Below are 57223 nucleotides of genomic sequence, written 5' to 3'. Positions count from 1 at the left end.
ACGCATCCGCCAGGGCGCCCTGCTGCGTGCGCTGGGGGCGGCGCGGCCCTTGCTGGTCAAGGCACGGCGGATCGAGTTCGGCCTGCTCGGCGCCGCCAGCGGGTTACTGGCCGCGGTGGGGTGCGAGTTGATTACCCTGGTGCTGTACCGCTATGCCTTCGACCTGCAGTGGAGCCCGCATCCGTGGCTGCTGGCGCTGCCACTGGCGGGGGCGCTGCTGGTAGGTGGTGCAGGGGTGCTGGGCACGCGGCGGGCTTTGAATGCCAGCCCCTTGGCGGTGTTGCGGGAAACTTGAGGCCCGCACCAACAACATCCATTTATTGGCCGTAAGTGATGCTGCTCACATACCAGGTCGCTTCACCGGTAGGCGTGTGCACCACCACCTCATCACCCTCCTGCTTCTTCAGTAAGGCGCGTGCCATGGGTGAGTCGATCGAGATGTAGTCATTGCGCCCGTAAATCTCGTCATAGCCGACGATGCGAAACTTCATGGTCTCGCCCTCGTCGTTCTCGACCTCCACCCAGGCACCGAAAAACACCTTGCCTTCCTGCTCCGGCGAGTAGGCCACCACCTTCACATCTTCAAGACGCTTGCGCAGGTAACGCACCCGACGGTCGATCTCGCGCAGCAACTTCTTGTTGTACTGGTAGTCGGCGTTTTCGCTACGGTCACCCAGCGACGCCGCCCAGGTGACCTTTTGGGTAATCTCCGGGCGATACACCCGCCACAGGTGGTCCAGTTCGCTCTTCAGCGCCGCATGGCCTTGCGTGGTGATAATGTTGGTACTCAACAGCGCGCTCCTCAGCGGCGGGTAATCAGGCCTTGGCGCGCGATGCGGGTGAGGTGGCCGATGACTTCGGCAGCCTCGTCCGGCACCGGCGCCTGGATTACAGCCAAGTCGAAACGGTCATTGCCATACTGCGCGAGGTGGCAGCCGGCTTCGACGAACTGGATCAGAAAGGCACGCGCCTGGCCCTTGCGCCGGGACAGGCCTTCGAGGTGACGCAAAAGGGTGGGCTGATGCTGGCCGCCGAGCAGTATGCGCGGTGTACGGGACGCCTGGCTGGCAGGCAAAGGGCTTAAACAGACACTGGTACGTGGGCAACTCATGGAGCTTATCTCCGCCTCGCGAATCCCGCTGGGCAGCGGTGGGAGGCGTCACCGAACCAGCGCTTTAGCGGTATTTCGGATGACCCGGAGGTGGGCTTCCTGCGCCCCGCAAGTAGCTGTTTAAATCGGCGCAGACGGTATGCTAGAGCGATGAGCGTGAAGTTGCAAGCTACAAGCCGCAAGCCAGAGCAGGCCAATACTCGGCCTGCTCTGGCTTGCGGCTTGTAGCTTAAAGCTTGCAGCTCATTACCGGGCGATCAGGCGGTCCAGCGAGAAGCGCCCGGCACCTTCAATCAGCACTGCAACGGTGCCAGCCAGCAGGGCCAAGGCAAACTCGTAACCGTTGTTGGCCATGAACAGGCCGTTGCCGATGTGCACCGAGAAGATTGCCACCACCAGGGTCACAGTCAGCGCCAAGGCGGCCGGGCGGGCCAGCAAGCCAATCACCAGGGCCAGGCCGCCGAAGAACTCGGCACCACCGGACAACAGGGCCATCAGGTAACCTGGGGCCAAGCCAATGCTTTCCATCCACTGCCCGGTGCCTTCAAGACCATAGCCACCGAACAGACCGAACAGCTTTTGCGCGCCATGCGCCATGAAGATGATACCGACCAAGATGCGGATGATGCTGAGGCCTGCGCCAGCACGGGTGGCGAACAGGGTATTGAGGGTAGCGTTGTTCATGTCGAGATGTCCTTGAAGCGGGAAGTTGTGTTGGAATGGGTGCCATCATAATCAATTCAATAGATATGAAAATCGCAAAAACCCCAACAAAACAATCGAACAAATCGATTTATTAGCGCTTTGCTACTCGCTCTAGCCCGGTGCGCTCCCGGTTGAACGCCAAAAAGTACTTGTTGATGCTATTGACGAAGTTGACCGGCCCCATGCCTACCTGCTCCATGGCAATGCGTTCGGTCTGGAAGAACCATTGGTTGCCGTTCAGCCCACGCCGCCGCGCCTCGGCACGCATAGCCTGAACCCGCTCGGGGCCTAGGTTGTAGGCCGCCAGCACGAAGGCCATGCGCTCACGCTCGTTGATTTTGGGGCTGGCAAAGAACTTGCGCCGGATCAGCGCCAGGTAGCGGGCACTGGCCTGGACATTACCGTCCACCGTGGCGGTGTTGCTCACCCCCACGCGCTGCGCTGCCGACGGTGTGATCTGCATCAGGCCATGGGCACCGCCGGTACCGCGCGCGGTGGGGTTGAGCGACGACTCCTTGAAGGCCAGCGCAGCCAGGTTGAGCCAGTCAATCTGCTGCGCCTCTGCGTGCTTCTGCAGCACCGACCGCAGTGAGGCCAGGCGCTGGCGGTCCTTGCTAGCCAACGGGTTGTGCACCCGGTATTGGCGGCGATAGATGCGCTCGAACGCGGCGTCCTGGTTGCCAGGCGCGCGATAGCCCTGCAAAAAGCGATCGACTGCAGCCAGCAACTGCGGCGCATCACGCCCAACATACCAGCGCATGGCTTGCGGCGTCCCCAGTTGCACACGGCTGTCCAGCCGCAGGCGCGGCATCACCCGGGCCCAGCGCCGGGCAATCGGTTGCTCGACCACGGTCAGGTGATAGATGCCGGCCTGGACCATCTCCAGCACGTCCTCAACCGCCAGTGTCGAGTCAACCCACTCCACCTTGATTGGCGCGCGTTTGCGCAGCGCCAATTGTTGGTTGACCTGCTGGATCAAGGGGCCGGCGGCACTGGCACTGGTCAAGGCCACGGTACGCCCAGACAGTTGCTCGACATGGGTGAAGCTGCGTTCGCCCTTGCGCCCCACTAGCAGCAGAGGCACCTGGTCAAGCACCGGCGCGCTGCTGCTGACACCGCGCACCACGCTGGGGTCGAGCAACTCGCCCGGCGCCGCCAGGTCCCCCTCGCCACGGGCCAAGGCACCCAGTAGTTGCTCCTTGGCCCGAGGGATCAGCTTGAGCTGGATTTCCTGGCCGTCAGCGGCGCGGGCATTGAGGTAATGCTCCAGTGCCCGCAGGCGATAATACTCGATACCGACCGGCTCGCCCTTGACCTCACCCGAGCTATTGCGGCTCTGGTTGACCAGCACTCGCAGCACCTGGCTAGTGCGAATCTGCTGCAGGTCGCGCACCTTGGCAGGCGGCGTAGTGTGCTGCGGCCCTGGCAGACGTGCGTGGGCAGGCCCGGTCAAGGTCAGCCCAAGCAACAGCAGGAAAAACAGCCAGTATTGCCGCATGTAAATCGTGTCCGTGGTCGGTGGGCCGGCATCCATGGGGGTTGCACCGCCAAGTGGAAATGACGGTAAAAGACCACGGCAACAGCATGAAGTTCTTGGTTTTTTCAGAAAAACGCAGTGTTTGCTATGCTGGCCGTCCCGCGGCACGAGTAAGCACCATGCAACTGATCGATATCGGCGTCAACCTGACCAACAGCAGTTTCCACGACCAGCAGGCGGCAGTCGTCGAGCGCGCGCTCGAAGCCGGCGTTACGCAGATGGTACTGACCGGCACCAGCCTGGCGGTCAGCGAACAAGCGCTGGAACTGTGCCAGCAATTGGATGCGAACGGCGCGCACCTATTCGCCACGGCGGGGGTTCACCCCCACGATGCCAAGGCCTGGGATGCAGGCAGCGAGCGCCAGTTGCGCCAACTGCTGAGTGAGCCACGGGTGCGCGCCGTGGGTGAATGCGGCCTGGATTTCAACCGCGACTTCTCCCCTCGCCCGCTGCAAGAAAAAGCCCTGGAGGTACAGCTGGCGCTGGCTGCCGAGCTGCGCCTACCGGTGTTTCTGCACGAACGCGATGCCAGCGAACGCTTGCTGGCGATCCTCAAGCACTACCGCGACCACTTGACCGGGGCAGTGGTGCATTGTTTTACCGGTGAGCGCGACGCGCTGTTCGCCTACCTGGACATGGACCTGCACATCGGCATTACCGGCTGGATTTGCGACGAGCGCCGGGGCACGCACCTGCATGCGCTGGTGGGCAACATTGCCGAGGGGCGGCTGATGCTCGAAAGCGATGCGCCTTACCTGCTGCCACGCAGCCTGCGACCGAAACCGAAGAATGGGCGCAACGAGCCGGCGTTCCTGCCAGAAGTGTTGCGTGAAGTGGCGTTGCATCGGGGTGAGCCTGCCGAGCACGCGGCGGCGCATACCACGGCGACAGCGCGGGCGTTTTTCCAACTCCCGTGAACCTGTAGTGGCCCTATCGCCGGCAAGCCAGCTCCCACAAGGCTCTGCACTGCCCTCGAGCACGGCGCTGTACCTGTGGGAGCCGGCTTGCCGGCGATAGGGCCATTACAGGCGCCAGCATTTACTTGATGCACATCAACAAAGGGTTTGGCTGATGAAGGCACAATGATGGCACCTTGCCAATATTGTTCCCGCTCAACTCAGAGAAGACCTGCCCATGGGTGCCTGGCTTAGCAATGTTTCCCTGAAATACAAGTTCTGGGCCGTCAACGCGGTGGCCTTTGTCACCACCTTGCTACTGGTGCTGTATGCCGTGCACTTGGAGCAGCGCGCCCGAGCCGAGGCGGCGCAGGCCCAGGCCGCCGCGCAAGCCCAACTGCTGGCCGCCTGGCCAGCCGGGCAAACTCTGCCGCGCCAGGCCAACGTCATCAGCTGGTCGGCCGGGCAAACGCCCAGCTTCGCCGGCACCCCTCTGGATAGCCTGCGCAACGCCCAGGGCTGGGTCGAACTGGCAAACGCCTGGATCCTCGGCGACAACCCGTTACGCGGCGCGCAGGTGCTACGTCACGGTGAGCAGCAAGTGGCCGTGCTGGCCGAGTCACCCAGCCTGCGCCAGGTGTTCTTCGACCGCTTCAGCAATTATGCGGTGTGCGTGTTGATCCTGATGCTGGCCATGCTCGGCGCCTCGCAGCTGTTGATCCGCTTCTTGCTCAGCCAGCTCAATACCCTCAAGGATGTGATGTTGCACGTAGAGAAAACCGGCGACTTGTCGGCCCGCGTGCCACTGGCTTGTGGCGACGAGGTCGGCCAGATGGCCGGGGCCTTCAACGCCATGCAGGCGACCTACCACCGCGTGGTCAGCACCGTCGCCCACACCGCCGCACAATTGGATTTCGGCGCCGCGCGCCTGGCGGCGAGCATGAGCGACGTGCGCCGCGGCATGCTCGGCCAGCAGAGCGAGACCGACCAGGCTGCTACCGCCATCAACGAAATGTCGGCGACAGTGCACCACATTGCCCAGCATGCCGGCGCCACCCGCGACCTGTCACAAACCGCCGACAGCCTGGCTGGCAGTGGCAAAGAGGTGGTCAGCCGGGTGCAGGATTCGATATCCGGGCTGTCCAGCGGCGTGCAGCAGACCGCCGAGATGATTCGCCAACTGGCTGAAGACAGCCAGAAGATCAACGGCGTGGTCAGTGTCATCCACAGCATCGCCGAACAGACCAACCTGCTGGCGCTCAACGCCGCCATCGAAGCGGCGCGTGCCGGCGACTTGGGGCGCGGCTTTGCCGTGGTGGCCGATGAAGTGCGCAACCTGGCCAAGCGCGTGCAAACCTCCACTGACGAAATCACCAGCATGGTCTCAGCCCTGCAGTCGGGCACCCGCGATGCGGTGGAGTTCATGCAGGAAAGCTCGTACAAGGCCGATGATTGCGTCCGGCAGGCCCAGGCGGCCGGTGAAGCGCTGGCCGACATTACCGGTGCCGTGGCGCAGATGCGCGAGAGCAACACGCAGATTGCCGTGGCTGCCGAACAGCAGAGCCAGGTAGCCGAGGAAATGAACCGTGCCGTGGTGAGCATCCGCGATGTCACCGAACGGACGGTGCAGCAAACGGTGGGCTCGGCGACTACCAGTAACGAACTGGCGACCCTGGCCGGCGAACTGAACAAGGCCATTGGCCAGCTGAAGCTATAGTCACCATAGCTAGCCTCGATTGGCCCCCGCCCGGGGGCCGCACTAAGCTTTGGGCATGACCGAGAGGAAATGCCCATGAGCAAACGCCTGCCTAACCTGCCCGCCTGGCAATGGCGCGGCTACCACCATAACCATCGCCATCCAGCCAACCTGGTGCTGCACCTGATCGCCGTACCTTTGTTCATTCTTGGCGCGCTGCTGATTCTGTCCGGCTTGTTCAGCCTCGACCTCGGCCAGATTGCGCTTGGCATCATTGCCTTGATCGCCGGCCTGGGCCTGCAGCGCCAGGGCCATCGCCTGGAAACCGAACAACCTGAGCCGTTCGCCGACCGCAAGGATGCTGTGCAACGCCTGCTGACCGAGCAGTTCGTCACCTTTCCGCGCTTCTTATTGAGCGGGGCCTGGTGGAAAGCCTGGCGGGAGCGCCACAAGCATCACCGTTGATGTCAGTGGAGTGCTTTGCGCGCCAGCGCTCGATCAGGCAAAAACGGTGACCGTCTGCCGGCTCAAGGCCAGCAACTCGCCCTGCGCCGTCCTCAAGGCGGCGGCGGCGTGCCCATAGCCATCCCGCGCATGTTCGGTTTCCACGCAGTAATGGCACCAGTCCAAGGTCGACAGCTGCGCCGTGGGCTGCATGAATTCAATGGTCCAGGTCAGCGTACTGCCTGCAGCGGGCTGCTTGAGAAAGGGCATCAGGCTCGGCGGCCAGGCATCGACCAACGCCAGCAGGTGCGCTTCGTTGACCGGTTCTTCAGCCACCCCACGCAAGCGCACCCAGCCGCCCATTTGGCGGGACTGGTTGCCACTGAACGGCAGCCCCCCCACCGCCCAGCGCAAAGCCACGTGCTGCATGAACGCCGGTGTTACGCCTTGGATATGGGGGAGCTCGGGGGCAGCGTCTTCGAGTGCTTTCATTTCCATGGCCGGTAACGCCGGCACATCGACCACAGATGGCCGCCCTGCGCCGAAATTACCCTGTACCAGGGTCACCACTTGGCCATTTTGAACGGCGCGCCCCAGCAAGGTGCTGACCGCCTTGCCTTCCCGCAGCACCTCCACGTCGAAGCGAATAGGTACATCCGCCGCAGCCGGCGCCACAAAGCTGATGGCCAGCGAACGCACAGGGCGGCCATCGGAGAGTTTCAGGCGCATGGCTTCATACACCATCGCCGCCATCAGCCCGCCAAAGGCGGCGCGGCCCTGGCCCCAGCTGGGCGGGACGCTGACGGCCTCGGGGTTAGCCCGCACAGCGTCGAGCAGTTGGTTGAAATTCATTGGCTGGCTCCTGCATACCGCGAAAGGGTTTGCCCATCCTAGCCAGCAAACCCTCGGCAATCAGCCCGCATATCGGTCATTTTTCGGGCTTTCGCCGTGCCAGCGCTTGTTGCAAGGCATCCAGCGTCACATCCGACTGGCGCTCGGCCTCGTGCAGCTCCCGCTCCCAGGCGCCTTTGCACGGTGCCAAGTCCGCATCGTCGCGCGCCTGCAGCAGCCATTGCAGGCGATCATGCCAGTCGCCCAGGTCGCCCTGTGCCTGCTTCAGCAGGCGCCGCAGTTTCTTGCCGGCATGGTCGAGCTGCGGGTAGGCCTCGTCGCCGTAGCGCGCACGCTTGATCAGCAACCGCAGGCGATGGCGGTCATGGGCGGGATCTTGCAGGGCCTCATGCAGCTCGCGCCACTGCTTGATCAGGCGCTTGTCGATACGCTTTGCCAGCGCCTTGACCAGGCCTTCGCGGCCGGCTGCACGCAGGAACAACGGCAACGCATCGACAATCGCCATTACCCGCGCCAGCTGCGGGCTAGCCGCGACGCTAGCGAAGACCCTGGCCCGTCCGCCCAAGCGCCGCTGCCCAGCGGCGGCATAACCACGCCCGATCAGTTCGGCCGCCAGCACCTCACGGTCACGCAGCGGCGTAGTCAGGGCACCCAACGCGCTGGCGGCCGCCTCCAGCTGCTCCACCCCTGGCAGCCCGCGCAGTGGCCGTAGCAGGCTGCGCAGGCGCCGCAGGGTGGTGCGCAGGTCGTGCAAGGCCTCGCTGTCGGTGTCAGCAGCCAAGCGTTCACGGCAGGCCAGCAGACGCACCTGCAAGGCCACTATTTGGCCAACCACGTGGTTAAGCATGGCAGACATAAGACGCTCCTTGGTCAGCGCCCGGCGCGGGACTCACGAATGTAGAAGCGCGCCTTTTCGGCTTTGTTGGTACAGCTTTCATAACCTTCGAACTGTTGCTGGGTCTTGGCCCCGGTCAGCAGCGACAAGGCCTTGGAGTAACTGACGGCACCGGCAAAGCCTTCGGCCTTGGCCAAGTCCAATTCCTTCCAGGCGGCATCCAGTTGGGTCGCACAGCTCTCACGGTAGGCCGTCTTGCCCGCGCAGCCAGCAAGGGCCAAGGCAATCAGTGGAAGGCAAATCCAGGCTTTCATCGGTAGTTCCTCAATGGAAAAAAACAGTGGCAATTCGACGCCCCGGCAGCTGAAAAGTGCCCTGCCCAGCCAGCTTCGCTAGCCAGCCTATTACAGTAGCTCAGCGCGATCTACATTGAAGCACAGGCCGCGATGGGTGCATTGTAGGCCCATGGGTGCACTGGCCGAGGAATGTTCATGAGTAAACGCGTGGCGCTGGTACTGGGTTCGGGCGGAGCCCGAGGGTATGCACACATCGGCGTGATCGAGGAAATCGAGCGCCGTGGTTACGACATCGCCTGCATTGCCGGCTGTTCCATGGGCGCAGTGATTGGCGGTATCTACGCCGCCGGCAAGCTTGAAGACTATCGCAACTGGATCGAAAGCCTCGACTACCTCGATGTGCTCCGCCTGGTTGACGTCAGCTTTCGTCTGGGCGCGATTCGCGGCGACAAGGTGTTCGGGCAAATCCGCAAGATCGTCGGTGAAATTAACATCGAGCAATTGCGCATCCCCTATACGGCAGTTGCGGCCGACCTCACCAACCAGCAAGAAATCTGGTTTCAGGAAGGCTGCCTGCACCAAGCCATGCGCGCCTCTGCGGCCATCCCCAGCCTGTTCACGCCGGTGATGCAAGGCAACCGCATGCTGGTCGATGGCGGCATACTCAACCCGCTACCGATCGTACCGGTGGTGTCCAGCCACTGCGACCTGATCATCGCCGTCAACCTCAATGCCACCAACCAGAAGCAGTACCAGTTACCGGTGATCGAACGTCCGGCGGCGTTCAAGATGCGTTTCGATGCCTTGTTGAACTCGCTGGGTTCACGCCTGCCGTTCCGGCGCAAACCAGCCGAGGAGCTAATCCGCATCGAACAGGAAATCGTCGCCGAGGGCCTGGCGCCGCCGAGCCCGTGGCTGGATGCCGCCGACCCCGAAGCCCAGCAACCGGCGGCAGCGCCGGAGCGTGAGGGTGCGCCGAAGTCGGCGACCGGCTCATTCATCATTGACAACGTCGGGCCTGCTTCGCTGCTGGACCTGATCAACCAGAGCTTCGAGGTCATGCAGACCTCATTGGCGCAGTACAAGATCGCCGGTTATCCGCCGGATGTATTGATCAACGTGCCCAAGCGGGTGTGCCGGTTTTTCGAGTTTTACAAGGCGCCAGAGCTGATTGCCCTGGGGCGAGAAATTGCGCGGGATACGCTGGATAGCTATGAAGGGGTGAAACGCTAGCGCTGCAACACGCTCCCACAATGACCGCGTTTCCCTGGGATAAGCGGAAACGAAACAGGCCGCACTAGGCGGCCTGCTCGTTCATGCTGGCATCACCTTAGTAACGGGTAATATCGGCATTGGCTTCCAGCTGCTTGCGGTAGGCCGCGAAGTCCTGCTGACCAGCACGCGACGCGAGGTAGCGGCGGATCTGCTGCTTCTCTTCGTCGGTGGCAGTAGCGCCTTCGTTGACCCCTTTGAGCTGCAGCAGCACCAGGCTACCGTCACGCAGCACTACGCTGCCATACACGGGTTTGTCCTTGGCTTGCGGCTTGCCCAGGCGGAACAGCGCCTGCAGCTCGGCCGGGTCGATGCCGTCCTCGCCACGGGTGACCGCTTCGTAGGCCTTCCAGCCCTGCCCTTCATGCACGCTGGCCGCCGCGATGGAACCGTCACGCAGGCCCGCAATCAGCTTGTCCGCCTTGGCCTTGAGCTCGGCAGTCGCCTTCTCTTTGGCCAGGTGTTCGCGGATGTTCTTGGCTACGGCCTCCAGCGGCAGTTGCTCCGGCTTGCGGTGCTCCTTGACGCGCAGCACCACAGTGGTTTCCGGGTCGAGCTCAATGGCGGTGCTGTTGGCACCCTCATCCAGCACTTCTTCAGAGAACGCCGCCTGCACCACCGAGCGGTTGGCAGTGATGCCTTCGCCACCCTCACGGCCAAAGGCCGCGGAGGTATGCACCTTGAGGTTCAGGTCCTGGGCCGGCTGGGCCAGGTCGGAAGCCTCGTACGCGGCATCCTGCAACTGCTTGCTGGCGTCGACATAACGCTGCTCGACCAGCGGGATCTTCAGGTCACGAGTCAGCTTGTCCTTCAGGCTGGCAAAGCTCGGTACTTCCGGCGCCTGCACGCCCAGCAGCTTGATCAGGTGGTAGCCAAACTCTGTGCGCACCGGTGCCGAAACCTGGCCATCCTGCAGCTTGTACAGTGCATCCTCGAACGCCGGGTCGTACACGCCTGGGCCAGCGAAACCGAGATCACCACCACTGTTGGCCGAACCTGGATCCTGGGAGAACTGTTTCGCCAGCGCGGCAAAGTCTTCACCCTTGGCCAGACGCTGCTCGATCTCTTCGGCGCGTGCCTTGGCCTGGGCGTCAGTGACCTTGTCGTTGACCTCGATGAGGATGTGCGCGGCATGGCGCTGCTCGGCGAGGTTGGCGATTTCTTTCTCGTACTGTGCCTTGAGCTCTTCGTCGGTGACTTTGGCCTGGTCGAAGAACGCCGACTTCTTCAGCTCGACGTAGTCGATCACTACCTGGTCCGGCGACATGAATTCCTTGGCGTGCTGGTCATAGTGCGCCTTGATTTCTTCATCGCTGACCTTGACCGCGGCCGGGTCGGCCTTGAAGGTCAGGGAGGCGAAATCGCGGGTTTGCTTTTCCAGGCGGGCGAAAGCATCGACTTGCTGGTCAGTGACGAAACTGCTGCCGGCCAGGCCAGTGCGCAGCTGGCCAATAAGCATTTCCTCGGCGAGCATGTCACGGAACTGCATGCGGCCGTAGCCCATCTGGCGAATGACCTGGTCGAAACGGTCGGCACTGAACTTGCCATCCACCTGGAATTCCGGCGTCTGCAGGATTACCTGGTCCAGCGCAGCCTCGGAGAAGGCAAACTTGGCATCTTCGGCACCTTGCAGCAGCAACTTGCGGCTGATCAGGCCTTTGAGCGCCTCTTCACGCAGCAATTTGTCATCCAGCAGCGCTGGGTCGAAGTCCTTGCCCAACTGTTGCACCAACTGCCGGCGCTGCATGTCGGCCGCCTGGCTCAGCTCGTTCTGGCTGATGGTCTGGCCGTTCACCTTGGCGGCGTCCTGGCTATGGGTGGCGGCCTGGAAAATGGCTTCGAAGCCGGTCAATGCCATCAACACGACGATAAGGCCGATGATGGTCTTGGCAATCCAACCTTGTGAATTGTCCCTGATATTTTGCAGCATGCGTCCCCCAGAAACGGCTGTACCACTGCGTCGACAACCGCGGAGCGTGGGTCGAAACCTGATAAAAGAAAGGCGCATCCGAGGATGCGCCTTTTCTTAGCAAACGTGTCAGGCGGGAACGTTTGCGCCCCGCCATCACCGTGCTCGGACCTGACCAAGCCAAGTCCGGCTGAAAGAGACGACTTAGTTGACGGCGTCTTTCAGGCCTTTGCCTGCCTTGAAACCTGGAACCTTGGCGGCTTCGATCTTGATCGCCTTGCCGGTTTGTGGGTTACGGCCGGTGCGCTCTGCGCGCTCTTTGACCGAGAAGGTACCAAAGCCAACCAGTACCACATCGTCACCTTGCTTCAGGGCGCCGGTGACGGATTCGATGACTGCGTCCAGCGCACGGCCGGCTACAGCTTTCGGGATGTCAGCAGATGCGGCGATAGCGTCAATCAGTTCCGACTTGTTCACTCTAAGTCCCCTTATTTCTCTATTGAGTTTGTTTCTAAGTATGTAATGAAAAGCTTATGAAACGTGCGCTGGGAGGCCTGGCGACAATAGCGTGCCGCTTTATAGCAAGGCGCCGAAAATACTGTCAAGGAAAGCCCCCCAGCCAAAAACTACTAATGCGTGCTGATTCTTTCCTTAGCATCGCCGTCGCGCTTCTCATCTTTCGCGACAATCTCCGGAGCCACATCTGGCAAGGGCTCCGGCGCGTATTGCAGCGCAATTTGCAGGACTTCGTCAATCCATTTGACCGGTTTGATCTGCAGATCCTGTTTGATGTTCTCTGGAATCTCCTTCAGATCGCGAACATTCTCCTCGGGAATGATCACCGTCTTGATCCCGCCACGGTGTGCCGCCAGCAGTTTTTCCTTCAGCCCACCAATGGCCAATACTTGGCCCCGCAGGGTGATTTCGCCGGTCATGGCCACATCGGCCCGCACCGGAATCTGCGTCAACGCCGACACCAGCGCGGTGCACATGCCGACACCGGCGCTAGGGCCGTCTTTCGGCGTGGCGCCTTCCGGCATGTGGATATGCACGTCGCGCTTCTCGTGGAAGTCAGCGGCGATGCCCAGGCTGCGGGCCCGGCTGCGTACCACGGTTTGCGCGGCGGTGATCGACTCGACCATGACATCGCCCAGCGAACCGGTCTTGATCAGTTGGCCCTTGCCGGGGATGACCACGGCCTCGATAGTCAGCAGCTCGCCGCCCACCTGGGTCCAGGCCAGGCCGGTAACTTGGCCGATCTGGTCTTGCTGCTCGGCCAGGCCGTAGCGGAACTTGCGCACCCCCAGCAGGTGCTCCAGCTGCTCGCTAGCCACCTTGACCTTGACCTGCTTCTGCCCGGTATGTTCCTTGACCACTTTGCGGCAGACCTTGGCGATTTGCCGCTCCAGGCCACGCACGCCGGCTTCGCGGGTGTAGTAACGGATGATGTCGCGGATCGCCGAAACGTCGACCTCCAACTCTTCCTTCTTCAGCCCGTTGGCCTTGACCTGCTTAGGCACCAGGTACTTGATCGCGATGTTGATCTTCTCGTCTTCGGTGTAGCCCGGCAGGCGGATGACTTCCATTCGGTCGAGCAGCGCCGGCGGGATGTTCATCGAGTTCGAGGTGCACAGGAACATCACATCCGAAAGGTCGTAGTCGACCTCCAGGTAGTGGTCGTTGAAGTTGTGGTTCTGCTCCGGGTCGAGCACTTCGAGCAATGCCGAGGCCGGATCGCCACGCATGTCACTGCCCATCTTGTCGATTTCGTCCAGCAGGAACAGCGGGTTGCGCACCCCAACCTTGGTCATCTTCTGGATCAGGCGACCGGGCATGGAACCGATGTAGGTACGGCGGTGGCCACGAATTTCGGCCTCGTCACGCACACCACCCAGGGCCATGCGCACGAACTTGCGGTTGGTGGCAGCTGCGATCGACTCGGCCAGCGAGGTCTTACCGACGCCGGGTGGGCCTACCAGACACAACACCGGGCCGCGGATTTTCTTGACGCGCTTTTGCACGGCAAGGTACTCGAGGATGCGTTCCTTCACCTCTTCCAGGCCATAGTGGTCGGCATCGAGGATTTCCTCGGCCTTGGCCAGGTCCAGGCGCACCTTGCTCTGGGCTTTCCACGGCACCTGCACAAGCCAATCGAGATACGACCGCACCACGGTGGCCTCAGCCGACATCGGCGACATCTGCTTGAGCTTGTTCAGCTCAGCCTGGGCCTTGGCCAGGGCATCCTTGGGCAAGCCAGCGGCTTCGATGCGCTTTTTCAGCTCTTCGACTTCGTTGTGGCCTTCGTCGCCATCGCCGAGTTCTTTCTGAATGGCCTTCATCTGCTCATTCAGGTAGTACTCGCGCTGGCTGCGCTCCATCTGCTTCTTGACCCGACCGCGAATACGCTTTTCGACCTGCAGCAGGTCGATTTCGGCATCCAGCAGCGCCAGCACGTGCTCGACACGGGTCGGCAGGTCGACGATTTCGAGAATTTCCTGCTTCTGCTCGATCTTCAGGGCCATGTGTGCAGCCATGGTATCAACCAGGCGCCCAGGCTCTTCGATGCTGTTCAGCGAAGACAGCACTTCGGCTGGGACTTTCTTGCCCAGCTGCACGTACTGCTCAAATTGCGACAGCAGCGTGCGCACGAATACTTCCGACTCACGCTCGGCGGCGTCGACTTCGTCGATCAGGGAAACTTCGGCACGGATGTGCCCTTCTACTTCGCTGAACCGCTCGACGGCACCGCGCTGTTCGCCCTCAACCAGCACCTTGACGGTGCCATCGGGCAGTTTCAGCAGTTGCAGTACGGTAGCAACGGTACCAACGCGGTACAGGGCGTCTTCACCCGGGTCGTCGTCGGCTGGGTTTTTCTGGGCCAGCAGAAGGATCTGCTTTTCGCCCGTCATCGCCGCCTCGAGGGCTTCGATGGACTTTTCGCGCCCCACGAACAGCGGGATGACCATGTGCGGGTAAACAACGACGTCGCGCAATGGCAAAAGAGGCAAGTCGAGGGTGGTCTTCATGATTTCGCCTCTACAGCGGCCTTATGGCCGGAAACCGGTGGAAATGATGCTTGGACCTAATGTGGGGGCACGCTTGGGAAATTACAAGCGCTAGCGCAGGAAAAGCAGAAAGGGGCCCGTAGGCCCCTTCTTGCTTGCAACCGTGAACCGGCCTTTGCCTGTATCAGGCGTCTGGCGCGGCCTTGGCTTGCGGCTCGCTGTTCTCGTAGATCATCAGCGGCTGCGAAGTGCCTTCGATGACGCTCTCGTCGATCACCACTTTGCTGACATCCTTCTTCGAAGGAATCTCGTACATGGTGTCGAGCAGCACGCCTTCGAGGATCGAACGCAGGCCACGGGCGCCAGTCTTGCGCTCCAGGGCTTTACGCGCTACGGCCTTGAGCGCATCGCTGCGGAACTCGAGGTCGACGCTTTCCATCTCGAACAGCTTGGCATACTGCTTGGTCAGGGCATTCTTCGGCTCGGTGAGAATCTGCATCAGCGCAGCCTCATCCAGCTCGTCGAGGGTTGCCAGTACCGGCAGACGGCCGACGAATTCCGGGATCAGGCCAAACTTGACCAGATCGTCCGGCTCGACCTCACGCAGGGACTCGCCAACCTTCTTGCCCTCCTCCTTGCTGCGTACTTCGGCGCCAAAACCGATACCACCCTTGGTGGAGCGGTTCTGGATGACCTTTTCCAGGCCGGAGAACGCACCACCGCAAATGAACAGGATGTTGCGGGTATCAACCTGCAGGAACTCCTGTTGCGGGTGCTTACGGCCCCCTTGAGGGGGTACCGAGGCCACAGTGCCTTCGATCAACTTCAGCAGTGCCTGCTGCACGCCCTCGCCCGAAACGTCACGGGTGATGGACGGGTTGTCCGACTTGCGCGAAATCTTGTCGATTTCGTCGATGTAGACAATGCCCATCTGGGCCTTTTCCACGTCGTAGTCGCACTTTTGCAACAACTTCTGAATGATGTTCTCGACGTCCTCACCCACGTAACCGGCTTCGGTCAGGGTGGTGGCGTCAGCAATGGTAAACGGTACATTCAACAGGCGTGCAAGGGTCTCGGCGAGCAGGGTCTTGCCCGAGCCGGTCGGCCCGATGAGCAGAATGTTGCTTTTGCCGAGTTCGACTTCGTCACCTTTCTTGTCACGCTGGTTCAGGCGCTTGTAGTGGTTGTACACCGCTACGGCCAGCACCTTTTTCGCGCGCTCCTGACCAATGACGTACTGGTCCAGGATGCCGCTGATTTCTTTCGGCGAAGGCAATTTGTGCGCGCTGCTCTCGGCCTGGGCTTCCTGCACCTCCTCACGGATGATGTCATTGCACAGGTCGACGCACTCGTCGCAGATAAATACCGAGGGCCCGGCAATCAATTTGCGCACTTCGTGCTGGCTTTTGCCGCAGAAGGAGCAATAGAGCAATTTGCCGCTGTCCTCGCCGTTACGGGTGTCAGTCATTCGATCGATCCAATCCGGTAGGCTTGCAACACAAGATGAAGGCAATTGCGGGCTTTTTCAAGTCCGCAGGTAGGCGCATTCCGCGCCTACCTGCTGTGGCCCCCCGGTTCAGGAGGCCAGTTGCCGCTTGTCGTAGACCGAGTCGATCAGGCCGTACTCGGCTGCGCGCGAGGCGCTCATGAAGTTGTCACGCTCGGTGTCGCGCTTGATGGTCTCGAGTTCCTGGCCGGTATGGTAGGCCAACAGCTCATTCAGACGTGCCTTGATATTGAGGATTTCCTGGGCATGGATCTCGATATCGGTAGCCTGACCCTGGAAGCCGCCCAGCGGCTGGTGGATCATCACGCGCGAGTTCGGCAGGCAGTGACGCTTGCCCTTGGCACCTGCGGCCAGCAGGAAGGCGCCCATGCTGCAGGCCTGGCCGATGCAGATGGTCGAGACGTCCGGCTTGATGAACTGCATGGTGTCGTAGATCGACATGCCAGCGGTGACGGAACCGCCCGGCGAGTTGATGTACAGATGGATATCCTTGTCCGGGTTTTCCGCTTCAAGGAACAGCAGTTGCGCAACGACGAGGTTGGCCATGTAGTCCTCTACCGGGCCAACCAGGAAGATCACACGCTCCTTCAACAGGCGCGAGTAGATGTCGTAAGCGCGTTCGCCACGGGCGGACTGCTCGATAACCATCGGGACCAGGCCGCCTGCGGCCTGGATGTCAGAGCTCTGCTGAATATAAGAATTGCGGGACATGTCCTGCGCTCACTCCCAAATAGTCATGGCTTGAATACGCACAAGCCAGCTCTAAGGCTGGCTTGTGGGGTTTCCTACGCGAGAAGCCTGTTACTCAGCGTCGGCAGGGGCCTGTGCTGGCTTAACGGCATCTTCGTACGAGACCGACTTGTCAGTCACAGTCGCTTTCTGCAGAACAGTATCTACAACTTGCTCTTCCAGCACAACCGAACGCACTTCGTTCAGTTGCTGGTCGTTCTTGTAGTACCAGGAGATGACCTGCTCAGGCTCTTGGTAAGCCGAAGCCATTTCTTCGATCATTTCACGAACCTTGCCTTCGTCCGGCTTCAGCTCGAACTGCTTGACCACTTCGGCGACGATCAGGCCCAGCACCACACGGCGCTTGGCTTGCTCTTCGAACAGCTCGGCCGGCAGTTGCTCTGGCTTGATGTTGCCACCGAACTGCTGAACAGCTTGCACGCGCAGACGATTGACTTCGTTTTCCAGCAGGGCTTTCGGTACTTCGATCGGGTTGGCAGCCAGCAAGCCGTCCATGACCTGGTTCTTCACCTTTGCCTTAATGGCCTGGCGCAGTTCACGCTCCATGTTCTTGCGAACTTCGGTGCGGAAGCCTTCCAGGGTCGTTTCCTTGATGCCGAACTGGGCGAAGAACTCTTCGTTCAGCTCTGGCAGCGCAGGCGCGGCAACGCTGTTGACGGTGATGGTGAACTCAGCGGCTTTGCCAGCCAGGTCCAGGTTCTGGTAGTCCTCTGGGAAGGTCACGTTGACAACGCGCTCTTCACCAGCCTTGGCGCCAACCAGGCCGTCTTCGAAGCCTGGGATCATGCGGCCGGAGCCCAGTACCAGCTGGGTGCCCTTGGCCGAACCGCCAGCGAACACTTCACCGTCGACCTTGCCGACGAAATCGATGTTGACCTGGTCGTCATTTTGCGCGGCGCGCTCAACGGCCTCGAAGCGGGTGTTCTGCTTGCGCAGCACTTCCAGCATGTTGTCCAGGTCGGCGTCAGCCACTTCGGCGCTCAGGCGCTCGACATTGATCGACTCGAGGCCGCCAACGGTGAACTCTGGGAACACTTCGAAGATAGCAACGAATTCCAGGTCCTTGCCTTTTTCGAAGGACTTCGGCTCTACCGCAGGGGCGCCAGCCGGGTTCAGCTTTTGCTCGACGATAGCTTCGTAGAAGGACGCCTGGACCAGGTCACCGAAGGCCTCTTGACGGGCATCGGCTTCGAAACGCTGACGGATCACGCTCATCGGCACTTTGCCTGGGCGGAAGCCCGCAACTTTGGCGCGCTTGGCAGTCTGTTGCAGACGCTTGTTGACTTCGTTCTCGACGCGCTCGGCCGGAACGGCGATGGTCATGCGGCGCTCGAGAGCGGAAGTATTTTCAACAGAAACTTGCATGGATATTCCTCGTTGCACAGACGTTAGCCGGCGTTAGCCCGACTCCAGAATCAAGGGCAAGCATTCTAGTGAGTCGCGCAGCAGAAGTCACCCCACTCGGGACGACGGGAAACCACGCCGGTCGATTAACTTTCAAGGCACGCACGGCATACCGCCGAGCCTGCTTCAGCAAGGGCCGCGCCACGCCAATGGCGCAATGCAGCCGAAATAACTTGTCAAACAACTGCCAGAACGAATTCGCCTCCTTTATTCAGGGTCGATTTCGTTGAACTGGCAGTACTCTTCCCACGCCATCCCCAGCGCCTCGGCTACCTCGCGGTGCGTCTCCAGGCGCATGGCCTGCAGCTGCTCCGGGGTTTCGGCAATCAGTTGCAGGGCCAACTCCCAAGGCTGGATACCCTGCTCCTCGGCCGCATCCTCGAACGCCCACTCGATCTGCTGGGCCTGCTCGCGCGCATCCAGCTCGCGAATTTCCTCGAGCAACTGCGGATTGGCTTCGGCAAAGCGCTGCAGCGCCAAGGCCTGACGGGCTTCTTTTGCAATCATTGGGTTGTTCCTCTGCCGGCCATCTGGGCCGGTGTTTCAACCGGCTGAAATCTAACAGCTTTTATTGGGGTGTCACTAGAGGATTGCAAGGGGGGGGGAATTGCAAAGCTCCTGGCTTGAGCCTTGTGGCGCCAGTGAGATCGAGCGCCGCCCGCGCGGCGCTTCGCGGGACAAGCCCGCTCCTACATCTGTTTCGGGCTAATCACTCCTGTGAAGTCTCCTCTGTCCGCCTTGTTTGTTCCATTCAATATCGAAGGTTGCGCAGCTGATCTCTAGAGCCATGCACCAAGGCTGCAACCCACCTGGCGCAGGCGTAATTGGCCCGAAACAGATGTGGGAGCGGGCTTGTCCCGCGAAGCGCCGCGCGGGCGGCGCTCGATCTCACCGACACCAAAGCACCCAAGACATACCCACCACAGCCACACAACCCCAAAACAAAAAAGGCGCCCGATCTCACGATCAAGGCGCCTCTTCAAAAATATGGGGTGGACGATGGGAATCGAACCCACGACAACCGGAATCACAATCCGGCGCTCTACCAACTGAGCTACGCCCACCATATTGCGGTCTTGCGGTACAACCTTACAGAAGCATGGTGCGGACGAAGAGACTCGAACTCTTACAGCTTGCGCCGCTGGAACCTAAATCCAGTGTGTCTACCAATTTCACCACGTCCGCGTAACGCTTAAAACAAAGGCGCCAGATGCTATCGAGGCGCCCTTGAAGAATATGGGGTGGACGATGGGAATCGAACCCACGACAACTGGAATCACAATCCAGCGCTCTACCAACTGAGCTACGCCCACCATATTGCATTACGACCTACTTGCTTGCCAAAGCTGCCTAATGGCGCACCCGGCAGGACTCGAACCTGCGACCATCCGCTTAGAAGGCGGATGCTCTATCCAGCTGAGCTACGGGCGCTTAAGCTTGAAGCCTAACCGAACAAGGCATTTAACAGGTAACTGTTAAACCACTCATTCTGCCCGACTTAGCCAACCAGTGCTAGGCTGTGCCCGACAAGTGCGGCGAATCTTATAGGCGAGCCTAAAAGTCGTCAACACCTTTCTCAAAAAAATTTAAATTATTTAAGGGCTTAGAGGATTTGCCCGACCACCCGCCTTTGCCCTTGGCCCGTGTCGTGCGAGAATGCGCCCTCTTTAATTGTTTCCTTCTCGATGGTTAATCACGCGTCTATGACTGCACACCTAATCGATGGCAAGGCGATCGCCGCCAGCCTGCGCCAGCAGATCGCTCAACGTGTCGTGGAGCGTCGCCAGCAAGGCCTGCGTACGCCGGGCCTGGCAGTGATCCTGGTCGGCACAGACCCCGCCTCCCAAGTCTATGTCTCGCACAAGCGCAAGGACTGCGAAGAGGTCGGCTTCATTTCCCAGGCGTTCGACCTGCCCGCCGAAACCACGCAGCAGGCCCTGACCGAGCTGATCGACCGCCTCAATGACGACCAAGCGGTTGACGGCATCCTGCTGCAGCTGCCGCTGCCCGCACACCTGGACGCCTCGTTGCTGCTCGAGCGCATTCGCCCGGACAAGGACGTGGACGGCTTCCACCCGTACAACATCGGTCGCCTGGCCCAGCGCATTCCGCTGCTGCGCCCGTGCACGCCGAAGGGCATCATGACCCTGCTGGAAAGCACGGGCCAGGACCTGTACGGCATGGACGCAGTGATCGTCGGCGCATCCAACATCGTTGGCCGCCCGATGGCCATGGAGCTGCTGCTGGCCGGCTGCACCGTGACCGTTTGCCACCGCTTCACCAAGGACCTGGCCGGCCATGTTGGCCGTGCCGACCTGGTGGTGGTAGCTGCCGGCAAGCCGGGCCTGGTCAAAGGTGAGTGGATCAAGCAAGGCGCTATCGTCATCGACGTGGGCATCAACCGCCAGGACGATGGCAAGCTGGTCGGCGACGTGGTCTACGAGACTGCTCTGCCGCGTGCTGGCTGGATCACGCCGGTGCCGGGTGGTGTGGGGCCGATGACCCGCGCGTGCCTGCTGGAAAACACGCTGTATGCGGCGCAAGAGCTGCACAAGTAATACCGCGCGAAATGAAAACGGCACCTCAGGCAGGTGCCGTTTTTTTGCCCGTGATTAATGCCTGGGCTTTGCCCGCAAAGAAACTACCGCGGCGTTCAGCCGATCACTTCCTCGCCGCCGCCCACGACTTCAGCAGCTGGTCGTAACTGACTGTCTCGCCCTGGGGCTTTTCGTTGGCCAGTTTTGGCTTCGGTGCACCCGGCTGGTCGAACCAGTACTGGGCATCTTTCTCCGGGTTCAGCTTGGGTGCACAGGTCGCCTGGGCATTGGACCGCTGCAAACGCTCCATCATGCGGTCCTGGTCGCGAGCCAGGCCATCCAGCGCTTGTTGTGGGGTCTTCTCGCCACTGGCCACTTCAGCAATGTGGCTCCACCACAGCTGCGCCAACCGTGGGTAGTCCGGCACGTTGGTACCGGTTGGTGTCCACTGCACCCGCGCCGGGCTGCGGTAGAACTCCACCAGCCCGCCCAGCTTGGGTGCCAGCTCGGTCATGGCCTGGGAGTTGATGTCCGACTCGCGGATCGGCGTAAGGCCAACGATGGTCTTTTTCAGCGACACGGTTTTGGAGGTGACGAACTGAGCGTACAGCCACGCCGCCAGCCGTTGCTTCTCGGGGGTGGACTTGAAGAAGGTCCACGAACCGGTGTCCTGGTACCCCAGCTTCATCCCCTCCTCCCAGTACGGCCCCTTCGGCGAGGGCGCCATGCGCCACTTTGGCGTGCCATCGGCATTGACCACTGGCAACCCCGGCTTGGTCATGTCGGCGGTAAACGCCGTGTACCAGAATATCTGCTGGGCGATGTTGCCTTGGGCTGGCACCGGGCCGGCTTCGGAGAAGGTCATGCCCTGGGCTTCCTTGGGCGCGTAGGCACGCATCCAGTCCACGTATTTTTGCGTGGCATAGACGGCGGCGGGGCCATTGGTATCGCCGCCGCGGGTCACGCTGGAACCCACCGGGTGGCAGTCCTCCACGCGAATGCCCCATTCATCCACCGGCAAGCCATTGGGCAGGCCCTTGTCGCCGCCTCCGGCCATGGAGAACCAGGCATCGGTGAAACGCCAGCCCAGCGACGGGTCTTTCTTGCCATAGTCCATGTGGCCATAGACGCGCTTGCCGTCGATTTCCTTGACGTCTTCGGTGAAAAACTTGGCGATGTCCTCGTAGGCCGACCAGTTCACTGGTACACCCAGCTCGTAGCCATATTTCTCTTTGAATTTGGCCTTCAGCTCGGGTCGCTCAAACCAGTCGGCACGGAACCAGTACAAGTTGGCGAACTGCTGGTCCGGCAACTGGTAGACCTTGCCGTCAGGCGCGGTGGTGAAAGAAATGCCGATGAAGTCCTTCAGGTCCAGGGTGGGTGATGTGTAGTCCTTGCCCTCATTGGCCATCAGGTCGGTGATCGATTCCACCTTGCCGTAGCGAAAATGCGTACCGATCAAGTCGGAGTCGTTGACCCAGCCGTCATAGATGTTCTTGTCCGACTGCATCTGCGTTTGCAGCTTTTCCACCACATCGCCTTCCTGCAGCAGGTCGTGGGTCAGCTGGATGCCGGTAATTTCACTGAAGGCCTTGGCCAGCACCTTGGACTCGTATTCATGGGTGGTGATGGTTTCGGACACCACGTTGATCTTCATCCCACGGAACGGCTCGGCGGCCTTGATGAACCACTTGAGTTCGGCCAGTTGCTGTTCCGGGGTCAGGGTCGATGGCTTGAACTCGCTGCCGAGCCATTTTTTTGCCGCATCCTCGTACTGGTCGGCCCACGCCGAGCCCTGCACGCCGGCCAACACCAGCAACGCGGCCAGGGTCAAATGTCGCGTGTTGTGCTTGTTGTCGAACATTGTGATCTCCCGTTTCAGTTATTCCCAGGGCGCTCGCTTAGCCCCAGCGCAGCACCACCACCAGCCACGCCAGCGACAGCAGCGAGGCTACCCACAGTGGCCACTCGCTGACGCCCACCACCAGCAAATGCAGGTAGGCGCTGGCCAGCAGGCCGATGAACAGACGATCGCCACGGCTGGTGACGAGCGGCAGAAAACCACGCCGCTCCACACAAGGGCGGCGCAACTCCAACAAGGTCATGCACGACAGCAGCACACCGATGGCGGCGAAGAACAGCGCCGTCGGCAGGGTCCAAGCCATCCACTCCATTACCGGCCCTCCTCACACCCGGCCCAGGGCAAAGCCCTTGGCCACATGGTTGCGTACAAACCAGATCACCAGCATGCCCGGCAGAATGGTCAGTACCCCCGCCGCTGCCAGCACGCCCCAGTCGATGCCCGAGGCCGATACGGTACGGGTCATTACCGCAGCGATCGGCTTGGCATTCACCGAGGTCAGGGTGCGCGCCAGTAGCAGTTCTACCCAGGAGAACATGAAGCAGAAAAACGCGGTCACGCCGATGCCGGAGCCAATCAGCGGAATGAAAATCTTCACGAAGAAACGCGGGAAGCTATAGCCGTCGATGTAGGCCGTTTCGTCGATTTCCTTGGGCACGCCCGACATGAACCCTTCCAGAATCCACACCGCCAGCGGCACGTTGAACAGGCAGTGGGCCAGGGCCACGGCGATGTGGGTATCGAACAGGCCAATCGACGAATACAACTGGAAGAACGGCAGCAGGAACACCGCCGGCGGGGCCATGCGGTTGGTCAGCAACCAGAAGAACAGGTGCCGGTCACCCAAAAAGCGATAACGCGAGAAGGCATACGCCGCCGGCAGCGCCACCAACAGCGAAATCAGCGTGTTCAGGCACACGTAGTACAGCGAGTTGATGTAGCCGCTGTACCAGCTGGCATCGGTGAAGATCACCCGGTAGTTGTCGAGGGTGAAGGCCTGCGGCCATAGGGTCAGGCCGCCGAGGATCTCGGTGTTGCTCTTGAACGACATGTTCAGCAGCCAGTAGATCGGCACCAGCAGGAAGAAAAAATACACCAGCAGGGCCAGCGATTTGCGCGTACTCATGGCCTAGTCCTTGTCGGCATGGGTCATGGCTGTATAGAACAGCCACGACACCAGCAGGATGATCAGGAAGTACACCAGCGAGAATGCCGCCGCCGGGCCCAGGTCGAACTGCCCCACGGCCATGCGTGTGAGGGTCTGGCTGAGGAAGGTGGTGGCGTTACCGGGCCCGCCACCGGTCAGCACGAAGGGCTCGGTGTAGATCATGAAGCTGTCCATGAAGCGCAGCATCACCGCAATCAGCAGCACGTTCTTCAACTTGGGCAACTGGATATGGCGAAACACCGCCCAGCCCGAGGCGCGGTCGATGCGCGCGGCCTGGTAATACACGTCGGGGATGGCGCGCAGCCCCGAATAGCACAGCAACGCCACCAGCGACGTCCAGTGCCACACGTCCATCACCAGCACGGTCAGCCAGGCGTCGAACGGGTCACCGGCATAGTTGTAGCTGACCCCGAGCTTGGCCAGGGTGGCGCCGAGCAGGCCGATGTCGGCGCGGCCGAAAATTTGCCAGATGGTGCCGACCACGTTCCACGGGATCAGCAACGGGATGGCCATGACAATCAGGCACACCGAGGCCATGCGCCCTTTGGTCGGCATGGTCAGGGCAATGCCGATGCCCAGCGGGATCTCGATCAGCAGCACGCAGGCGGAATAGATGAACTGGCGTAGCAGCGCATCATGCAGCGCCGGGTCGCGCAGCACCTGGCGGTACCAATCGGCGCCGACAAAGTAGCGGTTGGACTGGTCGAAGATGTCCTGCACCGAGTAATTGACCACCGTCATCATCGGCACCACGGCACTGAACGCCACCAGCAGGAACACCGGCAGCACCAGCCACCAGGCCTTGTTGTTTGGCACCTTGTTCATGGCCCGGCCTCCAGCAGCACATCGTCGACGTACAGCATCAGCCACTGCGCCGGCAGGCTGACCCAGGCCTGGGCCACGGGCAGCGGGCGGTCCTCGCCCAGGCGAGCCTTGAGCGCGACACCGCCCAGTTCGAGGGTGACGATGCGGTAGGTGCCCAGGTCCTCGACATCCAGCACCCGTACTGGGTAGGCGTCATCGAACGGGCTGTCCCACAGCTGCACGAATTCTGGGCGGATGCCCACCTGCAGGCGCCCACCCGGCGTGTTCGCCAAGCGCTCACGCAGGCCATCGGGCAGCGGCAGGTGAACATCGCCGAACACCACCCCGTCCGCTGCGGCGCGCACCTCGATCAGGTTCATCCCTGGGCTGCCGATGAAGTAGCCGACGAAGGTATGCCGCGGCCGCTCGAACAATTCGCGCGGGGTGCCGAACTGGACGATACGCCCGCCGTGCATCACCGCGATCTTGTCGGCGAAGGTCGAGGCCTCCAGCTGGTCGTGGGTGACGTAGATCATGGTGATGTTGAACTGCTCGTGGATCTGCTTGAGCTTGCGCCGCAGCTTCCATTTCAGGTGTGGGTCGATGACCGTCAACGGCTCGTCGAACAGGATCGCCGAGACGTCATCGCGCACCAGGCCACGCCCCATGGAGACTTTCTGCTTTTCGTCGGCACTGAGGTTGCGCGCCTTCTTGCGCAGCACGGCTGCCAAGTCGAGCACCTCGGCAATTTCCTCCACTCGAGCACGCACCCGGGCTTCGTCCAGGCCTTGGTTGCGCAAGGGAAACGCCAGGTTATCGAACACCGTCATGGTGTCGTACACCACCGGAAACTGGAACACCTGGGCGATGTTGCGCGCCTGTGGCGACAGCTGGTTGACCGGTTTGCCGTCGAACAGCACCTCGCCGTGGGACGGCGTCAACAGCCCGGAAATAATGTTGAGCAACGTCGACTTGCCGCAACCCGACGGCCCGAGCAAGGCGTAGGCCCCGCCCTGCTCCCACACATGCTCCAGCGCATGCAGGGCGTAGTCCGCCTCGCTGCTGGGCTGGCGGCTGTAACTGTGCGCCAGTTGGCGCAGGCGGATTTCGGCCATCACCCCCTCCTTGCCTGGCGCAGCCCCGGGGCCTGCACCAGCGCCCCAGCGTGGTCGAACACGAACAGCTTGTGCGTGGGGATGAACACGCGGATCGGCGTGTCCACCTGGTATTCGTGCACCCCAGGCAGGTGCAGGGTCATGCGCCAGTGGTCATTGCGCACATGCAGGAAAGTCTCTGAACCACTTATCTCGGCCAGCTCCACCAACACCGCCAGCTCCAGGTCATCGTCGTGGGCCGGTACCAGGGTGATGTGGCTGGGGCGCACGCCAAAGCGGTAATCACCCTCGGCCAGTGACTGCAAGTCGGCATTGCGAGCAAAGTGCACGGCCTGGGCCAAGCTCACCTCGTTGCCGCTGATCCGGCCAGGCACCAGGTTGATCGGCGGCTCGGAAAACAACTCGGCGGCCAGCACGCTGCGCGGCCGTTGGTAAACCTCGGCGGTAGGCCCGTGCTGCACGATTCGGCCCTGATGCACGAGGGTGGTGGTGCCGCCCAGCGCCAGCGCCTCGTTAGGCTCGGTGGTGGCATACACGGCAATGCACTGGCGCGCTGCAAACAATGCGCGCAGCTCCTGGCGCAGACCCTCGCGCAATTTGTAGTCAAGGTTCACCAGCGGCTCGTCGAACAGAATCAGCGAAGCATCCTTGACCAGCGCCCGGGCCATGGCCGTGCGTTGCTGCTGGCCACCGGACAGCTCCAGCGGCGAGCGCTGCAGGTAGGCTTCGATGCGCAGCATCTCGGCGGTTTCCTGTACCCGCTGACGGATCTGCACCTCGGCCATGCGCGCCTGGCGCAACGGTGAGGCGATGTTTTCGAACACGCTGAGGGTGGGGTAATTGATGAACTGCTGATACACCATCGACACATTGCGCTTTCGCACCGGTACGCCAGTCACGTCCTGGCCATCCATCAGCACGCGCCCCCGGTCCGGGCGGTCGAGCCCGGCCATCAGGCGCATCAGGCTGGTCTTACCGGCCAGGGTACGCCCGAGCAACACGTTGAACGAGCCGGGCTCGAAACGCAGTGACGCATCAACGATCCAAGCCTGGTTGTCGACGCTGCGGCTGACCTGCTCCAACACCAGGGACATGGCGTGGCCTTCTTGTAATTGTTGTCTGCCGGTCACAGCCAGTTTCGTGCCACTTATGCCCCGACGCTCTGGCCCAAGGCCTGGGCGGCAGCGCCGGCAAACCACGGGTTCGCAAGTGAACACAATCACTGAACAACTGAACAGTTGCCGGTTTGACAATGAACAACCCTGGACAACACTGAACAGCGGTCGGCCCATAACAACAACCACACAGGACAGCCCATGGCCGCTTCCGCTTCGACCCATGCCCAGCTGATCCAGGCCTCTTGGGCCCGCTGCCGCGAGCATGGCCTGCAGCCGCAGCAGGTGCCGGACTTCGACTGCCTGACCCGCGCCGAACTGAGTGCCCTGCTGGAGCGCCGCCAGGCCCTACTGCGCCTGACCCGCGAAGAGGTCCTGCCGCAATACGCGCACCTGCTGGGCAATGCCAGCTACCTGGTGATGCTGGCCGATGCCAATGGCTGCCTACTGGACACCTGGGGCTCGCGGCGTTTCATCGAACCGCGCCAGCAGCATGGCTTCAGCGCGGGTGCCCACTGGCATGAGCGCGGCGTCGGTACCAACGCCCTGGGCACCACGCTGGTCTGCGCGGAGGCGATCCACGTTGCCCAGGATGAGCACTTCCTGCGCCAGAACCGCTACCTGTCCAGCGCCGCCGCGCCGCTGTTCGATGCCGCACGGCAACTGGTCGGGGTGCTGGATGTGGCCAGCGACGGCTACCTGCCGGCCAGCCAGACGCTGGGCTTGGTGCGCATGATGTGCCAGAGCCTGGAAAACCGCCTGATCCTTGCCGAACATGCCGACCGGCACGTCCAACTGATGTTCAACAGCGCCTCCGACAACCTCGACAGCCCCTGGGCCGGCTTGCTGGTGTTCGATGAGCACGGGCAGGTGCTGGCCGCCAATCACCGGGCCGACAGCCTGCTCGGTGGCAACCCGCTGCGGCACAACATCGAGCAACTGTTCCAGTTACCCCTACAACAACTGCTCAGTCACCCCCGGCAACAGCCCTTCGCGTTGCAGGCCCCCGGGCGCAACCGCCTTCATTGCCAGTGGCAGCCGCCGCGCGCAGCCAACCCGCGCCCCGCTGCAGGCAACAGCGAGCCACGCCTGACGAAGGCTCTGGCGCAGGCCGGCCTGCTGCTGGAAAAGGACATCCCAGTGTTGGTGCAAGGTGAAACCGGTGTGGGCAAGGAAGTGTTCGTCGACACCCTGCACCGCGCCAGCAGCCGCGCCAGCCTGCCACTGGTGGCCGTCAACTGCGCGGCGATCCCGGCCGAGTTGGTGGAGTCGGAACTGTTCGGCTACGACAAAGGCGCGTTTACCGGCGCCAACCACAAGGGTAACCCGGGGCTGATCCGCAAGGCCGACCACGGCATCCTGTTTCTCGACGAAATCGGCGACATGCCCCTGCCCACCCAGGCCCGCCTACTGCGCGTACTGCAGTCGCGCAGCGTCCAGCCGTTGGGCAGCGGCGAACCGGTGGCGGTGGATATCCGCGTGGTATCGGCGAGCAACCGCGACCTGGCCGAAGAAGTGCGTGCTGGGCGCTTTCGCCAGGACCTGTATTACCGCATCGCTGGGCTGGCGGTGGTGTTGCCGCCGCTACGCGAGCGCGCTGACCGGCGGCAGTTGATCGAGCAGGTGCATGCCCGTTACCGCGAACCTGGGCAGCCTGCGCGGCTGCCTGCGGCCATTATCGACCTGCTCGACCAGCACCCTTGGCCGGGCAATTTGCGCGAGCTGGTGAGTGTGCTGCAAGTGGCGTTGGCCTTGGCCGGCAACGGGCCGGTCGGCCTGGAGCACTTGCCTGAGGGCTTTCTGGCCGAGGCGCAAGTGCCTGCGCCGGTCGCCACCGAAGCGGCAGACCTGCAGACGCTGGTGGCGCAAGCCAACGGCAACCTCTCGGCGGTGGCCCGCGGGCTGGGGATCAGCCGCACCACGTTGTACAAGCGGTTGCGTGAGCAATGATTGCCTTAGCTGGATGAACGACGACACCCTGCACATTGACAAACGGGTGGCGTACCCGGTGCTGGCCGAGATCAAGCCCCTGGCCCTTTAACGCCACATCAAGGGTCGCACCACTGCGGCGGCTGCCGATAGGCCTGCGCCCAGGCCTCCACCTCACTGACTGGCATCGGCCGGGCAATGCAGTACCCCTGTGCCAGTTCGCAGCCTAGGCCCATCAGTACCCGGCCGTGCTCGACGGTCTCCAGCCCTTCAGCAATCACCTCGCGGCCAAACGCCCGGGCCAGGCCAATTACCGCTGCGGTCAGCGCCAGGTCGTCCTGGTCATGCAAGATGTCGCGCACAAACGACTGGTCGATCTTGATCGTCTGGGTCGGCAAGCGCTTAAGGTAGTTCAGCGACGAATAGCCGGTGCCGAAGTCGTCCAGGGAAAAGCGCACGCCCAGCGTGCGGCAGGCGTCAAGGCAACGGCTGACGTGCTGCAGGTTGTCGATGGCCACCGACTCGACAATTTCCAGGTCGAGCCGTGCCGGGTCCACTACCGGGTGCGCCGCCAGCAACTGGCGCAAGCGCTCGGCAAAGTCGCTGCGCTGCAAATGCCGCGCTGCAATGTTTACGCTCAAGGACCAGGGCCGCCCTTGGCGCTGCCAGGCCTGCAACTGGTTCAGCGCTTGGTTGAGCACCCATTCGCCAATTTCGACGATCAGGTCGGTCTGCTCTACCCAGGGCAAGAAATCGCCCGGCGGTACCAGGCCGCGGCCTGGCCGCTGCCAACGCAGCAAGCCCTCGAAACCGAGCACCTGGCCGCTGCGCAAGTTGACCTTGGGCTGGTAATACAGGCACAGCTCGCCGTTGTGCAGGGCCCGGCGCACCCGCGCCACGGTCTGGTGAGTAGCCTTGAGCTCCTGCTCCTGCGACACGTCGAACAGGTGATAGCGGTTACGCCCGCGCTGCTTGGCCACGTACATGGCCTGGTCGGCGTGGCGCACCAGGGTATCAGCGTCTTCGTCGTCTTGCGGGTACAGCGTCACGCCGATACTGGCGCTCAGCGTCAGGCTGTGCTCGCGCACCACATAGGGCGCTGCCAAGGCCCGCAGCACCCGGCGTAGCGCCGCATGCAGCTGGCGGTCTTCGTCGACATCGCGCAAGATCAGCACGAATTCGTCCCCCGACAACCGCGCCACGGCATCGCCACCGCGCAGGATGCGCTTCAGGCGCTGCGCCACTTCGACCAGCAGCAGGTCGCCCGTAGCATGCCCGTAGCCATCGTTGACCGCCTTGAAGCCATCCAAGTCGAGCATGCACACCGCCAGCGGGATACCTTCGTGGCGCGAGTAGGCCAGGGCTTGGTTCAGCAGGTCGGACAGGTAGGCGCGGTTAGGCAGGCCGGTGAGCACGTCATGGCCCACCCGCCATTGCAAGGTATGCAGCAGCTGGCGCTTTTCGGTGACGTCGAAGCGAATCGACACGTACTTGCGCACCTGGCCGGTAAGCGGGTCAACCAACGGCACCATGGTGCTGTCGACCCAGTACAACGAGCCGTCCTTGGCTCGGTTGCAGATCTCGCCCTTCCACACCCGGCCGGCGGCCAGCGCCCGCCACATGCCGACAAAAAACTCCGGCTCGTGCAAGCCGGAATTGAGGATGCGGTGGTTGGCCCCCAACAATTCCTCGCGGCTGTAGCCCGAAATGCTGCAGAACTGCTGGTTGACGTAAGTGATGTTGCCACGCAGGTCGGTTTCGGAAAAAATTGCGGCCGCGTCCACGGCCGCGCGGTAGTTATCATCCATAAAGCATCCTGCCTTAGCGGTTGAAGCGTTCCACGAGGGCGCGCAATCCGGCGCACACCTCTTCCAGTTCGGCGCCGCGCGAAGCCGCGGCATTAGCGCTGTGGGCGCTGTGCTGGGCAATGCCAGCCACGCCATTGATTTGCCGCGAAACGTCTTCGGCCACTGCCGACTGCTGCTGCGAGGCCGTGGCCATCTGCTGGCTCATGTCACTGATACGCTGCACTGCCTGCCGAATACCATGCAGCGCCTGCTGGGCTTGCTGCACCTGGGCAACGCCCTGCTCGGCACCGTCGATGCCCTGGCTGGCGATGGCCACCGCTTCCTCGGCACCGCTGCGCAATGCGTCGATAATAGCTTGGATGTGCAGGGTCGACTGCCGGGTCTTGTCAGCCAATGCCCGTACTTCGTCGGCGACCACGGCAAAGCCGCGGCCCTGCTCGCCAGCACGGGCCGCCTCGATGGCCGCATTGAGGGCCAGCAGGTTGGTCTGCTCGGCGATGCCGCGGATCATGCCGGTGGCCTCGGCAATAGAACCGGTCTGACCCGCCAGCTGGGTGACCGCCTGGTTGATCTGGGCCACGGTACCCGCCAGGGTGCGAATTGCCGCGCCGCTGGCATCGGCCACCTGGCTGCCCTGCTCGGCCAGCAGGTGCGCGGTGTGGGCCTCGGCGGCGGTCAGCTGCACATGGTTGGCCACTTCACCGATGGACCCAGCCATCTGGTTCATGGCGGTGGCGCTCAGGTCGGTTTCCGCACGCTGCTCCAGCAGCGCTGCCTCGGTACTGCGCGACAACTGCCCGGCATCGTGGGCGGCCACGGCCATTTGCGCGGCGAGGTCGCTCAAACGCGTCAGCGCGGTTTTTAGCCGTGCCTCCCCGCTGATCAACATCAATTGCAATTGCCCGGCGGCACCGGGCAGGTCGCTGTAGGTCAAGGCTGCAATCGGGTCGGCAAAAATACCCTCGGCACCGTGCACAACCTGCTGCATCTGCCGCCCGACGGCATTGCGCGCCCACAGCCCATAGGCTACGAACAGGCCCAGGGTCAGGCCCTGCCCCACCAGGCCCGGCCACAGCTGGTTGGCGCCCAGCGCCAGCAGCCCGCCCGCCAGCGGCAAGGCCAGGGCTTGCGCCAGCAATGTCAGGCGGTGTGGCCATGCCAACATGGCCTGGCCGTTACGTAGACGCGCGTACAGGGCCTCGGCACGGGCCACCTGCTCCCGCGTAGGGCAGACCCGCACCGATTCATAGCCCACCACCCGCCCGGCTTCGAGGATGGGCGTGACGTAAGCATTGACCCAGTAATAGTCACCGTTGCGGCAGCGGTTTTTGACGATGCCCATCCAGCTCTTGCCGGCCTTCAGGTAGCGCCACATCAGCTCGTACACCGCCGGTGGCATGTCCGGGTGGCGCACCAGGTTGTGCGGGCTGCCAATTAGTTCAGCCTCGCTATAACCGCTGATGGCGGCGAATTCGGGGTTGCAGTAAGTGATCAGGCTGGCGGTATCGGTAGCAGAAATCAGCCGCTGATCAGAGGGGAAACGTTGCTCGACCGGGGTTACCGGAAGGTTGAGACGCACGATGAGACTCCATTCATATAATCGCCAGGAGCCTGTCCGCAGGCGATTATCGGGATGAAAATTCCCTCAATCGGCCGTTAAGTGACTCCCCGGTCGGGCGCGGATTCTACGAGTTCAGCCACATAAAGCAAATAAACCTTACGAATCATAGCGTTATCGAAAAAATCGACGTTGGCTTGGCGCTTGGCAAGCCGATTGCAACTCTGCCGTTGGCGTTGGCCAAACCCCGGTCTAATTCCAGTGCACAGCCCCGGTGGGAGTGGGTTTATCGGCGAATGGCCGCAACACAGCGCGACCTGCCTGCGTGCACCGAACTAGAGCCGGGCAGGTCAAAATGCCCCACAACTGGTCAGACCGGTAAGGCCAAAAACCCTTGCATTCTCGGATTTTTCGCGCTTTTATGGCTTCGCGCTGAACAAACCGGTAAGACCACAATAATTAAGTCCTGCGCTCTTTCGCCCCGTGCGGCTACCGAAGCAAGGACACCGACCAGAGATCCCTACCATGCTCAAATGGTGCTCGCGTTCGATATTCCTGCAAGTCGTACTGGGCCTTGCCCTCGGCATCGCCTGCGGTCTCAGCTTCCCCGACCTTTCACTGCAACTCAAACCGCTTGGCGACGGCTTCATCAAGCTGATCAAGATGCTCATTGGCCTGATCGTGTTTTGCGTGGTGGTCAGCGGTATCTCGGGTGCCGGCGACCTGAAAAAGGTCGGGCGCATCGGCCTGAAGTCGGTGATCTATTTTGAAGTGCTGACCACCCTGGCGCTGGTGATCGGCCTGGTGTTCGCCTTCAGCAGCGGCATTGGCAGTGGTGCCAACATCCACCTGGACCAGTTGTCCAGCGCCGACGCCAATGGCTTGGCCGAGCGCGGCCAGCACATCCATGGTGCCACGGCGTTCTTCATGGACCTGATCCCCACCTCGGTGATCGGTGCCTTCGCCGACAACAACATCCTCCAGGTGCTGCTGTTCTCGGTGCTGTTTGGCAGTGCGCTGAACCTGGTGGGCGATTCGGCAGCCGGCATCTCGCGGCTGATCAACGAACTGAGCCACGTGATCTTCCGCATCATGGGCATGATCGTGCGCCTGGCGCCGATTGGCGTGTTCGGCGCCATCGCTTTCACCACCAGCAAGTACGGCTTGGAATCGCTGCAACACCTGGGCGGGCTGGTGGCGCTGTTCTACCTGACCTGCGCCGGTTTCGTCCTGATCGTGCTGGGCACGGTGATGCGCCTGTCGGGCCTGAAGCTGCTGCCACTGATCAAGTACCTGCGCGAAGAACTGACCATCGTCCTTGGCACTGCCTCTTCCGACGCCGTGCTGCCTCAAATCATGCGCAAGCTGGAGCACCTGGGCATCGGCAGTTCCACTGTCGGCTTGGTGATCCCCACCGGCTATTCGTTCAACCTCGATGGCTTTTCCATCTACCTGACCTTGGCCATCGTGTTCATTGCCAACGCCACCGGCACGCCACTGGCAATGACCGACCTGCTGACCATCCTGCTGGTGTCACTGGTGACTTCCAAGGGCGCTCACGGCATCCCAGGCTCGGCGCTGGTGATCCTTGCCGCCACCCTCACCGCCGTGCCTGCGATCCCGGTAGTCGGCCTGGTGCTGGTATTGGCGGTGGACTGGTTCATGGGCATCGGCCGGGCGCTGACCAACCTGATCGGCAATTGCGTGGCGACCGTCGCCATCGCTCGCTGGGAGAAGGACATCGACCTGGAGCGCGCGCAGAACGTGCTGGACGGCAAACCCGGCTTCGCCCCTACGCCACGCAAGCAGCCCAACACCCATCAACAGGAATTTTGAGCGAACGTGGCCGGCACTGCTGCCGGCCCTTCCAGGAGCGAACCGTGATCAGCTCATCGACCGTCGTCAACTCAGTGGTGGAAAAACTCCGCCAAGCCCTGGCCCGGGGCCAATGGCGTACCGGCGACATGTTGCCGGGCCAGCGCGAGCTGGCCGAACAACTGGGCATCAGCCGCCCCAGCCTGCGCGAAGCGGTGACCGTGCTGGAAACCCTGGGCCTGGTGCGCGCGCTGCCGGGCAAGGGTGTGCTGGTACTGGATGCCGATAGCGCCGCCCAGGAGCAAAGCCTGGACACCAGCGCCGCAGCCAGCCTGGCCGACGTGCTGGAGCTGCGCTACACCCTTGAGCCCTTCATAGTCGGCCTGGTGGCGCAATCAGCCAACAGCCAGGACATCGGCCAACTGCGCTTAACGCTGATGGACATGCGTGAAGCGCTGGAGGCCGATGACAGCGAAGCCGGGGTCAAGGCCTACATTGCCTTCCATGAAGCGCTGTTCGCCCTGACCACCAACCCGATTTTCCAAAGTGTGGTGCAGCAAACCGGCAATGCGCTCAAGCAGAGCGCCGACATGCTGCGCAACTCCCCAGAGCACCTGGCCGCACGGCTTAAGGAAAACGAAGCGGTGGTGCGTGCCATACGTGAACGCAGCAGTGCCCAGGCCAGTGCCCAGATGCGCCAGCACATCCTGGCCGAAGGGCTGCGCATGGGCATCCCGCTGAACATCCCGGACGAACACCTGCATCCATGACCCCAGGAGAGCGCCCATGAACGCCGCCCCCCATTTGCCTGCCCTGCTCGCCGCCGGCGAAACCCGCCTGTCAGCCGAGCAGATTTACCCGCGGCTGTTCGATGCCATTCTCGAACAACGCCTACCACCTGGCAGCCTGTTGCCCGAACAGGCGCTGGGCCATGCCTTTGGTGTCAGCCGTACGGTGATCCGCCGCGTACTCGGGCGCTTGTCCGACCAGCAGGTGGTGGTGCAGCGCCCCAGCCACACTGCGCACCTGGCCGCGCCCGACCCGGGCCAGGCACGCCAGGTGCTCAGCGCTCGGCGCCTGGCCGAAACCACACTGATCACCCTGGCCGCCCAACGCGCCCGGCCGCTGCAGATACGCCAACTGCGGCAGCTGGTGGAGCGAGAGCGCCAGCACCATGAAAGCGGCGAGCGCTGCGCAGCGATCCGCTTGGGCGGCGAGTTTCACCTGAAGCTCGCGCAAGTGGCCGCCAACGCGCCGCTGGCGCGGTTTCTCAATGGGCTGGTGCCGATGACCTCGCTGATCATTGCCCGCTACGAGTCGCCATGCTGCGACCACTGCGCGTGGGAGGAGCATGCGGCGATCATCGATGCCGTGGAGCAAGGCGATGCCGAGGCCGCCTTGGGGTTGATGCACAGGCACCTCGACCGCCTGGAAGAAAAACTCGACCTGGGATAACCCGGCAAAGCTGACGCGGCCCCTGTAGGGCGCGCGTTGGCAGGGCGATTGCCGATGGGCTGCAGGGCAGCCCCCCGCCCCCCGCCCTATACTCCGAGAACCACCCCAGCCTCTACCAGGGAGGCGGTCGCGTGAGCTCTCGCATCCTGCTGTTGCTGTGCCTGCTGCTGGCCCTCGCCGGCTGCGCGGGCAAGCCCCCACCTGTCCCGCCGCCACCGGTGGTACTTACCGAAGCTGCCTGGCAACGCATCGACCAAGAGTTGATCGACGCCTCAGCCGGCGCTACCGGCTCGGCCAACGACTATGCCCGGCGCTCCATGCGGGTGTGGAAGGAACAGGTTCAACAACGCACCGAAAGCGACTTCATCCCTTGGTTCACCGGCTACTGGACTCAGCAATGGCTTACCCTCAAGGTGGCCTGGTACAAGCTCGACAGCGGCGAAGGCCGGGAGTCGGCGGAAAAGCGCCTGGCACTGTACCTGCAAGAGCAATACCACGAGCGCGTGATCGAGCCGGTGGCCGAGCAGATCAACCCCGAAGGCATCCGCGACCGTGCCTGCGAGCTGTACCTGCAACTGCTCGGCCAGCAACTGCCGGCCATCATCAGCCGCCACAACGCGCCGCCCGAACAGTTCAGCCAACGCCTCAATCGCATCCCCGCCATCCACCTGGGGCCGCCGGATGCGCGCAATGCCAGCCTGTATCAATTGCTGCGGGCCAAGTCGCTGGATCAGCAACCGGCCTGGCAAGCCATGCGCCAACACCTGCACCAACAAGCCAGCAAAGGCCCTGGCAAGACCGATGTCGGGCTGAACTCGGTGGCCACCCAGGCCAGCGAAAAGCTTGGCGCGACCCTGGCGCCACGCGGCATCGCCAGTGCCGTTGCATCGGCAGTAGGCAAGGTGGCCGGGGCGATGATTTCGATTGCCGCGGCCGGCTATGGGATCATGACCCATGACCGCGAACACCCGCAGATGGTCGAGCAGTTGCGGGTGATCCTCAATGTGGCGCTGAACCAGGAATGGCAGGAGTTGATGGAAAACCGCCAGAGCGGCGCCATGGCGGGGGTGTATTACCTGTCGGGGCAGGTCGAGGACAGTTTGTTGGCCAGTGCACCGCGGCCGGTGGAGCCGCCGGTTGAGCAACAGGTGAGGCAGCAGCAGGAGCCATTGATCATTCGTCTGCCGCCTGAGTAGTTGCCCGCGTGGGGCCAGCAGCGGCTAAATCAGGCGGTAGCCATGGTCGAATTCGGCAGCCCAAATACCCGGTCAAACGCCCAGTTGTAGGCAAAGGTGTAGCACGGCACCAGCACAATGAACGCCATGTCCACCAACAATGCCTCCAGCAGGGTCATGTCCAGCCACCAGGCAATTAGCGGTATCAGGTACACCACCAAGGTTAACTGGAAGCCGATGGCATGCGCCACCCGCCGCGCCACGCTGCGCCCGCGCTTGGCTTGGCGGCTTTCCCAGTACTCGAACAACGTGTTGTAGACCAGGTTCCAGAGCATGGCGATGGTCGTGATCATCACAGCCAACGGCCCGGTATGCGAAGCCTGGGTGTCCGACAGGTAAGCCAGGCCGAGGGTCGACATGCACAGCCCGATCAGTTCATAGAAAGTCACGTAGACCAGTTTGCGTTTAAGTCCCTGCACCGGGTTACCTTCAAATGACAAAAGCGGTTGAGGGCGATCATGCTTCATTGTGTTTGACAGCAAAAGTCAGCAGCTGTCAGATTTGCTGACAGGAGGCTGCCATGAACTTTTCCAGCGACAACATCCAGCTGTTTCTCGCCGTGCTCGACCGCGGTTCGTTTTCCGCCGCCGCGCGGGCGCTGCACAGGGTCCCTTCGGCGGTAAGCATGGCCATCGGCAACCTGGAGGCGCAGCTGGGCTACAGCCTGTTCGAGCGCGGCCCGCGCGAAGTCCGCCCGACAGCGCAGGCCATGGCGTTGGAGCCCCACGCCAGGCTGATTGCCGAGCAATTGGGGCTGCTGCAAGTGCATGCCCTGGAACTGTCCCAAGGCTTGGAGAGCAGCCTGACCCTGGCGGTGGTGCCAGACATCGATCACCGCCCGCTGCTGGCGGCCATCGCCCGCCTTGGCGAGCGCCACCCAATGCTGGACATCGCCCTGCTCAGCGCCCCGCAGGAAGAAGCCCTGCACCTGCTAGACAGCGGTCGTGCCGACCTCTGCGTAGCCTTTGCCGGGTTGCAGGTAGATGCCCGACGCGGCTTCCAGCACATCGGCATGGAGTCGTTGGTGGCCACCCTGTCGCCGGCCCACCCGGCCTTGCGCGAAGGGCGCATCCACTACCTCGAGGACCTGACCCAAGTGCGCCAAGTGCTGGTGCGCAGCCGCGACCTGCCACTGGCAGACCCACGCCCGCTGATTGGCGCCACGCACTGGTCCACCGACAGTTTCGACCTTGCCTTGCAGATGGTGGAAGCCGGCCTGGGCTGGGGCGACCTGCCGCTGTCGCGGGTCGCCCCACTGCTCGCCAGCGGGCGTTTGGTGCGCCTGGATTTTCGCAATACCCGCAACGAGCTGCAGTTGCCGGTACACATCTTGTGGCGCAAGCAACAACCCCTGCTGCAGGCCGCACGCTTGTTGATTGAGCAATTGTGTAGCCCGTGAATACCGTCTGTCGAAACGGCTGTAAGAAATTTCTGTAAGGCCTTCAATCTTTTAGCCGTTGAGCCGATATCCCGGTCGATAGGCTCCGCAATGCGTCATGAGCGCGCTGCGCCCTCCCTTCATTGGCTCAAGGTCTCGAAACATGAACCTGAAATTTCGCCACAAGATCCTGCTCAGCGCCTGCGGCGTCGTGGTCCTGGCATTTGCCCTGTTCACGCTGTACAACGACTACCTGCAACGCAACACCATCCGCCAGAACATCGAAGCTTCGGTGCAGCAAGCCGGTGAACTGACCGCCAGCAGTGTGCAGAACTGGATGAGCGGGCGCATCCTGGTACTGGAAAACCTGGCGCAGGACATCGCCCAGCAAGGCGCCGGTGACACGCTGGCCGGGCTGATCGAGCAGCCGTCCTACACGCGGAATTTCCTGTTTACCTACTTGGGCCAGGCCAACGGCGCATTCACCCAGCGCCCCGATTCCCAGATGCCCGCCGGTTACGACCCCCGCCAGCGGCCGTGGTACGGCGCCGCGGCCAACGCCGGGCAGACCGTCCTGACCGCCCCCTACCAAGGCGCCGTCGGCGGCTTGATGGTAACCATCGCCACACCCGTGAAAAGCAAGCGCAATGGCGAACTGCTGGGTGTGGTGGGTGGCGACGTCACCCTCGACACGCTGGTCGAGATCATCAACTCGGTCGACTTCGGTGGCATTGGCCACGCCTTCATGGCCGATAGCAATGGCCAGGTCATCGTCAGCCCTGACAAAGACCAGGTGATGAAAAACCTCAAGGACATCTACCCCAGCAGCAACCTGCGGGTGGCTACCGGCATGCAGGACGTCACCCTCAATGGCCAGGACCGCATCATCTCCTTCGCCCCGGTGGCCGGCCTGCCGTCGGCGCAGTGGTACATCGGCCTGTCGATTGATAAGGACAAGGCCTACGCCGCGCTCAGCCAGTTCCGCACCTCGGCGATCATCGCCATGCTGATTGCCGTGGCCGCCATCGCTGGCCTGCTCGGCCTGCTGATCCCAGTGCTGATGAGCCCGCTGACCACCATGGGCCGTGCGATGCGCGACATCGCCGAGGGTGAAGGTGACCTTACCCGCCGCCTGACCGTGCAGAACAAGGACGAGTTCGGTGAACTGGCCACTTCGTTCAACCGTTTTGTCGAGCGCATCCATGCCTCGATCAGCGAAGTGTCCTCGGCCACCCGCCTGGTGCACGACTTGTCAGAGAAAGTAGTGAGTGCATCGAACGCTTCGATCAGTGGCTCCGAAGAGCAAAGCATGCGCACCAACAGTGTGGCGGCGGCGATCAACGAACTGGGTGCCGCCACCCAGGAAATCGCCCGCAACGCCGCCGACGCCTCGCAGCATGCCAGCGGTGCCAGCGAGCAGGCCCACGGTGGCCGCGAAGTGGTCGAAGAAGCAATCAGCGCCATGACCGCCTTGTCGCAGCGCATTAGCGAGTCCTGCGCACAGATCGAAACGCTCAATGCCAGCACCGACGAAATTGGCAAGATCCTCGACGTGATCAAGGGCATCTCGCAGCAAACCAACCTGCTGGCGCTGAATGCCGCCATCGAGGCGGCGCGTGCTGGTGAAGCCGGCCGTGGCTTTGCCGTGGTGGCGGACGAGGTACGTAACCTGGCGCACCGCACCCAGGAGTCGGCGGAAGAAATCCACCGCATGATCACCAGCCTGCAAGTGGGCTCGCGTGAAGCGGTGCACACCATGAACACCAGCCAGGTTTCCAGCGAGCAGACTGTACAGGTGGCCAACCAGGCCGGTGAGCGCCTGGCCAGCGTAACCCAGCGCATTGGTGAAATCGATGGTATGAACCAGTCGGTGGCTACCGCTACCGAAGAGCAGACCGCCGTGGTCGAGAGCCTCAACCTGGACATTACCCAGATCAACGCCCTGAACCAGCAAGGGGTGGAGAACCTTCACGAGACGCTGCACCATTGCGACCAACTGGCCCAGCAGGCCGGGCGCTTGAAACAGCTGGTGGGTAGCTTCCGGATCTGATGGCCTTGGGGTGCGCTTCGCGCCCCTTTAGCGACGCAGGGCCGCCCCCACAGGCATCGCGAACACCTGTGGGAGCGGCCTTGTCTCGCGATTGGGCTGCGCAGCAGCCCCTTATGCCACCGCCGCTCTAACTAGCCTACCCCGCCGCACCCAGGCCAGCAGCACTGCCGCCATCAGCACAAAGCCCAGGTAGCCGAACAACGGGTACACCTCCCCCACCAAGCTGATGAACCCGACCAAGCTACAACCGAATGCCACCACGCCGGTCACCACCGAGCCCCAGCGGAACTTCGCGGTGCCCGCCGGCAGCAGCCGCGAAAGGAAGGAAAACAGCGTGCCTACGGCGGTGTTGACGATCATGCCGAAGATGATCAGGCACATCACCAGCCCCAGTAGCGGCGACACTTCGTTGGCAATCGACAACATTGGCATCGGCAGGTCAGCCACGCTGTCCAGGCGCGACAACAGCCCGGCACTCATAACCAGCATCAGGCCACCCAGCGCCGCACCACCGAGCAGGCCACCCCACACCGCGGTTTTCTCGCCCTTGGCCGAACCACCCAGAATGGCCAGGATCGGCGCACCTGCCACAATGTTGTAGGACACATACAGGAATGCCCCCAGCAGCCAGTGGTGCGTGCCGGCCTGTTGCTGGCTGGCCAACTGGTCGAGCTGGGCGAAACTCTGCTCACGGCTGAACACCGCGTACAACGCAATTGCCGACGCCACCAGGATTAACAACGGCGTGATGGCGCCAATTGCGAGGATCACCTTGCGTACATCGAGGCATACGATCCCCACCACCACCAGCGTCACCAGCACGCTGCCGGCCAGTGCCGGGACGCCGAATTGCTGCTCCAGCAGCGCGCCACCGCCAGCCAGCATGACCACGGTGACGGCGAACATGAAAAAGGTGATCAGCCAATCGACGAACAGGCCCAGGTGACGGCCGCAGATGGCTTGGATCACATCCTTGTGCGAGGTGGCTTGCTGACGGTTGCCCAGCCCTGCCAGGGCCATGCCGAGGAAGGTGAACAGGACCGCGCTGACCAGCGCACCGAGCAGCCCCCACACACCGAAATCGACGAAGAACAACAACAGTTCCCGCCCCGAAGCAAACCCCGCCCCCACTATCACGCCGACGAATGCGCCGGCAATCTTCAACTGCTCTTGCATGTGCACCTCTGGTTTTATTGTTGTTGTGTCACTGGCACCGCGCCTATTCGGGCTATCTGCCGGCTCAGGCTTCGCCGACGAACGCCTGCACTTCAATCTCTACATCCACCCCCAGCGCCAACGCCGAGGCCACGGTGGAGCGCACCGGCAGCGCCGCACCGAAGAACTCTTTGTAAACCTCGTTGAAGCCGGCGAAGTGGCTCATGTCGGACAACCACACCGTGGCCTTCACCACCTGGTCAAAGCGTGCGCCACAAGCTGCCAGGCTTTCGCCAATGCGCTCGCAGGCGGCGCGGGTCTGGGTTTGGATGTCGCCGCGTACCACTTCGCCGCTGGCACTCATCGGCACTTGGCCGGAGAGGAACAGGAAACCGCCGGCTTTCACCGCGCGGGAGAACGGAAACGGCAGGCTGCTGGGGAAACGCTGGATATCATTGCTCATGGGATGCTCCTTTCAGGGTTGCTGGAAACGGGCCGGGGATAGGCGCTCGGGCACCACCCCCTGGCTGACAAGGCCAGGACACAGCGGTTGGTCCAGCAGCAGGTCGGCAGCCAGGCGCGAAGCGCCCGCCGCGGACTGAATGCCATAACCACCTTGTGCCGCCAGCCAGAAGAAGGCAGGGACGTGTACATCAAAACCGATCACCAGATCGCCATCGGCAACGAACGAGCGCAGCCCGGCCCAGGTATGGCTCGGCCGGCGGATCGCCAAGGTGGTCATGGCTTCGATGTTGTAAATGCCCAGCGCTACATCAAGCTCCTCGGGTGCGGCGTCCTGAGGCTCGACAGGGTCGGCATTGGCTGGGGAGCCCAGCAGCTGACCGGCATCGGGCTTGAAGTAAAAGCTTTCGTCGACACCGATTACCGCCGGCCAGCGGGCGAAGTCCAGGCCTGCCGGGCCGGCGAAGGTGAACGCGCTGCGCCGGCACGGTTGCAAGCCGATAGGCGCCACACCGCACTGCTCAGCCACGCGGTCAGCCCAGGCGCCTGCAGCATTGACCAGCCGCCGCGCCTGTACGCGGCTGCCATCAGCCAGCTGCACCTGCCACAGGTCATCCAGGTACCAAGCCTGGGTCAGCTCGGCGTTGCAGCGTAACTCGCCGCCAGCGCTGCGATAGCCGCGCAAAAAGCCCTGATGCAAAGCATGCACGTCCAAGTCCATGGCGCCCGGTTCAAGCACTGCGCCGGCCAGGGCCTCGCCACGCAGGCTGGGCACCAACGCCAGGGCGGCGTCGCGATCGAGCAGGCTGACGTCGGTGCCGTTCGCCAGGTTCTGCGCGTGGGTCTGCTCGAGCAGCGCGCGTTGCTCCAGGCTGGCCACATACAGGCAACCCCGCGGCTCCAGCAGCGGGTGCTCGCAGAAACCTTGCGGCGGAGTTTCGTAGAAGGCCCGACTGGCGCGGGTCAGCGCCTGGATCTGCGGGGTGCCATAGGCTTCCATGAACATCGCCGCCGAACGCCCGGTCGAGTGGTAACCCGGCTGCGCCTCGCGCTCAAGCAGCAACACCGTGTGTTGGCCGGCCAGGCGGTAGCCCAAGGATGCGCCGGCAATGCCGGCACCGATAATCAGGGTGTCGTAGATCGGGGTCATGCACGCTCCTGGCAAGCTAATTATCATTTGTGAGAATTCTAATATATGAGAATTTAGCCATGCGCAAGGGTCCAAGGTAAAATGCCCGACCAACGCCGCCTACCGAGAACCCGAATGCCCGCTGACCTACCCCTGCTGGACCGTGCCGTAGTCGGCCAGCGCCTGCGCCAAGTGCGCAAGGCGCGCCAGATGACCCTCAAGCAGTTGTCGGAAACCAGTGGCGTACCGGTGTCGACGTTGTCGAAGATGGAGCTGGCGCAGGTGTCGGTCAGCTACGAAAAACTCGCCGCCGCCGCGCGGGCGCTGAATGTCGACATTGCCCAGCTGTTGCGCGCCAGTGGCACGGTCACGGCACCGGTACCGGTGACCGTGGTGGTCGATTCACTGCCGGCAGCGGCGGGTTATTCGACTGGTACCTATGACTACCACCCAATCGCCGGTGATTTCCCTGAGCGGCGCATGACGCCGGCCTATGCGCGCATCATTGCCCGTGAACGCGGCCAATTCGACGATTTTATCCGCCATCCCGGGCAAGAGTTCGCGCTGGTGCTGAGCGGGCGTGTGCGCATCGAGTTCGAAACCGGCGAGGCGGTAAGTATCGGGCCGCAGGAGACCGCCTATTTCAACAGCCAGGTGGGGCATATCTACTTGTCGGAGAGTGACGATGGCGGCGATGCGCATGTGATGGTGGTGATGACCGATCGGTGACTGTGCGGCGCTGCTGCGTCTTTGGTAGAAGCGCGTATGCGGCGATGCCTCGGTTATAACCTAATAACGAACAAGTCTATTTGGCTATAAAAAAATCTATATGCTGGCTGCATCCGAAAACGGGCAATGTTGGGTAGTCGAGTAGCGTATGGATGTAGGTTCTTTCGGTTTCACCATTGCGGGCTTGGTCGTAGGTTTCATCGTCGGCATGACCGGCGTCGGTGGCGGCTCGCTGATGACCCCAATCCTGTTGTGGTTTGGCATCAGCCCGGCAACGGCCGTCGGCACCGACCTGCTCTATGCCGCCATCACCAAGGCCAGTGGTGTCTGGGTGCATGCGCGCAACAAGAACGTCGACTGGAAGATCACCGGCCTGCTGAGCCTGGGCAGCGTACCTGCGGCAGCGCTGACCCTGTGGTTCCTCAGCACCCTGCACACCGACACTTCGGCGCTCAACTCGGTCATCAAGCAAGGCCTTGCCGTGGTGCTGATCCTGACCGCGCTGGCCATCCTGTTCAAATCGCGCCTGCAGGCCTTCGCCAGCCGCCATGCCGGCGACCACTACCACCTCAGCGACCGCAGCCTGACCACCCTTACCGTGCTTACCGGCGTGGTACTGGGGGTGATGGTCACCCTCACCTCCATTGGTGCCGGCGCACTGGGTACTGTGGCGCTCTTCCTGTTGTACCCGTTCCTGGTTACCCGCCGCTTGGTCGGTACTGAAATCGCCCATGCCGTGCCGCTGACCCTGGTGGCAGGCCTGGGCCATGCAGGCATGGGCAACATGGACTGGTCGCTGCTGGGTTACCTGCTGCTCGGCTCGCTGCCAGGTATCTACCTGGGCAGCCACCTCACCGGGCGGATTTCCGACCGCGTGCTGCGCCCTTGCCTGGCGGCAATGCTGCTGCTGATTGGCTACAAGCTGGCGTTTTAACCTTCACAGCCCAGGCGCAGCCGCCACTGCCCGGTAAAGCTCAGCTGCAGGCGCGACAGCGGCAACACGTCGATACGCTGGCTGGCACTCATCGGGCAGCCGAGCACCTGCACCAGCACAGCGCGGATAACCATTGGGTGGGTGACCGCCAGCCATTCACCCGGCCTGTCCAAGGCGGCCAGCCAGGCGGCCATACGCTGGCACAGCGCGGCAAACGACTCACCACCGTGCACAGCACTGGCCGGATCTTGCAGCCACTCTGCCAACGCCTGCGGTTGTTCGGCCTGGAGTTGCTTCAAACTCAGCCCTTGCCAACACCCCAGGTCGCAATCGGCCAATGCCGGTTCGACCTGCACCTGCCCCGACAACCTTGCCGCCGTTTCGTAGGCGCGCCGCTCCGGCGCAGTCAGCAGCTGTATGCCAGGCCGCTCAGCGCCCGGCAGTTGGGCCAACGGCAGGATGCCGTCGTCCACACCGTGTAGGCGCCCAGTCTTCTGGGCCTGGGTCAGGGCGTGGCAGATCAGGGTGAGGCGGGCGGCTTTCACCGGGTTTATCTCACAGCAGGCTGGGGTGCATGGTTTAGCATGCTGCGGCACTTTTTGCCGCACTATTCGCTGCATTGATCGGGGGCATGTGGGCTGATTTGCAGCCCTGCCGTGTCAGAAGTTGATATTCAGTGCAGCAAACACTGCCCTGCCCGGCTGGTTGTAAGTATCCGTGCAGTTCCCAGCCCTGCCGTGCAATTTGCATCCTGCGCGCTGGCTCCTACAGTTTTGATCGTAGCAACTGCGCAGAGCCCCCTGATGCATAGCCACGACAATAGCCGCCTCACAGGTGCCAGCAAAACCCTGCAGAAAATACCTCGCAGCGTCTGGGCGCTGGGTTTCGTGTCGATGTTCATGGACATTTCCTCGGAGATGATTCACGCCCTGTTGCCGCTGTACATGGTCACCGTGCTAGGCACGTCGGTGGTAGCAGTGGGCTTTATCGAAGGCATCGCCGAGGCGACCGCCTCGATCACCAAGGTGTTCTCTGGCGCCCTCAGCGACCGCCTCGGTAAGCGCAAGCTGCTTACGGTGCTGGGCTATGGCCTGGGGGCGCTGACCAAGCCGGTGTTCCCCCTGGCCTCCGGGCTGGAGTGGCTGATCGCGGCGCGTTTCGTCGACCGGGTCGGCAAAGGCATTCGTGGGGCACCCCGGGACGCCTTGGTGGCCGATGTCACCCCCGCCGAACTGCGCGGCGCCGCCTTCGGCCTGCGCCAGACGCTCGATACCATCGGTGCCTTCCTTGGGCCATTGCTGGCGATCCTGTTGATGTGGCTGACAGCGAGCCATTTCCAGACTGTGTTCTGGGTGGCGGTGCTCCCGGCGTTGGTGGCGGTGTACATCCTCCTTGTGTTCGTACGCGAACCTGAAACCCCGGCGAGCACCCGACCGGTACGCTCGCCACTGGCACTGCACCAACTGGCTCGCCTAGGGCCGGCTTACTGGCGCCTGATCGGCCTGGCCACACTGTTTACCCTTGCCCGCTTCAGCGAGGCGTTCCTGCTGCTGCGCGCTCAGGACATGGGCCTGGCGCCGCTGTGGGCACCGGCAGTGCTGGTGCTCATGGCCTTGGCCTACTCACTGTCGGCCTACCCTGCCGGGGTGCTTTCGGACCGCATGGGCCGCCGTGCCGTTTTGATAATGGGGCTAGGCCTACTGGTGGCCGCCGACCTGCTACTGGCCCTACTGCCGGGATGGGCCGGGCTGGCCCTTGGGGTTGCCGCCTGGGGCCTACACCTGGGCTTCAGCCAGGGTATCTTCGCCGCCATGATTGCCGACAGCGCCCCTGGCAACCTGCGCGGTACCGCCTTCGGCTTGTTCAACCTGCTGACCGGGGTGGCGCTGCTAGCGGCCAGTGTGGTGGCCGGGCTGCTGTGGGATGGCGCGGGGTTCCAGGCAACGTTCTTGGTCGGTGCGGGGTTTGCCAGCGCCACCCTGGTCGGGGTGGCGCTGTTGCGCTGACGGCAACTAGGCCAGCGCCGGTTGCTGCTCCAGCAACGACCAACCACCGTGCCCATCCACCTCCAGACGATGGGTATGGAACCCCGCCAGCGTGCTGCGATGCCCAACACTGACCAGCAATGCCCCGGGCATTTCCATGCGCAACAGCGAATACAGCGCATGCTCGAGCCCTTCGTCCATGGCCGATGTGGATTCGTCGAGGAACACCACCTGCGGGCGGTTGAACAGCACCCGGGCGAACGCCAGGCGCTGCTGCTCACCCACTGAGAGAATGTGCGACCAGTCACAACTGACATCCAGCCGCTCGGCCAAATGGGCCAAGTTCACTTGGCACAACGCTTGCTGCATGCGCACTTCGTCCTCGGGGTTACTGGCCGCCGGGTAGGCAATGACAGTGCGCAGATCGCCTAGCGGCAGGTACGGGCGCTGCGACAGGAACAGTGCCTGATGCCCCATCGGGCGTTTGACCTCCCCTTCGGCATACGGCCAGAGACCCGCCAGCGCACGCAGTAGCGTAGTTTTGCCGCTGCCCGACGGCCCTTTGATCAATAGGGCCTGCCCGGCCTGCAGGGTTAGATCCAGGTCGGCGATAAGCGAATGCCCGTCCGGGCGCAGCACCTGTAGGCCAGTGATCTCCAAGGCCTGTTCCTTCTCCTCGGTGATGACTCGCGGCAGGGCACTCGCCTGCTCGTTGGCATCGAGGAATCCGGTAAGACGGTCGAGGGTGGCCCGATACTGGGCGAACGCATCATACGACTCGCGGAAGAACGACAGCGAATCTTGCACCTGGCCAAAGGCCTGGGAAGTCTGCATGACATCGCCCAGCTTGATCGCCCCGCTGAAGAAACGCGGTGCCTGGAGAATGAAGGGGAACACCACGGCTACCTGGCTAACACCCAGGTTGAAACCACTGAACTTGAGGTTTCGGAAAACCAGTGCCCAGGCATTCTCGATCAACGCGCCAAAGCGGCCCAGCAACGTGCCCCGCTCGACCTGCGCGCCCTGGTAGAAAGCAATGTTCTCGGCATTCTCACGCAGGCGCATCAGCGCGTAACGGAAGTTGGCAGTGAGCTTTTCGTTGAGGAAGTTCAGGCGAATCAGCGGGCGCCCGAGGCGGAAGGCGAACCAGGTGGCGAGGATGACATAGAGGTACACGGCAAACACCATCGCCCGTGGAATCTCCACCCCAGCGACCGTCAGCGGTGCCGACAGCCCCCACAGAATCCCGGTGAACGCCACCAGCGATACCAGCGCACTGACCGCGCCCAAGGCCAACGACACGGAGTTGGTGACGAAGGCATTCACGTCCAGTTCGATACGCTGATCCGGGTTGTCCACCGGCTCTGCAAGGAACTGGCCACGGTAGTAGGCATCGCCGTGCATCCAGTCGTGGGTCAAGCGCTCGGTAAGCCATACCCGCCACTTGATGCTGAACGCCTGGCTTACATAGAAGGTGAATAGCGACCGCAGCACATGGATAGTGGCCAGCACTGCGAACACACCGAGTAGGTACCAGAAAGCGGCTTGGTCAAGGCCTTGCAAAGCGCTATAGAAGCCGTTGTACCAGAACGAGAACAGCACATTCAGGCGTACCGAGAACAACGTCAGGGCCAGCAACAACGCGAACACCAGCAGCGGCCGCCAGCTGCGCCTGAAACTGAAATAAGGCCCGGCAAGCTGCCAGAACTGGGCACCCCAACGCGTACAACGTACAGCCAGCGTGGCGGCTGCAGTGAAGCAGACTAGGGTGATGAACGAAGCGATTGCCAGCCAGCTCAGGCTCTCTTGCAGGGCCTGGTGCCAGTTCATTTCCATGGTGGGTATCCGTGCTGAGTATTTCCGCGAGCGTAGCATTGCCCTGTGATTCGTCAGGCATAAATGACGCACATTTCATGATTGCTTTGAGCGCTACACGGTCGGTGGCACTGGTTTTGCCGGTGTTCGCGGGCAAGCCCGCCCCTACGGGAGGGCATGCAAGGCTGGGCATGGGGGACCGCTGGGATTTTTGCGCCCCAAAGACAAAACCCCTACCTGCATGCGCAGATAGGGGTTTTGCGAAATGAATCTTGACGATGACCTACTCTCACATGGGGAAACCCCACACTACCATCGGCGATGCATCGTTTCACTACTGAGTTCGGGATGGGATCAGGTGGTTCCAATGCTCTATGGTCGTCAAGAAATTCTGTAGCCAGAATGTCCAGATGGACAGCCCAGCGAATTCGGATATGTGATATTTGTGGTTCGTTGCGAACTTTCGGTTCGTATCATCTTCACCACCACAATTTGGCTTCGTGCGCAAATTGCTTGGGTGTTATATGGTCAAGCCTCACGGGCAATTAGTATTGGTTAGCTCAACGCCTCACAGCGCTTACACACCCAACCTATCAACGTCGTAGTCTTCGACGGCCCTTTAGGGGATTCAAGATCCCAGTGAGATCTCATCTTGAGGCAAGTTTCCCGCTTAGATGCTTTCAGCGGTTATCTCTTCCGAACATAGCTACCCGGCAATGCCACTGGCGTGACAACCGGAACACCAGAGGTTCGTCCACTCCGGTCCTCTCGTACTAGGAGCAGCCCCTCTCAAATCTCAAACGTCCACGGCAGATAGGGACCGAACTGTCTCACGACGTTCTAAACCCAGCTCGCGTACCACTTTAAATGGCGAACAGCCATACCCTTGGGACCGGCTTCAGCCCCAGGATGTGATGAGCCGACATCGAGGTGCCAAACACCGCCGTCGATATGAACTCTTGGGCGGTATCAGCCTGTTATCCCCGGAGTACCTTTTATCCGTTGAGCGATGGCCCTTCCATACAGAACCACCGGATCACTAAGACCTACTTTCGTACCTGCTCGACGTGTTTGTCTCGCAGTCAAGCGCGCTTTTGCCTTTATACTCTACGACCGATTTCCGACCGGTCTGAGCGCACCTTCGTACTCCTCCGTTACTCTTTGGGAGGAGACCGCCCCAGTCAAACTACCCACCATACACTGTCCTCGATCCGGATAACGGACCTGAGTTAGAACCTCAAAGTTGCCAGGGTGGTATTTCAAGGATGGCTCCATGAGAACTGGCGTCCCCACTTCAAAGCCTCCCACCTATCCTACACAAGCAAATTCAAAGTCCAGTGCAAAGCTATAGTAAAGGTTCACGGGGTCTTTCCGTCTAGCCGCGGATACACTGCATCTTCACAGCGATTTCAATTTCACTGAGTCTCGGGTGGAGACAGCGCCGCCATCGTTACGCCATTCGTGCAGGTCGGAACTTACCCGACAAGGAATTTCGCTACCTTAGGACCGTTATAGTTACGGCCGCCGTTTACCGGGGCTTCGATCAAGAGCTTCGCTTGCGCTAACCCCATCAATTAACCTTCCGGCACCGGGCAGGCGTCACACCCTATACGTCCACTTTCGTGTTTGCAGAGTGCTGTGTTTTTAATAAACAGTCGCAGCGGCCTGGTATCTTCGACCGGCATGGGCTTACGGAGCAAGTCCTTGACCCTCGCCGGCGCACCTTCTCCCGAAGTTACGGTGCCATTTTGCCTAGTTCCTTCACCCGAGTTCTCTCAAGCGCCTTGGTATTCTCTACCTAACCACCTGTGTCGGTTTGGGGTACGGTTCCCAGTTATCTGAAGCTTAGGAGCTTTTCTTGGAAGCATGGTATCAACCACTTCGTCGCCTAAAGGCAACTCGTCATCAGCTCTCGGCCTTAGAATCCCGGATTTGCCTAAGATTCCAGCCTACCACCTTAAACCTGGACAACCAACGCCAGGCTGGCCTAACCTTCTCCGTCCCTCCATCGCAATAACTGGAAGTACAGGAATATTAACCTGTTTTCCATCGACTACGCTTTTCAGCCTCGCCTTAGGGACCGACTAACCCTGCGTCGATTAACGTTGCGCAGGAAACCTTGGTCTTTCGGCGTGCGAGTTTTTCACTCGCATTGTCGTTACTCATGTCAGCATTCGCACTTCTGATACCTCCAGCAAGCTTCTCAACTCACCTTCACAGGCTTACAGAACGCTCCTCTACCGCATCATCATAAGATGATACCCGTAGCTTCGGTGCATGGTTTGAGCCCCGTTACATCTTCCGCGCAGGCCGACTCGACTAGTGAGCTATTACGCTTTCTTTAAAGGGTGGCTGCTTCTAAGCCAACCTCCTAGCTGTCTAAGCCTTCCCACATCGTTTCCCACTTAACCATGACTTTGGGACCTTAGCTGACGGTCTGGGTTGTTTCCCTTTTCACGACGGACGTTAGCACCCGCCGTGTGTCTCCCATGCTCGGCACTTGTAGGTATTCGGAGTTTGCATCGGTTTGGTAAGTCGGGATGACCCCCTAGCCGAAACAGTGCTCTACCCCCTACAGTGATACATGAGGCGCTACCTAAATAGCTTTCGAGGAGAACCAGCTATCTCCGAGCTTGATTAGCCTTTCACTCCGATCCACAGGTCATCCGCTAACTTTTCAACGGTAGTCGGTTCGGTCCTCCAGTCAGTGTTACCTAACCTTCAACCTGCCCATGGATAGATCGCCCGGTTTCGGGTCTATACCCAGCGACTAAACGCCCTATTAAGACTCGCTTTCGCTACGCCTCCCCTATTCGGTTAAGCTCGCCACTGAATATAAGTCGCTGACCCATTATACAAAAGGTACGCAGTCACCTAACAAAGTAGGCTCCCACTGCTTGTACGCATACGGTTTCAGGATCTATTTCACTCCCCTCTCCGGGGTTCTTTTCGCCTTTCCCTCACGGTACTAGTTCACTATCGGTCAGTCAGTAGTATTTAGCCTTGGAGGATGGTCCCCCCATATTCAGACAAAGTTTCTCGTGCTCCGTCCTACTCGATTTCATTGATAAGAGATTTTCGTGTACGGGGCTATCACCCACTATGGCCGCACTTTCCAGAGCGTTCCACTAATCTCAAACCAACTTAAGGGCTGGTCCCCGTTCGCTCGCCACTACTAAGGGAATCTCGGTTGATTTCTTTTCCTCAGGGTACTTAGATGTTTCAGTTCCCCTGGTTCGCCTCTTGCACCTATGTATTCAGTACAAGATACTCAGCTTATGCTGAGTGGGTTCCCCCATTCAGAGATCTCTGGATCACAGTCTGTTTGCCGACTCCCCAAAGCTTATCGCAGGCTACCACGTCTTTCATCGCCTCTGACTGCCAAGGCATCCACCGTATGCGCTTCTTCACTTGACCATATAACCCCAAGCAATCTGGTTATACTGTGAAGACGACATTCGCCGAAAATTCGCACGTCGCTCTTTCGAGCAGAACTCACAAATTTTACCTTAGCCTGATCCACCAGCAGTGAAACTGGTGTTCAGTCTATTTCTATCACATATCCGAATTTTTAAAGAACGATCTGACAAAAGCCAGAAATCAACATTCGAAGCGAATGCTCATTTCTGAGTTTGATCAAGCAGTACAGCGTAAGTGGTGGAGCCAAGCGGGATCGAACCGCTGACCTCCTGCGTGCAAGGCAGGCGCTCTCCCAGCTGAGCTATGGCCCCGCATATTGGTAGGTCTGGGCAGATTTGAACTGCAGAAGAGCCGTCCTCACCACTCTTTATTCAGAGGCATGGGGTGCTCACATTCCAACCAAAATTGGTAGGTCTGGGCAGATTTGAACTGCCGACCTCACCCTTATCAGGGGTGCGCTCTAACCAACTGAGCTACAGACCTAAGGGTAAAACTTTGGGTCTTGATCGTCTTCAACTTCTTGAATCAAGCAATTCGTGTGGGTGCTCATCAGCAGGCTGATGTCGTCGATTAAGGAGGTGATCCAGCCGCAGGTTCCCCTACGGCTACCTTGTTACGACTTCACCCCAGTCATGAATCACACCGTGGTAACCGTCCTCCCGAAGGTTAGACTAGCTACTTCTGGTGCAACCCACTCCCATGGTGTGACGGGCGGTGTGTACAAGGCCCGGGAACGTATTCACCGCGACATTCTGATTCGCGATTACTAGCGATTCCGACTTCACGCAGTCGAGTTGCAGACTGCGATCCGGACTACGATCGGTTTTGTGAGATTAGCTCCACCTCGCGGCTTGGCAACCCTCTGTACCGACCATTGTAGCACGTGTGTAGCCCAGGCCGTAAGGGCCATGATGACTTGACGTCATCCCCACCTTCCTCCGGTTTGTCACCGGCAGTCTCCTTAGAGTGCCCACCATTACGTGCTGGTAACTAAGGACAAGGGTTGCGCTCGTTACGGGACTTAACCCAACATCTCACGACACGAGCTGACGACAGCCATGCAGCACCTGTGTCAGAGTTCCCGAAGGCACCAATCCATCTCTGGAAAGTTCTCTGCATGTCAAGGCCTGGTAAGGTTCTTCGCGTTGCTTCGAATTAAACCACATGCTCCACCGCTTGTGCGGGCCCCCGTCAATTCATTTGAGTTTTAACCTTGCGGCCGTACTCCCCAGGCGGTCAACTTAATGCGTTAGCTGCGCCACTAAAATCTCAAGGATTCCAACGGCTAGTTGACATCGTTTACGGCGTGGACTACCAGGGTATCTAATCCTGTTTGCTCCCCACGCTTTCGCACCTCAGTGTCAGTATCAGTCCAGGTGGTCGCCTTCGCCACTGGTGTTCCTTCCTATATCTACGCATTTCACCGCTACACAGGAAATTCCACCACCCTCTACCGTACTCTAGCTTGCCAGTTTTGGATGCAGTTCCCAGGTTGAGCCCGGGGCTTTCACATCCAACTTAACAAACCACCTACGCGCGCTTTACGCCCAGTAATTCCGATTAACGCTTGCACCCTCTGTATTACCGCGGCTGCTGGCACAGAGTTAGCCGGTGCTTATTCTGTCGGTAACGTCAAAACAGCAAGGTATTAGCTTACTGCCCTTCCTCCCAACTTAAAGTGCTTTACAATCCGAAGACCTTCTTCACACACGCGGCATGGCTGGATCAGGCTTTCGCCCATTGTCCAATATTCCCCACTGCTGCCTCCCGTAGGAGTCTGGACCGTGTCTCAGTTCCAGTGTGACTGATCATCCTCTCAGACCAGTTACGGATCGTCGCCTTGGTGAGCCATTACCCCACCAACTAGCTAATCCGACCTAGGCTCATCTGATAGCGCAAGGCCCGAAGGTCCCCTGCTTTCTCCCGTAGGACGTATGCGGTATTAGCGTTCCTTTCGAAACGTTGTCCCCCACTACCAGGCAGATTCCTAGGCATTACTCACCCGTCCGCCGCTGAATCGAAGAGCAAGCTCTTCTCATCCGCTCGACTTGCATGTGTTAGGCCTGCCGCCAGCGTTCAATCTGAGCCATGATCAAACTCTTCAGTTCAATACTGCTTGGGTTTTTAAGAAACCCTAAACTTGGCTCAGCAATCTCAAATGACTATTTGATTTCTCGCATGGTCACTTGTGATGCTGATAATCTTTTTGACTATCAGTCCGTACTCACAAGCACCCACACGAATTGCTTGATTCAATTTGTTAAAGAGCGTTTGGTTAAGAGCTTTTCGTCTCAACCGAGGCGCGCATTCTACGCTTTCCTCAGAGCCTGTCAAGCGTTTATTTTGAAGTTTTTCGCGAGAAACTCGTTTAGCTTCAAACACTTGGCTCGCTGCGATCTCTCGTAGCGGGAGGCGAATCATACAGCGTTTAGCAACGCTGTCAACCATCATCTCAACCGCTTTCGATCATTCGATCGTAGCCCTTTCAGCTTCTTCTGAACTACTTAACTCGTTGAATCTCAAGGAGTTTGTCGTTCCGTTGTCGCTGGAAGTGGGGCGCATTATAAGGGGATTCGAAAGCCCGTCAACCTTTATTTTCAAGTAATTGATTTAGCGGCTATGCGCTTGAGCGTGGCACGGGCAGCGCCGGATTTCCCTGGTAATACAAAACCCAAGCCGTGCACCTTGCCGCCCACCCTCGCAATGCGCACTATAGTGCTCACCCCAACCCCGCCCCAAGGATTGCCGCATAGAAATGAACACCCAGCCCCGCAGCCTGGCCGCTACCCTCTTTCCGATCGGCCTGCTGCTGATCGCCATGGCATCGATTCAATCTGGTGCCTCACTCGCCAAAAGCATGTTCCCTGTCATCGGCGCTCAGGGCACGACCACCCTGCGACTGATCTTCGCCAGCATCATCATGCTGCTGATACTGCGCCCGTGGCGTGTGCGCATGACCGCCAACACCCTGCGCAATGTCATCATTTATGGCATGGCGCTGGGCGGCATGAACTTCCTCTTCTATATGGCGCTGCAAACGGTACCGATCGGCATCGCCGTGGCACTGGAGTTCACTGGCCCACTGGCCGTGGCGATCTTCTCATCGCGCCGGCCCGTCGACTTCCTGTGGATTGCCTTGGCTATCGCGGGTTTGCTGCTGTTGCTGCCTGCGGGCCATGGTGGGCAAGCGCTCGACCCGCAGGGCGCCGCCTATGCCCTGGGCGCTGGCGTGTGCTGGGCTCTGTACATCCTGTTCGGGCAACGGGCCGGGGCCGAGCACGGCATCCAGAGCGCAGCCCTCGGTGTGGTGGTCGCCGCCCTGTTCGTGGCGCCCATTGGTATTGCCCATGCGGGCAGCGCACTGCTCGCGCCCGCCCTGATCCCCATGGCTATAGGCGTCGCGGTGCTGTCCACCGCCTTGCCCTACAGCCTGGAAATGGTTGCGCTCACGCGTATCCCGGCGCGTACTTTCGGCACCCTCATGAGCATCGAACCGGCGTTCGGCGCACTGTCTGGCCTGCTGTTTCTCGGCGAGGTGCTGACGCTTACCCAATGGCTGGCAATTTTGGCGATCATAACCGCATCAGTCGGTACCACCCTGTCAATGCGCAAGGAGCCCAGCCCGGCCGTCGCAGCGGACTGACATGAGACTTATTTGATTTCAGACGGGATTAGTGATTGTAGCGGCCCGCCTGGCTGATTAAGCTGTCACAAAATGATCATGTTTACGCTATCTACTGCACAGAACACGGACGCTTGGGGTATTTCAGGAAGAACCGAAGCGATAACGACGGGGCCAGACAGCTGATCCGCCCTGCATTTAAGGACAGGAATGAAACGTATTTTTCTCATCCTGGCCATCTTGGCTATTGCTGGATGTGCCGCTACGGCCAAAACTGAGGTCAAAAAAGGCAAGAAGGGCCTGCATATCAATTGCTCCGGCCTTTCTTCCTCCTGGGACAGCTGCTATAGCAAGGCCGCCAGCGCTTGCAGCACACGTGGCTACCGAGTCATCGCACGCTCAGGCGATACTGATGAAGAAGCAGGCGACTACCTGTTCGGCATCAACCCTGCGGGCTACACCAGCCGCAGCATGATTGTCATCTGCAAGTAGAACAAAGGGCAGCCCATAAGCTGCCCTTTTCATCATTTGCCCTACAGCGGTGCGGTACGCGCCTCCAACCAGGCCAGGGCTTCGCCCTTGAGCAAGGGCGTCAGGCGCTCGCGCACCTTGGCGTGATAACCGTTCAACCAGTCCAGCTCTTCCCTGGCCAGTAGTTCGGGCACCAGGCAACGGGTGTCGATCGGGCACAGCGTCAACGTCTCGAAGTTCAGGAAATCACCGAAAGCGCTCTTGCCGGCCTCGCGATTGACCACCAGGTTTTCGATGCGCACGCCCCACTGCCCTGGGCGGTACGTACCCGGCTCGATCGAGCTGATCATCCCCACCTGCATCGCGGTCTGCGGCGTGGGCGCTGCCTGGTAGGCAATCACTTGCGGCCCTTCGTGCACGTTCATGAAGTAGCCCACCCCATGCCCAGTGCCGTGGCCGTAATCCACCTGGTCAGCCCAGATCGGCGCCCGGGCAATGGCGTCAAGCAACGGCGACAGCACACCACGCGGGAAAGTAGTGCGCGACAGGGCAATCATGCCTTTAAGCACACGCGTGCAATCCTGCTTTTGTTCAAGGCTGGGGTTGCCCACCGGCACCATGCGCGTGATGTCGGTAGTGCCGCCTAGGTACTGCCCACCCGAATCGATCAGCAGCAACCCATCGCCTTCGATGACCGCATGCGACTGCTCGGTGGCGCGGTAATGCGGCATTGCGCCATTGCCATTGAAGGCGGCAATGGTCGCGAAACTCAACGACACGAAGCCTGGACGGCGGGCACGTGCAGCGCTCAGCTGCTCGTCGACCGTCAGTTCGGTAATCGGCTCCCGGCCGAGGCTGGCCTCGAGCCAGGCGAAGAACTCGCACAAGGCCGCGCCGTCCTGCTCCATCACCTGACGGATGTGCACCAGGTCGTCGTCACCTTTGCACGCCTTGCTTAACGTGGTGGGGTTGAGCCCCTCCACCCGTTCAACCCCGGCAGGCAAATTGCCCAGCAACCCGCAGGTTACCCGGGCTGGGTCGACCAGCAAGCGGCTGCCGGCCGGTATGGCGCCAAGGGCCTTGCCGGCTTCGGCGTACTCGCGCACCTCGATACCGTCGAGCGCCAGCACCTGACGGAGGTGATCATCGACCTTGTCCTGGCCAATGAACAGGATGGCCTGCTGCTGGCTGATCAGGGCAAAGGCCACGAACACCGGGTTGTAGGACACATCGCTACCACGCAGGTTGAACAGCCAGGCAATGTCATCCAGGGTGGCGATGAAATGCCAATCGGCCCCCTTTGCCTGCACGCTCTGGCGCAACTGTGCAAGTTTTTCAGCCCGGTTCACCGTGGCATGCGGCGGCAAGTGCTGGTACACCGGGTTGCTCGGCAGCGTGGGTCGCCCTTCCCAAACCTGCGCCAGCAAGTCCTTGTCGGTCACTAGCCGCGCACC

At 61.2% G+C, this 57223-nt stretch carries 47 protein-coding genes, 6 tRNA genes, 3 rRNA genes and 2 pseudogenes (2 of these 58 running past the window's edge); 19 read left to right on the top strand and 39 right to left on the bottom strand.

Features of this window, described 5'->3' with window-relative positions; all coding sequences use genetic code 11:
• Positions 1-295, top strand: partial view of an ABC transporter permease gene (locus DV532_RS09095; RefSeq protein WP_056800217.1) — the final stretch only. It extends 2213 nt beyond the left edge of the window; only the last 295 of its 2508 coding nucleotides appear in the window; its start codon lies beyond the left edge, outside the window; it ends in the stop codon at positions 293-295.
• Between the two features lie 22 nt (positions 296-317).
• Here the strand turns inward: DV532_RS09095 and greB are convergent, their stop codons facing one another.
• From greB to DV532_RS09075, 4 genes are all read right to left on the bottom strand, one after another.
• Positions 318-791 carry a transcription elongation factor GreB gene (gene greB / locus DV532_RS09090; protein ID WP_056800215.1) on the bottom strand — a complete coding sequence of 158 codons (474 nt, stop codon included), beginning with the start codon at positions 789-791 and terminating at the stop codon, positions 318-320.
• 11 nt (positions 792-802) lie between these two features.
• Positions 803-1111: a hypothetical protein gene (locus tag DV532_RS09085; protein ID WP_056800213.1), complete on the bottom strand. Its 309-nt coding sequence runs from the start codon at positions 1109-1111 to the stop codon at positions 803-805.
• Between the two features lie 246 nt (positions 1112-1357).
• A complete protein-coding gene (locus DV532_RS09080; RefSeq protein WP_056800210.1) occupies positions 1358-1795 on the bottom strand; it encodes a DoxX family protein in 438 nt (145 codons plus the stop codon).
• A 112-nt stretch (positions 1796-1907) separates the two neighbouring features.
• Positions 1908-3314, bottom strand: coding sequence for a transglycosylase SLT domain-containing protein (locus tag DV532_RS09075; RefSeq protein ID WP_056801507.1), 1407 nt, complete (start codon positions 3312-3314; stop codon positions 1908-1910).
• A 158-nt stretch (positions 3315-3472) separates the two neighbouring features.
• Here DV532_RS09075 and DV532_RS09070 point away from each other — a divergent pair, with 158 nt between their 5' ends.
• From DV532_RS09070 to DV532_RS09060, 3 genes are all read left to right on the top strand, one after another.
• Complete coding sequence (locus DV532_RS09070) at positions 3473-4270, top strand: TatD family hydrolase (RefSeq protein ID WP_056800208.1); 798 nt, start codon at positions 3473-3475, stop codon at positions 4268-4270.
• Positions 4271-4487: 217 nt separating this feature from the next.
• Positions 4488-5966, top strand: a complete 1479-nt coding sequence (locus DV532_RS09065; protein ID WP_056800205.1) for a methyl-accepting chemotaxis protein — start codon at positions 4488-4490, stop codon at positions 5964-5966.
• A gap of 75 nt (positions 5967-6041) precedes the next feature.
• Entirely contained in the window at positions 6042-6410 is a 369-nt protein-coding gene (locus DV532_RS09060; protein WP_056800203.1) for an Mpo1-like protein, read from the top strand.
• A gap of 33 nt (positions 6411-6443) precedes the next feature.
• On the opposite strand, the gene DV532_RS09055 is transcribed toward DV532_RS09060, so the two are convergent.
• The 3 genes from DV532_RS09055 to DV532_RS09045 all read right to left on the bottom strand — a co-directional run bounded on the left by DV532_RS09055 (position 6444) and on the right by DV532_RS09045 (position 8390).
• A complete protein-coding gene (locus DV532_RS09055) occupies positions 6444-7241 on the bottom strand; it encodes an acyl-CoA thioesterase II (RefSeq protein WP_056800200.1) in 798 nt (265 codons plus the stop codon).
• A 76-nt stretch (positions 7242-7317) separates the two neighbouring features.
• Positions 7318-8097, bottom strand: coding sequence for a CHAD domain-containing protein (locus DV532_RS09050; RefSeq protein WP_056800197.1), 780 nt, complete (start codon positions 8095-8097; stop codon positions 7318-7320).
• A 14-nt stretch (positions 8098-8111) separates the two neighbouring features.
• Positions 8112-8390 (bottom strand): hypothetical protein, encoded by a 279-nt coding sequence (locus DV532_RS09045; RefSeq protein WP_056800193.1) that lies wholly within the window; start codon positions 8388-8390, stop codon positions 8112-8114.
• A gap of 177 nt (positions 8391-8567) precedes the next feature.
• Here DV532_RS09045 and DV532_RS09040 point away from each other — a divergent pair, with 177 nt between their 5' ends.
• Positions 8568-9605 (top strand): patatin-like phospholipase family protein, encoded by a 1038-nt coding sequence (locus tag DV532_RS09040; protein WP_056800191.1) that lies wholly within the window; start codon positions 8568-8570, stop codon positions 9603-9605.
• A 97-nt stretch (positions 9606-9702) separates the two neighbouring features.
• On the opposite strand, the gene DV532_RS09035 is transcribed toward DV532_RS09040, so the two are convergent.
• The 11 genes from DV532_RS09035 to DV532_RS08985 all read right to left on the bottom strand — a co-directional run bounded on the left by DV532_RS09035 (position 9703) and on the right by DV532_RS08985 (position 19650).
• Positions 9703-11574, bottom strand: coding sequence for a SurA N-terminal domain-containing protein (locus tag DV532_RS09035; RefSeq protein WP_056800188.1), 1872 nt, complete (start codon positions 11572-11574; stop codon positions 9703-9705).
• A gap of 183 nt (positions 11575-11757) precedes the next feature.
• A complete protein-coding gene (gene hupB, locus DV532_RS09030) occupies positions 11758-12030 on the bottom strand; it encodes a nucleoid-associated protein HU-beta (protein ID WP_003250246.1) in 273 nt (90 codons plus the stop codon).
• A gap of 152 nt (positions 12031-12182) precedes the next feature.
• A complete protein-coding gene (gene lon / locus DV532_RS09025; protein ID WP_056800185.1) occupies positions 12183-14579 on the bottom strand; it encodes an endopeptidase La in 2397 nt (798 codons plus the stop codon).
• A gap of 163 nt (positions 14580-14742) precedes the next feature.
• On the bottom strand, positions 14743-16026 hold the full coding sequence (clpX, locus tag DV532_RS09020) for an ATP-dependent Clp protease ATP-binding subunit ClpX (RefSeq protein WP_003250242.1): 1284 nt from the start codon (positions 16024-16026) through the stop codon (positions 14743-14745).
• A 108-nt stretch (positions 16027-16134) separates the two neighbouring features.
• Entirely contained in the window at positions 16135-16776 is a 642-nt protein-coding gene (gene clpP, locus DV532_RS09015) for an ATP-dependent Clp endopeptidase proteolytic subunit ClpP (RefSeq protein ID WP_003250240.1), read from the bottom strand.
• 90 nt (positions 16777-16866) lie between these two features.
• On the bottom strand, positions 16867-18180 hold the full coding sequence (gene tig, locus DV532_RS09010) for a trigger factor (RefSeq protein WP_056800183.1): 1314 nt from the start codon (positions 18178-18180) through the stop codon (positions 16867-16869).
• A gap of 246 nt (positions 18181-18426) precedes the next feature.
• Entirely contained in the window at positions 18427-18726 is a 300-nt protein-coding gene (locus DV532_RS09005; protein WP_056800180.1) for a DUF6388 family protein, read from the bottom strand.
• Between the two features lie 481 nt (positions 18727-19207).
• Positions 19208-19283 (bottom strand) — tRNA-His (locus DV532_RS09000).
• Positions 19284-19319: 36 nt separating this feature from the next.
• Positions 19320-19404: transfer RNA gene (locus DV532_RS08995), tRNA-Leu, on the bottom strand.
• Between the two features lie 52 nt (positions 19405-19456).
• A tRNA-His gene (locus DV532_RS08990) sits at positions 19457-19532 on the bottom strand.
• Positions 19533-19573: 41 nt separating this feature from the next.
• A tRNA-Arg gene (locus DV532_RS08985) sits at positions 19574-19650 on the bottom strand.
• Between the two features lie 272 nt (positions 19651-19922).
• On the opposite strand from DV532_RS08985, the gene folD reads away from it, so the two are divergent.
• Positions 19923-20777 carry a bifunctional methylenetetrahydrofolate dehydrogenase/methenyltetrahydrofolate cyclohydrolase FolD gene (gene folD, locus DV532_RS08980; RefSeq protein ID WP_056800176.1) on the top strand — a complete coding sequence of 285 codons (855 nt, stop codon included), beginning with the start codon at positions 19923-19925 and terminating at the stop codon, positions 20775-20777.
• Positions 20778-20880: 103 nt separating this feature from the next.
• On the opposite strand, the gene DV532_RS08975 is transcribed toward folD, so the two are convergent.
• Genes DV532_RS08975 through DV532_RS08950 form a run of 6 tightly spaced genes read right to left on the bottom strand, consistent with a single transcriptional unit; the run spans position 20881 to position 26798 of the window.
• Entirely contained in the window at positions 20881-22620 is a 1740-nt protein-coding gene (locus DV532_RS08975; protein ID WP_056800174.1) for an ABC transporter substrate-binding protein, read from the bottom strand.
• A 37-nt stretch (positions 22621-22657) separates the two neighbouring features.
• Positions 22658-22930 carry a DUF2160 domain-containing protein gene (locus tag DV532_RS08970; protein ID WP_056800171.1) on the bottom strand — a complete coding sequence of 91 codons (273 nt, stop codon included), beginning with the start codon at positions 22928-22930 and terminating at the stop codon, positions 22658-22660.
• A 12-nt stretch (positions 22931-22942) separates the two neighbouring features.
• Positions 22943-23743, bottom strand: a complete 801-nt coding sequence (locus DV532_RS08965) for a carbohydrate ABC transporter permease (RefSeq protein ID WP_056800168.1) — start codon at positions 23741-23743, stop codon at positions 22943-22945.
• Between the two features lie 3 nt (positions 23744-23746).
• Complete coding sequence (locus DV532_RS08960; RefSeq protein WP_016714776.1) at positions 23747-24610, bottom strand: carbohydrate ABC transporter permease; 864 nt, start codon at positions 24608-24610, stop codon at positions 23747-23749.
• Positions 24607-25704: an ABC transporter ATP-binding protein gene (locus DV532_RS08955; protein ID WP_056800164.1), complete on the bottom strand. Its 1098-nt coding sequence runs from the start codon at positions 25702-25704 to the stop codon at positions 24607-24609. Before DV532_RS08955 ends, DV532_RS08960 begins: the two co-directional genes overlap by 4 nt.
• Positions 25704-26798, bottom strand: coding sequence for an ABC transporter ATP-binding protein (locus DV532_RS08950; protein WP_056800160.1), 1095 nt, complete (start codon positions 26796-26798; stop codon positions 25704-25706). Before DV532_RS08950 ends, DV532_RS08955 begins: the two co-directional genes overlap by 1 nt.
• A 222-nt stretch (positions 26799-27020) precedes the next feature.
• Here DV532_RS08950 and DV532_RS08945 point away from each other — a divergent pair, with 222 nt between their 5' ends.
• Entirely contained in the window at positions 27021-28769 is a 1749-nt protein-coding gene (locus DV532_RS08945; protein ID WP_056800157.1) for a sigma-54-dependent Fis family transcriptional regulator, read from the top strand.
• Positions 28770-28867: 98 nt separating this feature from the next.
• On the opposite strand, the gene DV532_RS08935 is transcribed toward DV532_RS08945, so the two are convergent.
• The 3 genes and pseudogenes from DV532_RS08935 to DV532_RS31185 all read right to left on the bottom strand — a co-directional run.
• Positions 28868-30556 carry a bifunctional diguanylate cyclase/phosphodiesterase gene (locus DV532_RS08935; protein WP_056800154.1) on the bottom strand — a complete coding sequence of 563 codons (1689 nt, stop codon included), beginning with the start codon at positions 30554-30556 and terminating at the stop codon, positions 28868-28870.
• 13 nt (positions 30557-30569) lie between these two features.
• On the bottom strand, positions 30570-31721 hold the full coding sequence (locus tag DV532_RS08930; protein WP_372339996.1) for a methyl-accepting chemotaxis protein: 1152 nt from the start codon (positions 31719-31721) through the stop codon (positions 30570-30572).
• 132 nt (positions 31722-31853) lie between these two features.
• Positions 31854-32135 (bottom strand): annotated as a pseudogene (locus DV532_RS31185) (PAS domain-containing protein); the annotation flags it as partial.
• Positions 32136-32639: 504 nt separating this feature from the next.
• On the opposite strand from DV532_RS31185, the gene DV532_RS08925 reads away from it, so the two are divergent.
• From DV532_RS08925 to DV532_RS08910, 4 genes are all read left to right on the top strand, one after another.
• The gene (locus DV532_RS08925; protein WP_056800149.1) at positions 32640-33950 is read left to right on the top strand and encodes a C4-dicarboxylate transporter DctA; all 1311 of its coding nucleotides are present in this window, start codon (positions 32640-32642) and stop codon (positions 33948-33950) included.
• A gap of 44 nt (positions 33951-33994) precedes the next feature.
• Positions 33995-34699 carry a FadR/GntR family transcriptional regulator gene (locus DV532_RS08920; RefSeq protein ID WP_056800144.1) on the top strand — a complete coding sequence of 235 codons (705 nt, stop codon included), beginning with the start codon at positions 33995-33997 and terminating at the stop codon, positions 34697-34699.
• A 16-nt stretch (positions 34700-34715) separates the two neighbouring features.
• A complete protein-coding gene (locus DV532_RS08915; RefSeq protein WP_056800140.1) occupies positions 34716-35384 on the top strand; it encodes a GntR family transcriptional regulator in 669 nt (222 codons plus the stop codon).
• Between the two features lie 131 nt (positions 35385-35515).
• Positions 35516-36580 carry a hypothetical protein gene (locus tag DV532_RS08910; RefSeq protein WP_056800137.1) on the top strand — a complete coding sequence of 355 codons (1065 nt, stop codon included), beginning with the start codon at positions 35516-35518 and terminating at the stop codon, positions 36578-36580.
• A gap of 29 nt (positions 36581-36609) precedes the next feature.
• Here the strand turns inward: DV532_RS08910 and DV532_RS08905 are convergent, their stop codons facing one another.
• A complete protein-coding gene (locus DV532_RS08905; RefSeq protein ID WP_056800133.1) occupies positions 36610-37038 on the bottom strand; it encodes a PACE efflux transporter in 429 nt (142 codons plus the stop codon).
• 101 nt (positions 37039-37139) lie between these two features.
• On the opposite strand from DV532_RS08905, the gene DV532_RS08900 reads away from it, so the two are divergent.
• The 3 genes and pseudogenes from DV532_RS08900 to DV532_RS31175 all read left to right on the top strand — a co-directional run bounded on the left by DV532_RS08900 (position 37140) and on the right by DV532_RS31175 (position 40047).
• A complete protein-coding gene (locus tag DV532_RS08900; protein ID WP_056800130.1) occupies positions 37140-38018 on the top strand; it encodes a LysR family transcriptional regulator in 879 nt (292 codons plus the stop codon).
• A gap of 97 nt (positions 38019-38115) precedes the next feature.
• Positions 38116-39192: pseudogene (gene mcpA / locus DV532_RS31180) on the top strand (methyl-accepting chemotaxis protein McpA); the annotation flags it as partial.
• A 114-nt stretch (positions 39193-39306) separates the two neighbouring features.
• Complete coding sequence (locus DV532_RS31175) at positions 39307-40047, top strand: methyl-accepting chemotaxis protein (protein WP_372339995.1); 741 nt, start codon at positions 39307-39309, stop codon at positions 40045-40047.
• Between the two features lie 111 nt (positions 40048-40158).
• Here the strand turns inward: DV532_RS31175 and DV532_RS08890 are convergent, their stop codons facing one another.
• From DV532_RS08890 to DV532_RS08880, 3 genes are all read right to left on the bottom strand, one after another.
• Positions 40159-41223: a hypothetical protein gene (locus DV532_RS08890; RefSeq protein ID WP_056800125.1), complete on the bottom strand. Its 1065-nt coding sequence runs from the start codon at positions 41221-41223 to the stop codon at positions 40159-40161.
• 64 nt (positions 41224-41287) lie between these two features.
• The gene (locus DV532_RS08885) at positions 41288-41665 is read right to left on the bottom strand and encodes a RidA family protein (protein ID WP_056800122.1); all 378 of its coding nucleotides are present in this window, start codon (positions 41663-41665) and stop codon (positions 41288-41290) included.
• 12 nt (positions 41666-41677) lie between these two features.
• A complete protein-coding gene (locus DV532_RS08880) occupies positions 41678-42814 on the bottom strand; it encodes an FAD-binding oxidoreductase (protein WP_056800120.1) in 1137 nt (378 codons plus the stop codon).
• Between the two features lie 114 nt (positions 42815-42928).
• Between DV532_RS08880 and DV532_RS08875 the strand changes: the two genes are divergently transcribed.
• Together DV532_RS08875 and DV532_RS08870 are read left to right on the top strand one after the other, a co-directional pair.
• On the top strand, positions 42929-43522 hold the full coding sequence (locus tag DV532_RS08875) for a helix-turn-helix domain-containing protein (protein ID WP_056800117.1): 594 nt from the start codon (positions 42929-42931) through the stop codon (positions 43520-43522).
• A gap of 148 nt (positions 43523-43670) precedes the next feature.
• A complete protein-coding gene (locus DV532_RS08870) occupies positions 43671-44456 on the top strand; it encodes a sulfite exporter TauE/SafE family protein (RefSeq protein WP_056800114.1) in 786 nt (261 codons plus the stop codon).
• Here the strand turns inward: DV532_RS08870 and DV532_RS08865 are convergent.
• A complete protein-coding gene (locus DV532_RS08865) occupies positions 44453-45001 on the bottom strand; it encodes a histidine phosphatase family protein (protein WP_056800112.1) in 549 nt (182 codons plus the stop codon). The genes DV532_RS08870 and DV532_RS08865 overlap by 4 nt on opposite strands.
• A gap of 258 nt (positions 45002-45259) precedes the next feature.
• On the opposite strand from DV532_RS08865, the gene DV532_RS08860 reads away from it, so the two are divergent.
• Complete coding sequence (locus DV532_RS08860) at positions 45260-46462, top strand: MFS transporter (RefSeq protein ID WP_056800109.1); 1203 nt, start codon at positions 45260-45262, stop codon at positions 46460-46462.
• Between the two features lie 6 nt (positions 46463-46468).
• On the opposite strand, the gene DV532_RS08855 is transcribed toward DV532_RS08860, so the two are convergent.
• The 6 genes from DV532_RS08855 to DV532_RS08830 all read right to left on the bottom strand — a co-directional run bounded on the left by DV532_RS08855 (position 46469) and on the right by DV532_RS08830 (position 53784).
• Positions 46469-48277 (bottom strand): ABC transporter ATP-binding protein/permease, encoded by a 1809-nt coding sequence (locus DV532_RS08855; protein WP_056800106.1) that lies wholly within the window; start codon positions 48275-48277, stop codon positions 46469-46471.
• A gap of 249 nt (positions 48278-48526) precedes the next feature.
• Positions 48527-48642, bottom strand: a 5S ribosomal RNA gene (gene rrf, locus DV532_RS08850).
• A 138-nt stretch (positions 48643-48780) separates the two neighbouring features.
• A 23S ribosomal RNA gene (locus DV532_RS08845) occupies positions 48781-51673 on the bottom strand.
• Positions 51674-51911: 238 nt separating this feature from the next.
• Positions 51912-51987, bottom strand: a tRNA-Ala gene (locus tag DV532_RS08840).
• A 95-nt stretch (positions 51988-52082) separates the two neighbouring features.
• Positions 52083-52159: transfer RNA gene (locus tag DV532_RS08835), tRNA-Ile, on the bottom strand.
• An 88-nt stretch (positions 52160-52247) separates the two neighbouring features.
• Positions 52248-53784, bottom strand: a 16S ribosomal RNA gene (locus tag DV532_RS08830).
• Together the 16S, 23S and 5S rRNA genes with 2 tRNA genes alongside form the textbook arrangement of a ribosomal RNA operon.
• 647 nt (positions 53785-54431) lie before the next feature.
• On the opposite strand from DV532_RS08830, the gene rhtA reads away from it, so the two are divergent.
• Both rhtA and DV532_RS08820 read left to right on the top strand, forming a co-directional pair.
• A complete protein-coding gene (rhtA, locus tag DV532_RS08825; protein WP_056806848.1) occupies positions 54432-55319 on the top strand; it encodes a threonine/homoserine exporter RhtA in 888 nt (295 codons plus the stop codon).
• Positions 55320-55508: 189 nt separating this feature from the next.
• Positions 55509-55790 carry a hypothetical protein gene (locus DV532_RS08820; protein WP_056806845.1) on the top strand — a complete coding sequence of 94 codons (282 nt, stop codon included), beginning with the start codon at positions 55509-55511 and terminating at the stop codon, positions 55788-55790.
• A 41-nt stretch (positions 55791-55831) separates the two neighbouring features.
• Here DV532_RS08820 and DV532_RS08815 read toward each other — a convergent pair whose 3' ends face one another.
• On the bottom strand, positions 55832-57223 hold the 3' portion of the coding sequence (locus DV532_RS08815) for an aminopeptidase P family protein (protein ID WP_056806842.1). 417 nt of this gene lie beyond the right edge of the window; only the last 1392 of its 1809 coding nucleotides appear in the window; the start codon falls outside the window, past its right edge — the gene reads right to left on this strand; it ends in the stop codon at positions 55832-55834.

Origin of the sequence: Pseudomonas sp. Leaf58, assembly GCF_003627215.1 — a bacterium.
Classification (GTDB): Bacteria; Pseudomonadota; Gammaproteobacteria; order Pseudomonadales; family Pseudomonadaceae; genus Aquipseudomonas.
This window is presented reverse-complemented; position numbering and strand designations above follow the sequence as displayed.

Excerpts from the sequence above, each read along its gene's own strand:
- DV532_RS09085 (WP_056800213.1), bottom strand. The coding sequence starts at position 1,111 with ATGAGTTGCCCACGTACCAGTGTCTGTTTAAGCCCTTTGCCTGCCAGC.
- DV532_RS09080 (WP_056800210.1), bottom strand. The coding sequence starts at position 1,795 with ATGAACAACGCTACCCTCAATACCCTGTTCGCCACCCGTGCTGGCGCA.
- DV532_RS09075 (WP_056801507.1), bottom strand. The coding sequence starts at position 3,314 with ATGCGGCAATACTGGCTGTTTTTCCTGCTGTTGCTTGGGCTGACCTTG.
- DV532_RS09070 (WP_056800208.1), top strand. The coding sequence starts at position 3,473 with ATGCAACTGATCGATATCGGCGTCAACCTGACCAACAGCAGTTTCCAC.
- DV532_RS09065 (WP_056800205.1), top strand. The coding sequence starts at position 4,488 with ATGGGTGCCTGGCTTAGCAATGTTTCCCTGAAATACAAGTTCTGGGCC.
- DV532_RS09060 (WP_056800203.1), top strand. The coding sequence starts at position 6,042 with ATGAGCAAACGCCTGCCTAACCTGCCCGCCTGGCAATGGCGCGGCTAC.
- DV532_RS09055 (WP_056800200.1), bottom strand. The coding sequence starts at position 7,241 with ATGAATTTCAACCAACTGCTCGACGCTGTGCGGGCTAACCCCGAGGCC.
- DV532_RS09050 (WP_056800197.1), bottom strand. The coding sequence starts at position 8,097 with ATGTCTGCCATGCTTAACCACGTGGTTGGCCAAATAGTGGCCTTGCAG.
- DV532_RS09045 (WP_056800193.1), bottom strand. The coding sequence starts at position 8,390 with ATGAAAGCCTGGATTTGCCTTCCACTGATTGCCTTGGCCCTTGCTGGC.
- DV532_RS09040 (WP_056800191.1), top strand. The coding sequence starts at position 8,568 with ATGAGTAAACGCGTGGCGCTGGTACTGGGTTCGGGCGGAGCCCGAGGG.
- DV532_RS09035 (WP_056800188.1), bottom strand. The coding sequence starts at position 11,574 with ATGCTGCAAAATATCAGGGACAATTCACAAGGTTGGATTGCCAAGACC.
- lon (WP_056800185.1), bottom strand. The coding sequence starts at position 14,579 with ATGAAGACCACCCTCGACTTGCCTCTTTTGCCATTGCGCGACGTCGTT.
- clpX (WP_003250242.1), bottom strand. The coding sequence starts at position 16,026 with ATGACTGACACCCGTAACGGCGAGGACAGCGGCAAATTGCTCTATTGC.
- clpP (WP_003250240.1), bottom strand. The coding sequence starts at position 16,776 with ATGTCCCGCAATTCTTATATTCAGCAGAGCTCTGACATCCAGGCCGCA.
- tig (WP_056800183.1), bottom strand. The coding sequence starts at position 18,180 with ATGCAAGTTTCTGTTGAAAATACTTCCGCTCTCGAGCGCCGCATGACC.
- DV532_RS09005 (WP_056800180.1), bottom strand. The coding sequence starts at position 18,726 with ATGATTGCAAAAGAAGCCCGTCAGGCCTTGGCGCTGCAGCGCTTTGCC.
- folD (WP_056800176.1), top strand. The coding sequence starts at position 19,923 with ATGACTGCACACCTAATCGATGGCAAGGCGATCGCCGCCAGCCTGCGC.
- DV532_RS08975 (WP_056800174.1), bottom strand. The coding sequence starts at position 22,620 with ATGTTCGACAACAAGCACAACACGCGACATTTGACCCTGGCCGCGTTG.
- DV532_RS08970 (WP_056800171.1), bottom strand. The coding sequence starts at position 22,930 with ATGGAGTGGATGGCTTGGACCCTGCCGACGGCGCTGTTCTTCGCCGCC.
- DV532_RS08965 (WP_056800168.1), bottom strand. The coding sequence starts at position 23,743 with ATGAGTACGCGCAAATCGCTGGCCCTGCTGGTGTATTTTTTCTTCCTG.
- DV532_RS08960 (WP_016714776.1), bottom strand. The coding sequence starts at position 24,610 with ATGAACAAGGTGCCAAACAACAAGGCCTGGTGGCTGGTGCTGCCGGTG.
- DV532_RS08955 (WP_056800164.1), bottom strand. The coding sequence starts at position 25,704 with ATGGCCGAAATCCGCCTGCGCCAACTGGCGCACAGTTACAGCCGCCAG.
- DV532_RS08950 (WP_056800160.1), bottom strand. The coding sequence starts at position 26,798 with ATGTCCCTGGTGTTGGAGCAGGTCAGCCGCAGCGTCGACAACCAGGCT.
- DV532_RS08945 (WP_056800157.1), top strand. The coding sequence starts at position 27,021 with ATGGCCGCTTCCGCTTCGACCCATGCCCAGCTGATCCAGGCCTCTTGG.
- DV532_RS08935 (WP_056800154.1), bottom strand. The coding sequence starts at position 30,556 with ATGGATGATAACTACCGCGCGGCCGTGGACGCGGCCGCAATTTTTTCC.
- DV532_RS08930 (WP_372339996.1), bottom strand. The coding sequence starts at position 31,721 with ATGTTGGCATGGCCACACCGCCTGACATTGCTGGCGCAAGCCCTGGCC.
- DV532_RS08925 (WP_056800149.1), top strand. The coding sequence starts at position 32,640 with ATGCTCAAATGGTGCTCGCGTTCGATATTCCTGCAAGTCGTACTGGGC.
- DV532_RS08915 (WP_056800140.1), top strand. The coding sequence starts at position 34,716 with ATGAACGCCGCCCCCCATTTGCCTGCCCTGCTCGCCGCCGGCGAAACC.
- DV532_RS08900 (WP_056800130.1), top strand. The coding sequence starts at position 37,140 with ATGAACTTTTCCAGCGACAACATCCAGCTGTTTCTCGCCGTGCTCGAC.
- DV532_RS31175 (WP_372339995.1), top strand. The coding sequence starts at position 39,307 with ATGCGCACCAACAGTGTGGCGGCGGCGATCAACGAACTGGGTGCCGCC.
- DV532_RS08890 (WP_056800125.1), bottom strand. The coding sequence starts at position 41,223 with ATGCAAGAGCAGTTGAAGATTGCCGGCGCATTCGTCGGCGTGATAGTG.
- DV532_RS08885 (WP_056800122.1), bottom strand. The coding sequence starts at position 41,665 with ATGAGCAATGATATCCAGCGTTTCCCCAGCAGCCTGCCGTTTCCGTTC.
- DV532_RS08880 (WP_056800120.1), bottom strand. The coding sequence starts at position 42,814 with ATGACCCCGATCTACGACACCCTGATTATCGGTGCCGGCATTGCCGGC.
- DV532_RS08875 (WP_056800117.1), top strand. The coding sequence starts at position 42,929 with ATGCCCGCTGACCTACCCCTGCTGGACCGTGCCGTAGTCGGCCAGCGC.
- DV532_RS08870 (WP_056800114.1), top strand. The coding sequence starts at position 43,671 with ATGGATGTAGGTTCTTTCGGTTTCACCATTGCGGGCTTGGTCGTAGGT.
- DV532_RS08860 (WP_056800109.1), top strand. The coding sequence starts at position 45,260 with ATGCATAGCCACGACAATAGCCGCCTCACAGGTGCCAGCAAAACCCTG.
- DV532_RS08855 (WP_056800106.1), bottom strand. The coding sequence starts at position 48,277 with ATGGAAATGAACTGGCACCAGGCCCTGCAAGAGAGCCTGAGCTGGCTG.
- rhtA (WP_056806848.1), top strand. The coding sequence starts at position 54,432 with ATGAACACCCAGCCCCGCAGCCTGGCCGCTACCCTCTTTCCGATCGGC.
- DV532_RS08820 (WP_056806845.1), top strand. The coding sequence starts at position 55,509 with ATGAAACGTATTTTTCTCATCCTGGCCATCTTGGCTATTGCTGGATGT.